Origin of the sequence: Bacillus pumilus (genome assembly GCF_009937765.1) — a bacterium.
In the GTDB taxonomy this organism is placed as follows: Bacteria; Bacillota; Bacilli; order Bacillales; family Bacillaceae; genus Bacillus; species Bacillus pumilus_O.
On the sequence record NZ_CP047089.1, the window covers coordinates 633,544 to 691,214 of the forward strand.

The 57,671-nt window shown below is 41.2% G+C and carries 56 protein-coding genes and 3 pseudogenes (2 of these 59 only partly in view); 15 read left to right on the forward strand and 44 right to left on the reverse strand.

The window, feature by feature from the left end; genetic code table 11:
- Nucleotides 1–413: the 3' end of an alanine dehydrogenase gene (gene ald, locus GPS65_RS03155; protein ID WP_119125310.1), read on the forward strand. 724 nt of this gene lie to the left of the window's left edge; 413 of the gene's 1,137 nt are visible here — the last part of the coding sequence; its start codon lies beyond the left edge, outside the window; its stop codon occupies nucleotides 411–413.
- Between the two features lie 115 nt (nucleotides 414–528).
- The gene (locus GPS65_RS03160) at nucleotides 529–1,125 is read left to right on the forward strand and encodes a biotin transporter BioY (RefSeq protein WP_119125311.1); all 597 of its coding nucleotides are present in this window, start codon (nucleotides 529–531) and stop codon (nucleotides 1,123–1,125) included.
- A gap of 57 nt (nucleotides 1,126–1,182) precedes the next feature.
- On the opposite strand, the gene GPS65_RS03165 is transcribed toward GPS65_RS03160, so the two are convergent.
- From GPS65_RS03165 to GPS65_RS03175, 3 genes are all read right to left on the reverse strand, one after another.
- Nucleotides 1,183–1,959, reverse strand: coding sequence for a sporulation protein (locus tag GPS65_RS03165; RefSeq protein WP_012011127.1), 777 nt, complete (start codon nucleotides 1,957–1,959; stop codon nucleotides 1,183–1,185).
- 177 nt (nucleotides 1,960–2,136) lie between these two features.
- Nucleotides 2,137–3,465 (reverse strand): Na+/H+ antiporter family protein, encoded by a 1,329-nt coding sequence (locus GPS65_RS03170; protein ID WP_012011128.1) that lies wholly within the window; start codon nucleotides 3,463–3,465, stop codon nucleotides 2,137–2,139.
- Nucleotides 3,466–3,606: 141 nt separating this feature from the next.
- A complete protein-coding gene (locus GPS65_RS03175; protein WP_161985339.1) occupies nucleotides 3,607–5,097 on the reverse strand; it encodes a leucyl aminopeptidase in 1,491 nt (496 codons plus the stop codon).
- A gap of 325 nt (nucleotides 5,098–5,422) precedes the next feature.
- Here GPS65_RS03175 and GPS65_RS03180 point away from each other — a divergent pair, with 325 nt between their 5' ends.
- Complete coding sequence (locus tag GPS65_RS03180; RefSeq protein ID WP_003212726.1) at nucleotides 5,423–5,899, forward strand: divergent PAP2 family protein; 477 nt, start codon at nucleotides 5,423–5,425, stop codon at nucleotides 5,897–5,899.
- A 43-nt stretch (nucleotides 5,900–5,942) separates the two neighbouring features.
- Here GPS65_RS03180 and GPS65_RS03185 read toward each other — a convergent pair whose 3' ends face one another.
- The 4 genes from GPS65_RS03185 to GPS65_RS03200 form a co-directional block, all read right to left on the reverse strand.
- The gene (locus GPS65_RS03185; RefSeq protein ID WP_088000835.1) at nucleotides 5,943–6,587 is read right to left on the reverse strand and encodes a 3D domain-containing protein; all 645 of its coding nucleotides are present in this window, start codon (nucleotides 6,585–6,587) and stop codon (nucleotides 5,943–5,945) included.
- 100 nt (nucleotides 6,588–6,687) lie between these two features.
- Entirely contained in the window at nucleotides 6,688–7,008 is a 321-nt protein-coding gene (locus GPS65_RS03190) for a YuiB family protein (protein WP_088000833.1), read from the reverse strand.
- 81 nt (nucleotides 7,009–7,089) lie between these two features.
- On the reverse strand, nucleotides 7,090–7,215 hold the full coding sequence (locus GPS65_RS03195; protein WP_157957789.1) for a YuiA family protein: 126 nt from the start codon (nucleotides 7,213–7,215) through the stop codon (nucleotides 7,090–7,092).
- A 128-nt stretch (nucleotides 7,216–7,343) separates the two neighbouring features.
- A complete protein-coding gene (locus tag GPS65_RS03200; RefSeq protein ID WP_161985489.1) occupies nucleotides 7,344–8,561 on the reverse strand; it encodes an NAD(P)/FAD-dependent oxidoreductase in 1,218 nt (405 codons plus the stop codon).
- A 390-nt stretch (nucleotides 8,562–8,951) separates the two neighbouring features.
- On the opposite strand from GPS65_RS03200, the gene yumC reads away from it, so the two are divergent.
- Nucleotides 8,952–9,950 carry a ferredoxin--NADP reductase 2 gene (gene yumC / locus GPS65_RS03205; protein WP_012011135.1) on the forward strand — a complete coding sequence of 333 codons (999 nt, stop codon included), beginning with the start codon at nucleotides 8,952–8,954 and terminating at the stop codon, nucleotides 9,948–9,950.
- A gap of 46 nt (nucleotides 9,951–9,996) precedes the next feature.
- Here yumC and GPS65_RS03210 read toward each other — a convergent pair whose 3' ends face one another.
- Entirely contained in the window at nucleotides 9,997–10,203 is a 207-nt protein-coding gene (locus GPS65_RS03210) for a hypothetical protein (RefSeq protein WP_012011136.1), read from the reverse strand.
- 195 nt (nucleotides 10,204–10,398) lie between these two features.
- On the opposite strand from GPS65_RS03210, the gene GPS65_RS03215 reads away from it, so the two are divergent.
- Complete coding sequence (locus tag GPS65_RS03215) at nucleotides 10,399–10,815, forward strand: hypothetical protein (RefSeq protein ID WP_012011137.1); 417 nt, start codon at nucleotides 10,399–10,401, stop codon at nucleotides 10,813–10,815.
- 120 nt (nucleotides 10,816–10,935) lie between these two features.
- On the opposite strand, the gene erpA is transcribed toward GPS65_RS03215, so the two are convergent.
- The 3 genes from erpA to GPS65_RS03230 all read right to left on the reverse strand — a co-directional run bounded on the left by erpA (nucleotide 10,936) and on the right by GPS65_RS03230 (nucleotide 12,733).
- Complete coding sequence (gene erpA, locus GPS65_RS03220; RefSeq protein WP_012011138.1) at nucleotides 10,936–11,298, reverse strand: iron-sulfur cluster insertion protein ErpA; 363 nt, start codon at nucleotides 11,296–11,298, stop codon at nucleotides 10,936–10,938.
- A 73-nt stretch (nucleotides 11,299–11,371) separates the two neighbouring features.
- Nucleotides 11,372–12,226, reverse strand: a complete 855-nt coding sequence (gene dapF / locus GPS65_RS03225; protein WP_144456390.1) for a diaminopimelate epimerase — start codon at nucleotides 12,224–12,226, stop codon at nucleotides 11,372–11,374.
- 270 nt (nucleotides 12,227–12,496) lie between these two features.
- On the reverse strand, nucleotides 12,497–12,733 hold the full coding sequence (locus GPS65_RS03230; RefSeq protein WP_003213414.1) for a YuzB family protein: 237 nt from the start codon (nucleotides 12,731–12,733) through the stop codon (nucleotides 12,497–12,499).
- 255 nt (nucleotides 12,734–12,988) lie between these two features.
- On the opposite strand from GPS65_RS03230, the gene GPS65_RS03235 reads away from it, so the two are divergent.
- The gene (locus tag GPS65_RS03235) at nucleotides 12,989–14,056 is read left to right on the forward strand and encodes an NAD(P)/FAD-dependent oxidoreductase (RefSeq protein WP_012011142.1); all 1,068 of its coding nucleotides are present in this window, start codon (nucleotides 12,989–12,991) and stop codon (nucleotides 14,054–14,056) included.
- A gap of 50 nt (nucleotides 14,057–14,106) precedes the next feature.
- Here GPS65_RS03235 and GPS65_RS03240 read toward each other — a convergent pair whose 3' ends face one another.
- Nucleotides 14,107–14,337, reverse strand: coding sequence for a hypothetical protein (locus tag GPS65_RS03240; protein WP_012011143.1), 231 nt, complete (start codon nucleotides 14,335–14,337; stop codon nucleotides 14,107–14,109).
- 100 nt (nucleotides 14,338–14,437) lie between these two features.
- Nucleotides 14,438–14,767 carry a YuzD family protein gene (locus tag GPS65_RS03245; protein WP_144473866.1) on the reverse strand — a complete coding sequence of 110 codons (330 nt, stop codon included), beginning with the start codon at nucleotides 14,765–14,767 and terminating at the stop codon, nucleotides 14,438–14,440.
- Nucleotides 14,768–14,888: 121 nt separating this feature from the next.
- On the opposite strand from GPS65_RS03245, the pseudogene GPS65_RS03250 reads away from it, so the two are divergent.
- Nucleotides 14,889–15,188, forward strand: a pseudogene (locus GPS65_RS03250) (NifU family protein).
- 43 nt (nucleotides 15,189–15,231) lie between these two features.
- Here GPS65_RS03250 and GPS65_RS03255 read toward each other — a convergent pair.
- The 6 genes from GPS65_RS03255 to yutH form a co-directional block, all read right to left on the reverse strand.
- Complete coding sequence (locus tag GPS65_RS03255; RefSeq protein ID WP_119125314.1) at nucleotides 15,232–17,202, reverse strand: alpha/beta hydrolase family protein; 1,971 nt, start codon at nucleotides 17,200–17,202, stop codon at nucleotides 15,232–15,234.
- 303 nt (nucleotides 17,203–17,505) lie between these two features.
- A complete protein-coding gene (gene thrB / locus GPS65_RS03260; protein ID WP_012011146.1) occupies nucleotides 17,506–18,438 on the reverse strand; it encodes a homoserine kinase in 933 nt (310 codons plus the stop codon).
- Nucleotides 18,435–19,496 carry a threonine synthase gene (gene thrC, locus GPS65_RS03265; protein ID WP_144473870.1) on the reverse strand — a complete coding sequence of 354 codons (1,062 nt, stop codon included), beginning with the start codon at nucleotides 19,494–19,496 and terminating at the stop codon, nucleotides 18,435–18,437. Before thrC ends, thrB begins: the two co-directional genes overlap by 4 nt.
- Nucleotides 19,496–20,797, reverse strand: a complete 1,302-nt coding sequence (locus tag GPS65_RS03270) for a homoserine dehydrogenase (protein ID WP_012011148.1) — start codon at nucleotides 20,795–20,797, stop codon at nucleotides 19,496–19,498. The genes thrC and GPS65_RS03270 overlap by 1 nt, the downstream gene beginning before the upstream one ends.
- 208 nt (nucleotides 20,798–21,005) lie before the next feature.
- A complete protein-coding gene (locus GPS65_RS03275; protein ID WP_144473872.1) occupies nucleotides 21,006–21,989 on the reverse strand; it encodes a 2-hydroxyacid dehydrogenase in 984 nt (327 codons plus the stop codon).
- A gap of 85 nt (nucleotides 21,990–22,074) precedes the next feature.
- On the reverse strand, nucleotides 22,075–23,103 hold the full coding sequence (gene yutH, locus GPS65_RS03280) for a spore coat putative kinase YutH (protein ID WP_119125316.1): 1,029 nt from the start codon (nucleotides 23,101–23,103) through the stop codon (nucleotides 22,075–22,077).
- A 114-nt stretch (nucleotides 23,104–23,217) separates the two neighbouring features.
- On the opposite strand from yutH, the gene GPS65_RS03285 reads away from it, so the two are divergent.
- The gene (locus tag GPS65_RS03285; RefSeq protein ID WP_088001737.1) at nucleotides 23,218–23,718 is read left to right on the forward strand and encodes a phosphatidylglycerophosphatase A family protein; all 501 of its coding nucleotides are present in this window, start codon (nucleotides 23,218–23,220) and stop codon (nucleotides 23,716–23,718) included.
- 41 nt (nucleotides 23,719–23,759) lie between these two features.
- Here the strand turns inward: GPS65_RS03285 and GPS65_RS03290 are convergent, their stop codons facing one another.
- Genes GPS65_RS03290 through GPS65_RS03300 form a run of 3 tightly spaced genes read right to left on the reverse strand, consistent with a single transcriptional unit; the run spans nucleotide 23,760 to nucleotide 25,281 of the window.
- On the reverse strand, nucleotides 23,760–24,533 hold the full coding sequence (locus GPS65_RS03290) for a TIGR01457 family HAD-type hydrolase (protein ID WP_144456432.1): 774 nt from the start codon (nucleotides 24,531–24,533) through the stop codon (nucleotides 23,760–23,762).
- Between the two features lie 18 nt (nucleotides 24,534–24,551).
- Nucleotides 24,552–24,986, reverse strand: a complete 435-nt coding sequence (locus GPS65_RS03295) for a DUF86 domain-containing protein (RefSeq protein ID WP_088001739.1) — start codon at nucleotides 24,984–24,986, stop codon at nucleotides 24,552–24,554.
- 19 nt (nucleotides 24,987–25,005) lie between these two features.
- Nucleotides 25,006–25,281, reverse strand: a complete 276-nt coding sequence (locus GPS65_RS03300; protein ID WP_003213192.1) for a YutD family protein — start codon at nucleotides 25,279–25,281, stop codon at nucleotides 25,006–25,008.
- 120 nt (nucleotides 25,282–25,401) lie between these two features.
- Here GPS65_RS03300 and GPS65_RS03305 point away from each other — a divergent pair, with 120 nt between their 5' ends.
- Nucleotides 25,402–26,037 carry a YhcN/YlaJ family sporulation lipoprotein gene (locus tag GPS65_RS03305; RefSeq protein ID WP_144473874.1) on the forward strand — a complete coding sequence of 212 codons (636 nt, stop codon included), beginning with the start codon at nucleotides 25,402–25,404 and terminating at the stop codon, nucleotides 26,035–26,037.
- Between the two features lie 39 nt (nucleotides 26,038–26,076).
- Here the strand turns inward: GPS65_RS03305 and lipA are convergent, their stop codons facing one another.
- Complete coding sequence (lipA, locus tag GPS65_RS03310; RefSeq protein WP_034317455.1) at nucleotides 26,077–26,973, reverse strand: lipoyl synthase; 897 nt, start codon at nucleotides 26,971–26,973, stop codon at nucleotides 26,077–26,079.
- A 326-nt stretch (nucleotides 26,974–27,299) separates the two neighbouring features.
- Here lipA and GPS65_RS03315 point away from each other — a divergent pair, with 326 nt between their 5' ends.
- Nucleotides 27,300–28,244 (forward strand): M23 family metallopeptidase, encoded by a 945-nt coding sequence (locus GPS65_RS03315; protein WP_238389146.1) that lies wholly within the window; start codon nucleotides 27,300–27,302, stop codon nucleotides 28,242–28,244.
- Between the two features lie 56 nt (nucleotides 28,245–28,300).
- Here GPS65_RS03315 and GPS65_RS03320 read toward each other — a convergent pair whose 3' ends face one another.
- The 5 genes from GPS65_RS03320 to GPS65_RS03340 form a co-directional block, all read right to left on the reverse strand.
- Complete coding sequence (locus GPS65_RS03320; RefSeq protein ID WP_012011157.1) at nucleotides 28,301–28,531, reverse strand: hypothetical protein; 231 nt, start codon at nucleotides 28,529–28,531, stop codon at nucleotides 28,301–28,303.
- A 126-nt stretch (nucleotides 28,532–28,657) separates the two neighbouring features.
- On the reverse strand, nucleotides 28,658–29,428 hold the full coding sequence (gene yunB / locus GPS65_RS03325) for a sporulation protein YunB (RefSeq protein WP_161985340.1): 771 nt from the start codon (nucleotides 29,426–29,428) through the stop codon (nucleotides 28,658–28,660).
- A gap of 69 nt (nucleotides 29,429–29,497) precedes the next feature.
- On the reverse strand, nucleotides 29,498–29,803 hold the full coding sequence (locus tag GPS65_RS03330) for a YunC family protein (RefSeq protein ID WP_144456404.1): 306 nt from the start codon (nucleotides 29,801–29,803) through the stop codon (nucleotides 29,498–29,500).
- 67 nt (nucleotides 29,804–29,870) lie between these two features.
- A complete protein-coding gene (locus GPS65_RS03335) occupies nucleotides 29,871–31,244 on the reverse strand; it encodes a bifunctional metallophosphatase/5'-nucleotidase (RefSeq protein WP_161985341.1) in 1,374 nt (457 codons plus the stop codon).
- 63 nt (nucleotides 31,245–31,307) lie between these two features.
- Entirely contained in the window at nucleotides 31,308–32,159 is an 852-nt protein-coding gene (locus GPS65_RS03340) for a DUF72 domain-containing protein (protein ID WP_012011161.1), read from the reverse strand.
- 318 nt (nucleotides 32,160–32,477) lie between these two features.
- Between GPS65_RS03340 and GPS65_RS03345 the strand changes: the two genes are divergently transcribed.
- Together GPS65_RS03345 and GPS65_RS03350 are read left to right on the forward strand one after the other, a co-directional pair.
- On the forward strand, nucleotides 32,478–33,638 hold the full coding sequence (locus GPS65_RS03345; RefSeq protein ID WP_144468379.1) for a PucR family transcriptional regulator: 1,161 nt from the start codon (nucleotides 32,478–32,480) through the stop codon (nucleotides 33,636–33,638).
- Nucleotides 33,639–33,702: 64 nt separating this feature from the next.
- Complete coding sequence (locus GPS65_RS03350) at nucleotides 33,703–34,863, forward strand: oxalate decarboxylase family bicupin (protein ID WP_144468380.1); 1,161 nt, start codon at nucleotides 33,703–33,705, stop codon at nucleotides 34,861–34,863.
- Between the two features lie 51 nt (nucleotides 34,864–34,914).
- Here GPS65_RS03350 and GPS65_RS03355 read toward each other — a convergent pair.
- A pseudogene (locus GPS65_RS03355) lies at nucleotides 34,915–36,108 on the reverse strand (MFS transporter); the annotation flags it as partial.
- 157 nt (nucleotides 36,109–36,265) lie between these two features.
- On the reverse strand, nucleotides 36,266–37,501 hold the full coding sequence (locus GPS65_RS03360; RefSeq protein WP_144473882.1) for a pyridoxal-phosphate-dependent aminotransferase family protein: 1,236 nt from the start codon (nucleotides 37,499–37,501) through the stop codon (nucleotides 36,266–36,268).
- A gap of 361 nt (nucleotides 37,502–37,862) precedes the next feature.
- On the opposite strand from GPS65_RS03360, the pseudogene GPS65_RS03365 reads away from it, so the two are divergent.
- A pseudogene (locus GPS65_RS03365) lies at nucleotides 37,863–38,549 on the forward strand (endonuclease I family protein); the annotation flags it as partial.
- A gap of 14 nt (nucleotides 38,550–38,563) precedes the next feature.
- Here the strand turns inward: GPS65_RS03365 and GPS65_RS03370 are convergent.
- The 9 genes from GPS65_RS03370 to GPS65_RS03410 all read right to left on the reverse strand — a co-directional run bounded on the left by GPS65_RS03370 (nucleotide 38,564) and on the right by GPS65_RS03410 (nucleotide 47,175).
- Complete coding sequence (locus GPS65_RS03370) at nucleotides 38,564–39,307, reverse strand: IucA/IucC family C-terminal-domain containing protein (RefSeq protein ID WP_119125323.1); 744 nt, start codon at nucleotides 39,305–39,307, stop codon at nucleotides 38,564–38,566.
- 21 nt (nucleotides 39,308–39,328) lie between these two features.
- Complete coding sequence (locus GPS65_RS03375; RefSeq protein ID WP_144473884.1) at nucleotides 39,329–40,366, reverse strand: FecCD family ABC transporter permease; 1,038 nt, start codon at nucleotides 40,364–40,366, stop codon at nucleotides 39,329–39,331.
- The gene (locus GPS65_RS03380) at nucleotides 40,359–41,375 is read right to left on the reverse strand and encodes a FecCD family ABC transporter permease (protein WP_012011169.1); all 1,017 of its coding nucleotides are present in this window, start codon (nucleotides 41,373–41,375) and stop codon (nucleotides 40,359–40,361) included. Before GPS65_RS03380 ends, GPS65_RS03375 begins: the two co-directional genes overlap by 8 nt.
- A gap of 70 nt (nucleotides 41,376–41,445) precedes the next feature.
- Entirely contained in the window at nucleotides 41,446–42,399 is a 954-nt protein-coding gene (locus tag GPS65_RS03385) for an ABC transporter substrate-binding protein (RefSeq protein WP_012011170.1), read from the reverse strand.
- A 139-nt stretch (nucleotides 42,400–42,538) separates the two neighbouring features.
- Nucleotides 42,539–43,447, reverse strand: a complete 909-nt coding sequence (locus GPS65_RS03390; RefSeq protein ID WP_012011171.1) for an alpha/beta fold hydrolase — start codon at nucleotides 43,445–43,447, stop codon at nucleotides 42,539–42,541.
- Between the two features lie 65 nt (nucleotides 43,448–43,512).
- Entirely contained in the window at nucleotides 43,513–44,412 is a 900-nt protein-coding gene (locus GPS65_RS03395) for an alpha/beta hydrolase (RefSeq protein ID WP_012011172.1), read from the reverse strand.
- 307 nt (nucleotides 44,413–44,719) lie between these two features.
- The gene (gene psiE, locus GPS65_RS03400) at nucleotides 44,720–45,148 is read right to left on the reverse strand and encodes a phosphate-starvation-inducible protein PsiE (protein ID WP_012011173.1); all 429 of its coding nucleotides are present in this window, start codon (nucleotides 45,146–45,148) and stop codon (nucleotides 44,720–44,722) included.
- 37 nt (nucleotides 45,149–45,185) lie between these two features.
- Nucleotides 45,186–46,493 (reverse strand): HAMP domain-containing sensor histidine kinase, encoded by a 1,308-nt coding sequence (locus GPS65_RS03405; protein WP_012011174.1) that lies wholly within the window; start codon nucleotides 46,491–46,493, stop codon nucleotides 45,186–45,188.
- Nucleotides 46,480–47,175: a response regulator transcription factor gene (locus GPS65_RS03410; protein WP_012011175.1), complete on the reverse strand. Its 696-nt coding sequence runs from the start codon at nucleotides 47,173–47,175 to the stop codon at nucleotides 46,480–46,482. Before GPS65_RS03410 ends, GPS65_RS03405 begins: the two co-directional genes overlap by 14 nt.
- A gap of 252 nt (nucleotides 47,176–47,427) precedes the next feature.
- On the opposite strand from GPS65_RS03410, the gene GPS65_RS03415 reads away from it, so the two are divergent.
- On the forward strand, nucleotides 47,428–48,627 hold the full coding sequence (locus tag GPS65_RS03415) for a DUF418 domain-containing protein (protein WP_119125325.1): 1,200 nt from the start codon (nucleotides 47,428–47,430) through the stop codon (nucleotides 48,625–48,627).
- A 79-nt stretch (nucleotides 48,628–48,706) separates the two neighbouring features.
- Here GPS65_RS03415 and GPS65_RS03420 read toward each other — a convergent pair whose 3' ends face one another.
- Nucleotides 48,707–49,639, reverse strand: coding sequence for a helix-turn-helix transcriptional regulator (locus tag GPS65_RS03420; protein WP_119125326.1), 933 nt, complete (start codon nucleotides 49,637–49,639; stop codon nucleotides 48,707–48,709).
- Nucleotides 49,640–49,723: 84 nt separating this feature from the next.
- Here GPS65_RS03420 and GPS65_RS03425 point away from each other — a divergent pair, with 84 nt between their 5' ends.
- Nucleotides 49,724–50,374 (forward strand): FMN-dependent NADH-azoreductase, encoded by a 651-nt coding sequence (locus tag GPS65_RS03425; protein ID WP_119125327.1) that lies wholly within the window; start codon nucleotides 49,724–49,726, stop codon nucleotides 50,372–50,374.
- A gap of 356 nt (nucleotides 50,375–50,730) precedes the next feature.
- Here GPS65_RS03425 and GPS65_RS03430 read toward each other — a convergent pair whose 3' ends face one another.
- The 4 genes from GPS65_RS03430 to sufU all read right to left on the reverse strand — a co-directional run.
- A complete protein-coding gene (locus tag GPS65_RS03430; protein WP_119125328.1) occupies nucleotides 50,731–52,419 on the reverse strand; it encodes an N-6 DNA methylase in 1,689 nt (562 codons plus the stop codon).
- Nucleotides 52,420–55,455 carry an Eco57I restriction-modification methylase domain-containing protein gene (locus GPS65_RS03435; RefSeq protein ID WP_119125329.1) on the reverse strand — a complete coding sequence of 1,012 codons (3,036 nt, stop codon included), beginning with the start codon at nucleotides 55,453–55,455 and terminating at the stop codon, nucleotides 52,420–52,422.
- 488 nt (nucleotides 55,456–55,943) lie between these two features.
- On the reverse strand, nucleotides 55,944–57,341 hold the full coding sequence (gene sufB / locus GPS65_RS03440; protein WP_007500362.1) for a Fe-S cluster assembly protein SufB: 1,398 nt from the start codon (nucleotides 57,339–57,341) through the stop codon (nucleotides 55,944–55,946).
- A gap of 17 nt (nucleotides 57,342–57,358) precedes the next feature.
- Nucleotides 57,359–57,671: the 3' portion of a Fe-S cluster assembly sulfur transfer protein SufU gene (gene sufU, locus GPS65_RS03445; protein WP_012011181.1), read on the reverse strand. 134 nt of this gene lie beyond the right edge of the window; only the last 313 of its 447 coding nucleotides appear in the window; its start codon lies off the right edge, out of view — the gene reads right to left on this strand; the stop codon is at nucleotides 57,359–57,361.

The window sequence follows — 57,671 nt, forward strand, 5'->3', positions numbered from 1 at the left end:
GTGCCAAAGCACCGACGCTTGTGACGGAAGAAATGGTCAAACAAATGAAGCCTGGTTCCGTCATCGTAGACGTAGCCATAGACCAAGGCGGCATTGTCGAAACAATCGATCATATCACAACACATGATCAGCCTACTTATGAAAAACACGGTATTTTACATTATGCTGTCGCCAATATGCCTGGAGCCGTTCCACGGACATCGACTGTTGCTTTAACAAATGTCACCGTTCCATATGCGCTGCAAATTGCTCATAAAGGCGCTGCAAAAGCTATTCAAGAAAACAAAACCATTGCAGAAGGTGTGAATGTCATGAACGGACATATCACATATGAAGCAGTCGCACGTGATCTTGGCTATGATTATGTGCCTGTTCATCAAGCGATTGATGCGTCTTCTATGACAGAAGCTTAATACAGACCCGCCCTTTTGATGGGCGGGTTTTATTGTTAACTAATATAAAAAACAGGTTGACAAATAACCCTCATCCCCTTAATCTATTTGTACAGATAAGACAGGGGGAAACATCATGCAACAGAAAACAAGAACCGCTGATTTTGTATTAGTCGGAATGTTTGCTGCACTCATGGCGATTGGAGCGAATATCACATCCATTGTACCGTTTTTACAGGTCGGCGGAATTCCACTTACGATGCAGCCGTTTTTTTGCGTACTTGCTGGTCTTTTGCTTGGCAGACGGCTTGGCGCATTAGCGATGATTGTATATGCCTTGGTTGGAATTGCTGGCGCACCTGTATTCGCACAGTTCTCAGCAGGCTTTGGGGTGATTTTAGGCAAAAGCGGTGGTTTTGTCTTATCGTATATTCCTGCTGCTTGGCTAGCTGGATTCATCTTAGAAAAAAGAAAAAATCCTGGATTTGGCCTCTTTTTACTTGCAGCTATTGCTGGTACGACCGTCATGTATCTGATCGGAACGACTTATACGTACTTCGCATTAAATGTGTGGCTGAATGCTCCGATTTCTTATCAAACCACGTGGTTCTTTATGATCTGGTTTATGGTGAAAGATTACGCATTGACGATATTACTTGCGATGCTGGCACCTAAAATTTATCGCTCTGTTTCAAAAGCCACGTCCTTTCGAAAACAACAAGCTGCATCATAAGGGCAGACATTGATCATAGAAAAAAAGAGCCTGATGCATTAGGCTCTTTTTTCATCATTACTCTGCGTATTGATCGATGATTCCTTCTAGCATCCCTTCAAGCACTTCTATATCTTCAAGATCTGCTGGACTGAAACGATAGCGTACCAGCTGTTCTCCATCGTTATACATCTCCTCAAGCCACCCTCTGAGGCCTCTTGCTCTGCGGTCGACTTCAAACACAATGTCTAAGCCGCCTTCATCTATTAGAAAAATCAACTCTAATTCATCAAGCATATAACGATAGACATCTGATGTCGGAATGAACTCGAATTCTTGGACGAATGGCAGGCGGCGCTGGAAGTAAGGGGCTTGCTCACAGTCTGCTTCGTTCAGGTGGAAGCCAAGATTTCTAGTGGCCTCCAGTACATTTCTCACCCAAGGATGTGCTTCAACGAAAATGCGGTCATAGTCCGATTTATCAATTCCGCCTTGGATATCAAGGTCTGTCATTACTGCAATTTCTACTTTTCCGATCGTCATCGGGGTATCGATAGGAAGAATAAATGAAAACGGAAATTCATGTTTTTCTTCAGGCTGGATGGTAAAAGAATCCGTCACCCGTAAAGTAAAGATATTCACATATTTTCTATGCTCTTCATCATCTTTTACAATCACATACTGTGTTTGAATCTTGACATTGATATAGCGAATGTCCTGAGAGATTTTCCCGCCCTTTACATGGACGGTTCCCCTTACATCTTGTCCTGGATAATAGGCGTTTTTCTCCAAAATGGTATCTACTTTCGCTGCACCAATCCCAGCACTTGCCGCTAGCTTTTTAAAAAATGACATCTCGCATCTTCCCCTTTTCATTTTTATCAGCATATATACGTAAGAAAGAGAAAGAAAGATTCATTTCATTCATACTTTAGTCCTAATTATTTTCAATCTTCACAAAGTAAATAAATGAAAAAACATCACACAAAAAAGCTTATAGAAAAAACAACGTTTTCTCTACAAGCTTTCATGTTAAAGAATAATTGCCGCAAGCCAGCCGAATAGGACAAGCGGAACATTATAAAATACGAAGGTTGGAACACAAGTACCCCAAATGTGGTGATGCTGTCCATCCATATTCAATCCAGATGTCGGTCCAAGCGTACTGTCACTTGCAGGTGAACCTGCATCCCCAACAGCCGCAGCTGAACCAATAATAGCAATGGTAGCTAGTGGGCTAAATCCTAGGTGCATACATAACGGAACAAAAATGGTTGTAATGATTGGAATCGTCGCAAAGGATGAACCGATCCCCATTGTCACAAGTAAACCAACTAATAGCATTAAAATGGCCGCTACGCTTTGATTGTTTCCAATGAACTGAGAAGATGCTTTCACTAGTTGTTCAATATCTCCTGTTTTCGTTAATACGTTGGCAAACCCAGCCGCTACAAGCATGACAAAGCCGATAAATGCCATCATATTCATACCGGAAGTAATTAGCGCATCCGCTTCATCTCGTTTCATCATGCCTGTGGCAAACAGAACAAGAAGGCCTGCCAGTGCACCGAAGATCATACCTTCCACACCAAGGCTTTGAGATAAATAAAGCTGGACAATAAGTGAAACAAGGATAGCCAGCACTGCAAGCAATAAACTCTTTTTCGTATAAGCTGATTTTTCTACGTCCGTGATATCTCGATCCTCATATACCCTTGGTTTCCGATACACGAAAAGTGAAATAAGAAGTCCGAGCATCATGCCCCCTACAGGAATAAGCATGGCTAGTGGAACATCTGATAATTGTACAGTTAATCCTGCCTCTTTCATGTTATCACGAAGCATTCCGTGGAAAATCTGTCCAAAACCGACTGGAAGTAAAATATATGGTGCAGTGAGTCCGAAGGTCATGACACACGCTAGCAGTCTGCGGTCAATTTGAAGCTCGTTAAACACTTTTAATAATGGCGGAATTAAGACTGGAATAAAGGCAATGTGAACTGGAACGACGTTTTGTGAAAAACAAGATACGATCAAAATCACAAGAATGATCAGTACTTTTGATAATGTTTTTCTTCTTGAGTCGCCTTCTTTTCCTAGAAGCTTCACTGCCCCTTCAACCATGGCGTCTGGAAGACCTGTTTTCGTCAGCGCCGCAGCAAATGCCCCTAATAGCGCATAACTAATCGCCACTGTCGCATTTCCTCCGAGACCATCCGTAAAGGCTTCAACTGTTCCTCCAAGGCCTAATCCACCTGCAAGTCCGCCAGCTAAAGCACCAAGTGCTAGGGCAATAACCACATTGACCCGCAGCAAGCTTAATATCAACATTAAAAGAACCGCTATCACAACTGCATTCATGATGAAACCCCCGAAATCCTTTAGTTTACTAATGTAGTAGATAATTAAAGTACCAACGTATGTTACCATAGAAAATTTTCTTCGTCAAATGGCGTATGGCCTACATAAAAAAGGCCCCGCCAGTTGGCAGAGCCTCATCCTTTATTTCTTACCTTCAAATCTTTCCACAAAGGTGGCCAATGACCGTACCATCACACCTGTCGCACCTGTTGGCCCAAAGCATGAAGGCTTTTCTGTTGTGGCTGTTCCTGCAATATCCAAGTGAACCCAAGGCGTATTCTCAGCGAATTCACCAATGAATGCTCCTGCCATGATCGCATGTCCATCACGGCCTGGTGAGTTATTGAGATCCGCCATTTTGCTGTTTCGTACGCGCTTTTTATCTTTTTCGGTGATTGGCAGCTGCCAAATCATTTCTCCGCATTCTTCTGATGCCTCTTTAAACTGGGCATACAGTTCATCGTTATTCGTCATGACGCCTGTTGTCTCATTTCCAAGTGCCACAATGACTCCGCCGGTTAATGTCGCCACGTCTATAAGAACAGAGGCACCGTGCTGTTTCGCATATGTCACCCCATCTGCTAAAACAAAACGACCCTCTGCATCCGTATTCAGTACCTCGATTGTTTTACCACTAAGCGACACAATGACGTCATCCGGTTTCATGGCATCAGCTGAGATCATATTATCGGTTGAAGCAATGACAGCAATGACATTTTGCTCTGGGCGCAGTTCACCGATGATTTCCATGGCACCTAAAACAGACGCTGAGCCGCCCATATCAGTTTTCATCCCAATCATACTGGCTCTTGGCTTTAATGAATAGCCACCGGTATCATATGTGATGCCTTTACCGACAAGCCCAATCACGTCCGTCCATTCTTCCTTGCCTTGATATTTCAGAACGATGAGCTTTGGTGGTTCTGTTGAGCCTCTATTGACAGCTAGAATCCCGCCCATTCCGAGCTCTTCCATTTGTTCTTTATCTAAAATTTCAATTTCAAATTCGTATTTATATGCAAGCTCTGCCGCGTACGAAGCCAGATCAGAGGATGTGAGCATATTCGGCGGCATGTTCACGAGGGTACGAGCCGAATTGACGGACTGTCCGTAGACCTCGCCCACTTTCAGACTTGCCTGAATTTCAGTCGTATCATGATCCGTCATTGCATAAACAAACTCAATAAAGCGATCCGGTTCATTTGTTTTATGTTTAAAATCTTGTAATTCATATGTAGCTAAAAGGCAGCTTTCAGAAAGGGTATGGGCTGCATCTTGGGCAGGCAAATCCTTTCCAATAAACGTATCCAGTAAAACCGAAACCGCTTGCTTTTTATCTTGATGAAGCTTTCTAAATAAATGCGCAAAACCTTCTTTTGCCTCTTCAAACGTGTAATCTGATTCCTTCCCAAGGCCGACAAAATAAATGCGTTTGATGCCTGTTTCAGGGGATGGGAAAAACTTCGAAAGCTGATTTCGTTTAGATGAAATATCGCCTTCTTTTAATAATTCAGTGATTCGTCCTTCAAGTAATTCATCCATTTCTTTTGCTTTTCCTGATAATTGGCTCTTTTGAAAAAGTCCGATCGCCAGTGTATCTTTATGTTGCAATTCATTTGTCGAGAAAAACATATTTATCACACGCTCCTTCAATGAACTCCATTTTTCACATTGGAACTTCTATTATATCAAAATTTGCGGGTCTATACGATCATTGCCAGTCTGTCTTTACTTGATGAACATTTATATTTTCACACGCGGAAGGGCATCATGAAAAAGCGATGAAAACTTGGACAGCCCGTCCGCGTCTCCTCGTTCCACATCTACTTTCTTTAATGTTATAATTGAACATGGACTTGGCAGCTTTTGAATCTGCTATCATTTTTTCATCATACTAGGATACACAGTCCATCATTTTGCACGATATTTTTTCTTACAGAGAGGATGTTTCTTGTTCATGAGCGTACTGACGAATTTTCCGCTGCTTGCCAGTCTTGCAGCCATCTTTTTTGCTCAATTTGTAAAAGTACCGATTCAATTTATCATTTCTAGACGACTAGATTGGTCGCTCATTACAAGCACAGGCGGAATGCCAAGTTCACACTCCGCAGCCGTAACAGCACTCTCAACAGCAGTGGCTTTAGAGCACGGGCTCAATACATCGATCTTTGCGATTTCCGCCATCTTTGCGATTATTACCATGTTCGATGCAACAGGTGTACGCAGACAGGCAGGAGAACAGGCGACTGTACTGAACAAGCTCGTAACAGATTTTAACCGATTTGTTTCTGAAGCAAAGAATTTCCCGAGTGCGGAAGAAAAAGAAAAGCAAAAGAAATTGAAAGAGCTTCTTGGTCATAAGCCGATTGAAGTCTTCTTTGGCGGCTTAACAGGGATCTTACTGACACTCATCTTAGACTATTACTTCATGTAGAAGCGAAAAAAGCTTTGGACCTAAAACTTGTCCAAAGCTTTTTTTATTCTTTATTGGCTTGAAACTGCTGACGGAATACTTGCATTGATTTTGCTTCATTCAGCTCGTTCAAGTCTTTTTCCGTTAACGTTCCTTCGCCCTTCTTGATGACATACACATCGAGCACTTTTTTGCCCCATTCTCTATACACATCATCTACGGTTTCATAGTATAAATCAAGCTTATGACCTTTAATGGCTTTTCCCGTATCTGCGACCACTCCGTAGCCATAGTTTGGGATAAAGAGCACCGTTCCAATTGGAAAGACGGATGGGTCCGCCGCCACAGTTGAATATAAATCACGTTTTACTTTGACGCCTGAATATGTAATGCCATATGCATGGTGTTCTTTAGTTTTACCTGTTGATTCCACACCTGCTGTATAACCTGTGGCAACAACCTTTTGCTTCGGGTAATCATTCCAATTAAACGCTTCTTCGAGAGAATTAGCCCGCAACTCATCACTTTTGAGTGCCATCGTTTCTCTTTTTTGCTGTTGGAAAAAAGAAGATACTTGCTTGCCAGGATCCGCCTCTTTCACCCAGGCAGCTACATCACTTGCTTCAACTCCAGATATGCCCGTAAAGCTTGTCAAAAGAGCAAGCATAAAAAGGGCTGTCATGAACAATCGTTTCATCCATGTTTTCATCTTTATTTGTCACTCCTCTACCCATCTATTTGTTTCCAAACAAAATGGAAACTATACAAAGGAGAAACAAAAAAAACCCACTTGCCTATCTACAAGTGAGTTAAAACATTTGATATCCTCTTTTTCGAAGTGCATTAATGACAACACCTGATACAATTGCACCAATCAGACCGCTTAACAAGATAATAATATCAGCCGCAGCGAGAGAGACTATGCGGTCTCCTATACCTGAAAAAGCGATGCCCGGTTCTCTCACATAAGCGATCATCTTTTGATTGTTGATAATGAAAAGGCATACAATTGGATATAAAATAGCCATTATCCATGACATTCTCAGCAGCATATTGAGCAAAAAGCCAATGCCGAAGAATAACACGAAAAATAAAATAACGGAAATAATAACGACTGGTAAACTGATCACTTCATCTCCACCCCCAAATATCCCATCATTAGTTTAACTTGGAAATAGAGATGAAGTCAATCAATGGAAAAAGCAGTTAGATTAAAGCTTCTTCCCTGTCCCTTTACATTCCTCACATGTTTCAGATCCGCCGAGCAATAGCTGAAAATATCCTTTCCCCGAACAATATTGACAGGTGGACTTTTTTTCTTTTGTATGTGCGTTCATATTGCTCACTCCCTTATCTAAATTTTCTGACAATTCATCATACCATACTTTATTCCCGATCACCAAGTAAGAAAATCTGTCAAAAAAAAACGTGCATCACGAGGATACACGTTTTTGTCTATATCGGTTTAGAAGAACTTGAATTTTCCTTTTTTCAGAACAAGTCCTGGTCCGCCAACCATGAATAAAGAACGGTTGTCGATAATTTTCTTCATTGCTGAAGCTTTTGTTCCTTGAAGTTTTTTTCCAAACGCAACACCTACAGCGTCATGTTCACCAAGAGAAGCAACTGTTCCTTTGATGTCTGGCTTAAAGCTTTCAAGAGAACCACCTTTCACTAGTGCTCCAAGGTTTTTCGCTACTGTTTCACCTTGCTGCATTGCGATTTGTGCAGTTGGTGGGTATGGACGGTTGATTTCTTCATTGATGATCAATGAACAGTCACCGATAATGAATACATCATCATTTTCTGGTACACGAAGATCTGGAGAAACTTTTACGCGGCCGCGCATGTTTTCAAATCCAGCTTCTTCAACGATTGGGTTACCGCGTACACCAGCAGCCCAAACAACAGTTTCAGCTTTGATTTCTTCAGTATCATCGTCTTTTCCAACAATGATGCCTTCAGGCGTACATTCTTTGATCGCTGTACCAATTTTGAACTCAACACCTTTACCTTGAAGGTAGTTCATTGCATAGTCGATCAATTCAGGATCGAATCCTGGAAGAGCTGTTGGTGCAGCTTCTACACAGATGATACGTACGTCTTTTTGATCAATATCATACTCTTTGCAAAGCTCAGGCACACGATTTCCAAGCTCACCAAGGAACTCAATACCTGTGAAGCCCGCACCGCCGACAACGATTGTCAAGCGCTCTGGACGTTTTTCAGCTTCCGTATTATACGTCGCAAATTGAAGTTCAATGTGCTCACGAAGCTGACGAGCAGAGTTGATGTTAGAGATTGAGAATGCATACTCTTTCAGTCCTGCAATACCAAATGTTTCAGGAACAGCACCAAGCGCAACAACAAGGTAGTCGTAAGAAAGTTCGCCATCTGATGTCACAACTTTCTTCTCTTCCTTATTAATGCTTTCAACTGTTGCTTGTACAAAGTTGACACGGGAACTGTTAATCACATCTTTGATTTGGTAACGACAGCGGTCATGATGAAGCGTACCTGCACTTGCTTCATGTAACCATGTTGTTTCGTAATGATAATTATGCTTGTTCACAAGAGTAATGTCCGCATCATTTGTGCCAAGCTGTTTTGTTAATCTTGTTACAGTCATTAATCCGCCATAACCTGCACCTAATACAACGATTTTCGGTTTATTCACTGGAATCACATCCACCTTTTTTAAATTTGCTGTAAAACGGATAAAGAATTACATATCGTTATTCTCAACCGCTTTCCGGCATTTTATGAAATTTAAACAAAAAATAAGTATGTGAAAATCTGAACTTTCACCTACATAAAACGAAAGCATTTGACCGTTTCCGACAAAAATTCATAAAAAATTAATATTTAGTTCCCTTAACAATAATAGCGAGTTCTGATCCAATTTTCAAGGCTTTAAACTGAAAATCCTTATGTTAAACGGTCTTTCTCACTTTTTCCTCTTTTTCAAAGCTACGGCATCAAAAAACGACAAGTTTTTCAAAACAAGTCAAACGACGATATGTGGTATGATATGATATAGTGATAACAATTTTCATTTGGGAGGATTAAAGGAATGCAAGAAGATTCTAAGGTATATGACATTACCGTTATCGGGGGCGGCCCAGTAGGATTGTTTACTGCGTTTTACGGTGGCATGAGACAGGCAAGTGTGAAAATCATTGAAAGCCTTCCTCAGCTCGGCGGTCAATTATCCGCTCTTTACCCTGAAAAATACATTTATGATGTGGCTGGTTTTCCAAAAATCCGCGCACAAGAATTAGTTGATAACTTAAAGGAACAAATGGATAAATTTGATCAAACCATTTGCTTAGAGCAAGCAGTTGAAACGGTTGAAAAGCAGGCAGATGGGATCTTTAAACTTGTAACAAATCAAGAGATTCATTATTCTAAAACGATCATCATCACAGCTGGTAACGGTGCATTCCAACCGAGAAAGCTTGAGCTAGATGCAGCAGAATCATTTGAAGGAAGCAACCTGCATTACTTCATTAATGATTTGAACCAATTTGCCGGGAGACGTGTGGCCGTTCTTGGCGGCGGAGACTCTGCAGTGGACTGGGCGCTGATGCTTGAACCTATCGCAAAAGAGGTTTCCATTATTCACCGCCGAGATAAATTCCGCGCACATGAGCACAGTGTAGAAAACCTTCACAACTCGAAAGTCAATGTCGTGACGCCATTTGTCCCAACGGAGCTTATTGGTGAAGACCGCATTGAACAGATTGTGCTAGAAGAAGTCAAAGGCGACAAAAAACAAGTGCTTGATGTAGATGACGTGATCGTCAACTTCGGCTTTGTTTCCTCCCTTGGACCAATTAAACAATGGGGCCTTGAAATCGAAAAGAACTCGATCGTCGTGAAATCCACAATGGAAACAAATATTGAAGGCTTCTATGCGGCAGGAGACATCTGTACGTATGAAGGAAAAGTCAAATTGATTGCCAGCGGATTTGGTGAAGCACCAACGGCTGTCAACAATGCGAAAGCCTACATGGACCCGAAAGCCCGTGTACAGCCTCTTCATTCCACAAGCTTATTTGAAAACAAATAAGCGAAAGCAAAAAAAGGAGTTCCCACAAACGGAACTCCTTTTTCGTCTATTTAAAAACCCCAATATAGGCATTCGCCATTCCAAGTACCATTGCAGCAAGTAGCACCACAACAATCCCTGCCACAACCAAAATCACCCGATCCTTCACACGTTCCTTTTTCGGAAGCGGCTTCTCAATCCCGCAAGCTGGACACGTTTTGGACCGATACGGAATCAGTTCATGACAGTTCCTGCAATTGATTTGTTCACTCAAACCTCAGCAACCTCTTTTCTACCTACAGTTTATGTTTGGTTCTCATGATACTCTTTTCGGGTGGAAATAGCCAGTTGTGAGAGCAAGCTGTAACAAATTTGAGCGATTTATAAATAGTTGAAGTGAGAATGAAGGTTTCATCTGATCAACCGATATAGGAAAGGAAGAAGATCTTAATGAAGGATAGGTGGAAAGATGCTAAAACGTTTCATAATCAGTTTGATCTTGTTACTGATGATTGGTGGCTCAGTTGAACTGTTTGCAAAAGACTATAACAAACATTATGCGCAGTTCGCAGCAGGATTGAATATGGATATTGATCAACTAGAACCTTTTTTAAAGCGTGTGTCCACTTCAATTTTAGATTCTGGTTTGAGTGTTCAAGAAATCAAACAGATACTCTCCAAAGTTCAAAAAATGAATCAAAACAATGAAACGAAAAAAATGGGCACTTTTGAAGTGGTGTACCATGAAAAACCAGCAAAGATTAAAATGGTGATTGAAGTTCATGTGGAAGATGGCAATAAAGAAGTGGTGATCTATATGTTTAGCACTCAGGAGCTTGTGGATGTCTTGGATAAAGAGCTGTTGAAAATAGAAGAAGCAATATGAGAAAGAGACACTGCATGAGTGTCTTTTTTTATGGCTTTCTTCATCAAAAAAGCCTCCTCAATCGTGTTGTTTACAAAAAACAAACGAACAAGAAGGCTTATCTTCATTCACGATCAGTTGTTAACACTCTTCCGGCGTACCGGTATTCGTCGCTGTTCTGAAAGAAGAACCGCATCCGCATGAAGCAATTGCGTTCGGGTTGTCAATGGTGAAACCGCCGCCCATTAGTGATTGTTTGAAATCAATGATGGTTCCATTCATGATATCAAGGCTTTCGGAGTCGACAAGGACCTGAATGCCTTGCTGTTCGAACTGCGTGTCTTTCTCTGAAACTTCATGGTCAAAGCCCATGCCGTATGAAAGACCGCTGCATCCGCCGCCTTTTACGCCTACTCGCAGAAACGCATTTTCTTCTTCATGTTCTTTCATCATATCTTTAATCTGCAGTGCAGCAGCTTCTGTAATGGTTACTGGTGTACTCATGATCATCCCTCCTTTTGACTGGATGTTTCTTTTCAATTATAAACGTGATGGTGCCTTTTCTCAAATAAATGGTTTACAGATAAAATGTGCCGTCACAAATCGTTTCAGCAGGTCCTGTCATCAGCACATGCTCATTGTCTTTCCAGCGAATGATGAGATCTCCGCCTGCTAAGTGAACCGTCATGTCTGTTTCCTTTTTCGCCTGTCCATTCATAATCGTGGATACGGCAGCCGCACAAGCACCCGTTCCGCAGGCTTGAGTAATGCCAGATCCTCTTTCCCACACGCGAAAATGCAGCTCTGTTTCACTCACCACTTCTACAAATTCCACATTGACGCCTTCTGGGAACATATCGTGTTTTTCGATGATTGGCCCAATTGTATCCAGCGGTGCCTTTTCAATGTCCTCTAAATAAAACACGATGTGAGGATTACCCATTGAAATAGCCGTTCCATTTAAGGTCGTCGTGCCAAAATCAAGCGATTCATTAATCGTTGTGCTTGCTGGTTCACCAAGCATCGGCATCGCTTCTTTTTCAAAACGAGGCTTCCCCATATCTACTGTTACTAAATGAACGTGGTCATCCTGCACATGAACGGTCGCTTCAACGAGTCCTGACAATGTCTCAATCTGGAACGTTGTGTCTGTAACGATTTGATGCTCATACACATATTTTGCGACACAGCGCAGACCGTTGCCGCAGTTTTTCCCCTCTGATCCATCATTGTTGAAAATGCGCATTTTCACAGGTGCAACATCTGATGAGCAAATAAGGATCATTCCGTCTGAACCGATTCCTGTGTAAACAGAAGAAACCTGGATTGCTATCTCTGATAGCTGCTCTTCTGGAAGCTGTTCCTTCATCTGATTGACGTATATATAATTATTTCCTAATCCGTGCATTTTCGTGAATTGAAATGATGTCATGAGCTTCCTCCAAAAATGTTGTTTCTTTATAGTATAAAAGGAGTCGATTCAGGAGACAATCTTATCATCCCCCGTTTTTCATACATAAAAGCTCTTTGCTGCCATGGCAAGGGGCTTTTATTATGCATATGCCTCATTTTCTCTCGTGTGATGCTTCATTTTGGTGATATTTTATTAGCATAACATATTGGATGCGCTTTCTATTCATTCTCCTTAAAAATGGAAACCAAAAATATGAAAAAAATGCACCTCATGACCCATGTGGTGCATTTAAAACATCTCATTTTCCTCTATAAAAGCATAAATACGCTCGACTAGCTGCTCTGCATTTTCTCCGGAAACAAATTCTCCATTCACGAGTGCAAATGGGGAGTCCATACATTTGCCGCAGTAGCTTAAACAGCCGTATTCCATAACGTCTAGGTTTGGGTCTTTATCAAGCTTCTCTTTTGCTTCTTGAGACCCTTGCGCAAGATTACTTACACAAAATTCTATCAGTGGGAACACTTTGCTTCACCTCACATTGCTTTACCATCCTACCGAAATTCCTTCTATTAGTCAAAACATGAGCTTCACCTGTATCGTTACGCCTATTCCTCGTAAAATGTTTTACTATTTAGGACTAACTAATGAATATGTAGGTTATTTTGAAACAATTATTGTGGTTTCACAGTAAATTCGATATAATTTTATTTGGTATTTTAACTTAAAGTTTTTTAGTATAAGTGTTTTTCAATGTCTACGGGGAAAAGGAGAATCGTCATGAAAAATTTAGTCTTGATCGGCGGAGGTTACGGGAATATGCGGGTTCTCCACCGCTTATTGCCAAATCAATTACCTGATGATGTTACTATCACATTAATTGATCGAAATCCTTACCACTGTTTAAAAACAGAATATTATGCACTCGCTGCTGGAACGATCTCTGATCACCACATTCGAGTATCATTTCCAGAGCATCCGAAGCTGGATATTCAATATGGGGAAGTAGAAAAAATTGATATTGAAAACAAACAAATCTTATTTAGCGACCGTGAACCCATTCCTTATGACGACACGGTGATTGGACTCGGCTGTGAGGACAAGTATCATAATGTCCCTGGTGCGAAAGAGCATACATACAGCATTCAAACCATTGATCAGTCAAGACATACGTACAACAAATTAAACAATTTGAGTGCAGGTGCAACGGTTGGTATCGTCGGTGCTGGACTTAGCGGGGTAGAGCTAGCCAGTGAATTAAGAGAGAGCCGTGCTGATTTAAACATTATTCTTTTCGACCGTGGAGAGCTGATTCTATCAAGCTTCCCAAAAAGATTAAGTTTATATGTGCAAAAGTGGTTTGAAGAAAATGACGTAAAGATCATTAACTGTGCGAATATTACGAAGGTTGAAGAAGGTGTTGTTTATAACCATGATGATGCCATTGAAGCAGAGGTCATCGTATGGACAGCAGGTATTCAGCCAAGTAAAGTGATACGAGAGATGGATGTTGAAAAGGACGCACAAGGCCGCGTCGTATTAACACCTCATCACAATCTCCCTGGAGATGAGCACGTCTATGTTGTGGGTGATTGCGCAAGTCTTCCGCATGCTCCAAGTGCCCAGCTTGCCGAGGCGCAGGCAGAACAAATTGTCCAATCTCTGCAAAAACGCTGGAAAAACGAGCCGCTTCCTGAGGCTTATCCTCAGTTTAAGCTAAAAGGTGTCTTAGGATCTTTAGGGAAAAAAGCTGGCTTTGGCTTAGTAGCAGATCGTCCACTTGTTGGTCGTGTACCTAGACTACTAAAATCCGGACTTCTTTGGATGTATAAGCATCACAATGGCTAACATCATGTGAATTTGATCTCAAAGCTCCTTCTCGTCGAGGGAGCTTTTTTTTATGAAACGGCATGTGCCGATGAACGGGTCAATTTGATCGGAGCAAGGGCAAGGATGCAGTCTTTACGAAACGTTCTCATCGTCTTTTTCGATAAACAATACGCTTGGATGAGCTGGTCCGTTTGACGTTGGACAATGATTTTTCGCTTCGTGCACTCTCCGTTTTTCTTCATATAAATCATCTCAATTGGTATTTGCTGTTGAAGAGATTGTTTCAGTAAATAATTCATGATGCTCACGCTCCTTTCATTTCATTATAATCGAACAAACGTTCTTTTTCAACCCAAAAAGGAACGTTTGTTCTGTTTATTTTCTCAAAAAAAGAACAGTTTAATCACTGCTCTCCGTGTAACCGTATTTCTCCATTTCTTGATAAATGTCTTTTAATTTTGGATTACCTTCTCCAACAATTTGATCTTCCACTAAGACAAGCGGATAAAAGGATTCATCATCAAGAATTCGTTCAGACAATTCCTTTTGGTGTTCGTTTTCTGGTGGGTGCTCAATATCAATATATGTGATGCGAAACGGCTGATTCGGATATTTTCGTTTTAACGCTGCATCTAACCACTCAAATGTGTCTTTTGAAGAAGGCAGATTCACGCAGCTAGCGCAAAGTACATCTCTTCCATATACATAAAGATCGACGGTTTGATTCATTTGGCAAGCCCCCTATTCTTTCTTTATTTTAGCTGAATTTTCTGTATAAAAAAAGTCAAAATCACTTTTTGTTTCAAGATGAGATTGTGCTATAATGAGAAGGAAACTTTGAAACCAATCAATAGATTTTTATCGTCCAGATGAATATAATGGTGATATGTTGTGAAAGGAGCGATTATATCCAATGACTGAAGTCGAAATGAAAGACCAAGTACAGGAAGTACTGGACAAACTTCGTCCATTTCTATTACGTGATGGCGGAGACTGTGAGCTTGTAGACATTGAAGATGGCATTGTGAAATTACGTCTTCTTGGTGCATGCGGCAGCTGCCCAAGTTCAACCATTACATTGAAAGCCGGTATTGAGCGTGCATTATTAGAAGAAGTGCCTGGCGTTGTAGAAGTTGAACAGGTTTTCTAATTCATATATGAGATAAAAACGACCCGAATTTGGGTCGTTTTTTTTATTTTAACTTCTCTCTAAACCAATCCTTGATAAAGGTCAGTCTTTGAATACGCTGCCCTGGGTGGCCACTTCTCGATAAATCATGAGATGCCTTCGGGAATTTGACGAGCCTTGTGTCTTTCCCAAGCTCCTTCAGTGCTACAAATAGCTGTTCTGCTTGATCGACTGGGCAGCGATAGTCTTCGTCACTGTGCAGGATAAGAAGCGGCGTATTTACTTGTTTCACATACTTTAGCGGTGAACGATCCCATAGCTTATCGGCTGAATCATAGATATCGCCTTCGATCTGCCACCTTGTAAAGTAATAACCGATATCACTGATGCCATAAAAGCTAATCCAGTTTGAAATGGACCGCTGTGTGACGGCTGCGCGAAAACGGTCAGTCTGTCCGACAATCCAGTTGGTCATAAAACCGCCATAGCTGCCGCCTGTCACCCCAAGTCTTGTTTCATCAAGGAAATCATAGGCTTTCAGCACATGATCAACAGCCTGCATGACATCCTCATAATCAACGCCACCATAGCTCCCTCTCACACGGTTGGTAAACATTTGTCCATATCCATGACTGCCATGAGGATTGATATACACGATGGCATAGCCTTCAGCAGCGAGCATTTGAAATTCATGAAAATACGTATAACCATACATGGCATGCGGTCCGCCATGAATTTCTAAAATAAGTGGATAAGTCTTCCCCTCTTCCATCTCGGAAGGCTTCATAAACCAGCCATGCACCTCGACACCTTCTTTAGACTGAAACGAAAATGGCTCTGGTACCGATAGGACATGCTCCTTGAGGAATTCATCATGCTCGAACGTGATTTGCATTAGATCCGCCTCTCCTAATGTCATCTCATACAGCTCACTTGGAGAAACGGGTGACAGCCGGCTCAGCAGCAATTTGGATTCATCCGGATGAAGGCTGAAGTTTGTGATATGTTCTGCCTCTAATCGAACAGGATAGGCTAAGCCTTCAACGGAGAAATAATAAATCCCTGTACTGCCTTGATCGGAAACAAGCGCATAAAACCCCTGGCTATCCTTTGTCCACTGCGGAAGCTGATTGGCTTCTCCCATAAAGCTATCCCCTGCCATACAGTTGCCCACATACATATCGAGCATTTCTGACAACTGAACGACATTTCCCTCCTTCAGATCATACAGCCATAATGCTGGGAAAGTAGCATTTTGAAATTCGCGCTCATGTCCGATATACACGAGGCTCTCTCCATTAGGAGCAAAAGATACGGTAGAATAAGCGCCTGATGATTGTGTGATTTTCTTTGTCGTACCGTCCTCTAATGATCGGAGGCACACGTCACTTATGTAAGGTTTTTGAGGATTTGATTGAATATAGGCAAGCCATTTCCCGCATGGAGAGAGCGTGTGATTCACATGATGATGCTGTCCGCTCGTAACTGCCTCGATCTCTCCTGAATGAACATTTACTAGAATAATCTGCGTAAAACGCCCATCTAAAAAGCCTCTGCCATCTGCTTTATAGGTCAAATCATCATATACCGCAGGAGCGAACTCATCCCGCTCTTCCTTCTTTTCATCATGAACAGATTCTGATGGTTTCAGTGACACAGCCGCATAAATGAAAGCTCCATCTAGTGAAAAGACAGGATGAGATACCCCGTAAGGAATCGCCGTTAAGGTGCGTACACCGCCTCCCTCGCACTGAATCAGTGCAAGCTGAGGAGCTTCCTTTGGCTTTTGCAAAATAAACGCGAGCTGTCTGCTGTCTTTTGACCACACCGGCTGATAATGCTTTCCTTCCTCAAATGTCCATTGTGACAGCTCCTCTGTCTCTTCATCTCGAACCCATAAATGGATGTTGTAATCGTCCTTTTTGTCATTCACCGTGACCTTTGTAAAAACCGCCTTTTTTCCATCTGGTGAATAAACCGGATGAGAAACAGAAACAATTTTCGTTAAATCTTCTGCTGTCATCAATTTCTTCATGAATGTATCTCCTCCTTTTATGCATAAAAAATAGTTCGATCCTCTAAATAATAATCCCTGCTTCATTTTATAAAAACAAAAATAAAAAAAGAACGTGCATTTTTACAGCACGTTCTCAGATTGTTGACAAAGGGCTAAAATGATCTTGATTTTAGCCCTTTGTCTTCTTTTCAGCGTGATAGAAAACCTTTGCAGTCTAGGAAGGACGAGCATCGGAGCGGAGCGAATTGAACATTCGTGAGCACCGAAGCACAGATCTGACACCGAATGCGAAGGTTTGTCTACACGCTGAGAACGTGCATTTTATAGCACGTTCTTTACTTGATTGACAGGATCATGCTCCACGACAACACCTTCTACTGGTACCGTCAACAGATCTACTTCGCAATGTGGGAAGTTTTGGGCAAGCTGCTTTTTCAGCCCTTCTCCCTTCCCTTTTTCAATTAAGGTTAAGATTGTCGGACCAGCACCGCTTAATGCCGTTCCATACGCTCCTTTTAGCGAAGCGACATGCTCTACCTTCGACAGCTCTGGAACGAGCATTGTACGATAAGGCTGATGAAATAAATCCTTATTCATCATTTCTCCAACAAGCGGCCAGTTTTGCGTCATTAAGGCGGCAACAAGCACATTGCTCACAGCACTCGCACTAACAGCATGTTTATAGGAAAAATCCTCCGGCAGGACATCACGGGCATCCTTTGTCAGCACTTCATAAAAAGGAATCACGACAACAACATCTATATCCACATGTTTCACTTTGACGGCATGTGTCTTGTCTTCTTCATGAAGACCAATCAGTAAACCGCCAAATAAAGAAGCACCCGCATTATCTGGATGACCTTCTACCTCACTTGCAAAAAAGAGCTTTTGATCATCCGTCATATTTAATTCGAGAAGCTGGTTGGCTAGCTCAATGGCTGCCACAATGGCAGCCGCACTGCTGCCCAGCCCCCGTGCCAATGGAATATCACTCCACACTTTGACATAAACAGGCGGGAGTGTTTTTCCAAAGTGATCTGCGACCTTTTTGGCTGTTTGATAAATGAGGTTGTCGGTGCCGGGTGGAATCCCAGACACGACATCTGATTCTGCTTCAAACAGCCAACTATCATGGTCAAAGACCGATAGCTTTAAATAACGGCTGAGCGCCATTCCAACTGAATCAAAGCCTGGTCCTAAATTGGCAGTGCTTCCCGGTACTGTGATTGAAAAAAGCATGGAGGCTTTACTCATACGCGCGCAGCCTTTTCCAAGTGTTCAAGAATTTGATCTTCATCTGCATCGAGTGTAACCGGTTTGATTTGTGAAATATCAATGGCTGTATTTGGATCTTTCAATCCATTGCCTGTTAATACCGCCACAACTTTACTGCCTCGCTTGATCTCTCCGGATTTCACTTGATTTAGAACACCTGCGATAGACGCACATGAGCCTGGCTCTGCAAACACGCCTTCTTCACGAGCAATCAATTGATATGCATGAAGAATTTCTTCGTCTGTCACTTCATCAATCTTTCCGTTTGATTCATCTGCCGCTGCCACAGCTTGTTTCCAGCTTGCAGGATTTCCGATACGGATGGCAGTTGCCACTGTTTCTGGCTGTTCAATCACTTCGTTTCGTACGATCGCTGCTGCGCCTTCTGCTTCAAAGCCGCGCATAACAGGCAGTCCCGTTCCTTTTTTCTCATGATATTCCTTGAAGCCTTTCCAGTAGGCAGTGATATTCCCTGCATTTCCAACAGGAATCGCCAGTACGTCAGGAGCCGAGCCTAGCTGCTCACAGATTTCAAATGCCGCCGTCTTTTGTCCTTCAATTCGGTATGGATTGACAGAGTTCACAAGGGCAATCGGCGATTTTTCACAGATGCTGCGAACGATTTTCAGTGCATCATCAAAGTTTCCGTCAATCGCAATGATCTCTGCTCCATACATCACCGCCTGCGCGAGCTTACCGAAGGCAATTTTTCCGTCTGGAATGATGACGATACATTTCATATCAGCACGGGCTGCATAAGCGGCTGCCGCTGCAGAAGTATTCCCTGTCGAAGCACACATGACCGTATCATTGCCCTCTTCTTTTGCCTTTGCAACAGCCATGACCATCCCGCGATCCTTAAAAGAGCCTGTTGGATTGACGCCTTCTGTTTTCACATGAAGCTCAATCCCTAGCTTTTCCGAAAGCTTGGAGAGGTGGATCAGCGGTGTATTCCCTTCATTTAATGTTAGTTTTGGTGTTGATTCGTTTACTGGTAAGAATTCTTGAAATTCTTCAATAAGTCCATTCCACTTCATCAGCTTAAACCGTTCCCTTCTACTCGGTACGTGCTCTTCACTTGAACCACCACGTCGAGATCGTTTAATTTTTGCAGGATATTTGAGAAATCTTCTTCTGAGGTCCGGTGCGTAATAATCACAATTTCAGCCAGCTCATCATGCCCTTTCACAGGAAGCTGAAGGATCTTTTCAAAGCTGATACCTCTTTCAGAAAAAATAGATGTAATGCGGGAAAATGCTCCAACTTGATCTCTCACATGAATTCTTAAAAATTGCTGAGCAAATACTTCCGATGGTGATTTGATCTTTTTCTCAAACTGCGGTGCAATAAATCCACTTCCGTTCACGCCAAGGCGCATGTTTTTCATGACTGCGACTAAGTCTGATACAACAGCGGTTGCCGTTGGCAGACTTCCAGCTCCAGGTCCATAAAACATCGTTTCTCCCACAGCACTTCCATAGACATACACCGCATTGAATTCATTGTTGACCGATGAAAGCGGATGGTGATCAGGAAGTAAAGTGGGCTGGACACTGACTTCTACTTTTTCTCCGTCTCGCTGGGCAATTCCGATTAGCTTCATTGTGTAGCCGAATCGTTTACTGAAATTAATATCTTCATCAGAAACGTCAGAGATGCCTCTCACCTTTACATCCTCTAATTCCACATTCATGGAAAATCCGAGTCTTGCAAGAATCGCCATTTTCCTTGCTGCATCTAGTCCTTCTACATCAGCTGTTGGATCTGATTCTGCAAAGCCAAGATCCTGTGCTTCTTTTAAGACATCTTCATATGCGCTTTTATCGACGTTCATTTTTGTTAAAATAAAATTCGTTGTGCCGTTCACAATTCCCATCATCTTCGTAATTCGGTCAGAGGCTAATCCTTCCTCCAAAGTACGCAGAATCGGAATTCCTCCGGCAACACTTGCTTCATAATAAAGATCACAGCCATTTTCTTTCGCCACATGTAAAAGCTCTGTTCCATAAAGTGCCATTAAATCTTTATTGGCGGTAATGACATGCTTTTTCTCATTTAATGCATCTATTAAATATTGTTTTGTCTCTTCAATGCCGCCCATCACTTCAATAATGACGTCGACTTCTGGATCTCTAATCACATCGTATACTTCAGTTGTGAAGACCTCTCTTGCCACATCCACATCTCTCTTTTTATCGGGATTGCTCACAAGCACTTTTTGTATTAATACCGGACAGCCGATTTGGTGCATTAATTTATCCTGATGATCTTGGATAATCTTGACGACACCACTTCCCACTGTTCCTAATCCTAATAGTCCAACTCGAATTGCCTTCACCTGAAATTCCACCTTTCTCCGTAAATGTCCTCTCTAAAAGGACATTTGTTAACCTAACGCAGACATTCAATGTACACACATTATAAAGGGGTATCCTCGTTTTGACAAGGTAATAAAATAAGAGATTGTTAGAATGAAACCGCTTAACAGCTATTTATATCAAGATTCTATATTTTCAAAATATTTTTGTCAGAAAAGCTCCCGAAACTCAGGGAGCCTGATATAATGAGCGAACCGGAGTTTTGGCTTGCTGACCTTGTAGGACAAGCGCAATATTATCTGCACATAAACGCATCATCGTTTTTCTCGTTTCGACACTCGCACTTCCAATATGAGGGAGAACCGTAACGTTAGGTAATGTTGTTAACAGATGAGATGGGCTGACAGGCTCCTCCCTAAATACATCCAGACCAGCGCCGGCAATTTTTCCTGTCGTAACTGCCTCATATAAAGCATCCTCATCCACAGTTTGTCCTCTTGATACGTTTATAAAATAAGCAGAGTTCTTCATCAGATCAAATGCCTTTTCATTAAACATGTCTTTCGTTTCCGGGGTTAACGGCGTCAGGCAGACGATGAAATCAGACTGCGTGAGCAAGTCCTCAAAAGCCGCATAGGTCACGCCGAGCTGCGCTTCTGCCTCCGGCTTTCTTGACCGGTTATGATACAGCACCTTCATGTCAAAGCCTGCTGCCCGCTTGGCAAGCGCTGTTCCGATGCTGCCCATGCCGACAATTCCGAGGGTTTTGTGGTGAACATCAGCTCCTGCAAGAAGAAGCGGTCCCCAGCCTGTCCAATTTCCGTCCTTCACCCAATCACTCGCCTCGACAATCCGTCTCGCTGAAGCCATCAGAAGGGCAAAGGCTAAATCAGCCGTGGATTCTGTTAGTACATCAGGCGTATGACAAATGGTGATATTTTGCTTTTTAGCCGCTTCAACATCAATATTGTCATAACCCACAGCAAGGTTTGCGATCACCTTAACATGTGGAGCCTTTGATAAAAGGGCTTCATCTACTTGATCTGACAGCATGGTGAGAAGCGCATCCGCTTTCGCTGCTTGTTTCTCTAATTCTTCCCGTGGACATGGCTCATCCTCGCTCGGCCACATCTCGATATGAGCGACTTCTTTTAGTGGTGTAAGTGATGCTTCATCCAGCTTTCTTGTGATATAGACATAAGGTTTCGTCAAGAAGAACACTCCTTTGATTAATTTCTTTAAGCATAACGAAAAACGCCTCAAGAGAAAAGAGACGTTTCATCTGTTCACGAAAACTTCAAATCAGTGGACCTGTGATCCAGCCAACAGGTGGAATAAGGCTCCCGCCGCTTCGCATGGCGCTCATTTCTTGAAAGACCTTTAGAAAGTATTCATAGCGATTCGCATCATTTAAGACGTAATCTAGCCGTTCTTCATAATATGATTTTTCAGTTTCTCCCGACATATAGTAACCTTCCACAATTTCAAAATAATGAAGCGGAAACAACAAGCGACTGTATAACAAACGCTTAGAAAAAGAAGATAGTGGTGTCACCTGCTCATATTGCTGAAGAAAGGAAAAGCCCTCTTCAATTAAATCTTCCTTATGCTGGACAAAGGTTTCTCTTAAGTATTCGGCGATATCCCGAGTTGGATGATCAAAGACCCAATCTACAGGTAAACGCAGCGGCTGCTCAAGCGGCCATGTTCTCCGCGAAAAACGCTGGTGGCAGACAGTGCCTGAGTCACATTCTTTCGGTTCATCATCCAGCTCAGTATCCACTAAATATTGAATGGCGTTTTCTGTTAATCCAAGATAGTACGGAAAGGATTCGATGAATTTTTTTTCAAACCGTTCTAGTGGTTTTTGGTGCATTTGCTGCATCCAAAAACCTTCAAGCTGATCTAACCGTTTTGCCCATAATTCCTTCCAAGCTCCCACACGTTTTGTTTCAGACACCTCATATGGAAATCCTCTTCCCCTGACATGAAAGGTCGCCAGCTCTGACGCCTGTTGAAACGAGCGGCTTGATATCGGCGGGGCTGCCTTTAATAAAGCATACAGCTCCTTTCCATGAGTAAAGGTGGGTTTCTCTTCATTTGTTAATTCAAACACAGCGACGTATGGGTCTCCGGCATTCAGTAAATACTGACTGATATGAAACAGCTCTGTGAGTTCTTCTTCTCGCAAATGAGACACAGGAACAATGATAAAGAGAGCCTCCGACGTTTGAAAGCTCTGATAACTGCCGTATGGCATAAGTTGACGCACATCAATACCAAATGTGTGATAAATGGTTTCTTTCATGTTTTCACCTGCGTTCATAAGATCAATCTCTTATCATATCGTAGTCGCAGGTTGAGGGATTTATGAATACTATTTACTATCCGAAGCTTTCTACACGTTGTGGACAAATTACGAGGATTGGGTGAGGAATATATGCCGCATCATCACGAGATGAACGAAGTAGAAAAAACAGCAAGACGCCGTTTACAAGAACGAGGCGTATCCATTCAAGATATAGCAGACCTTGTCTACTTTTTACAGGAAAAATATCATCCTGGCTTAGACATGACAGAATGCATCCACAATGTGGAGCGTGTCATCGCAAAACGAGAAGTCCAAAATGCGATATTAACAGGCATTGAACTAGACGTACTAGCCGAGCAAAAAAAACTGACCGAGCCGCTTCAGTCTATTCTAGAAACAGACGAAAGCCTGTACGGTGTTGATGAAATTTTATCGTTTGCTATCGTTAATATTTATGGTTCGATCGGCTTTACGAATTACGGATATATCGATAAAGAAAAACCAGGAATTCTCGGGAGACTCAACGATAAATCCACAGGAGAATGCCACACCTTTTTAGATGACATTGTCGGCGCCATTGCGGCAGCAGCATCAAGCAGGTTGGCACATAGTGTGAGAAATGTGGAATAAAGCAAAAAAGAGGACGCGCGCGTAACGCTTGTCCTCTTTTTTTATGATAATCGTTCAATCCACTCAGATAATGAATCAATGACATAGGTTGGCTGTTTATCATAGTTCTGAAGCAGCTCTTTTGTTGTCACGCCTGTATGAACAAGCAATGTGTCCATTCCTGCATTCATTCCTGCCATAATATCCGTATCATAGTTATCACCTACCATGAGCGTCTCAGACACATCGGTCCCGAGCACCCGCATGGCTTGTTCCATGATGATGGATTCTGGCTTTCCGATAAATGTTGGCTGGACTGTCGTGGTGACGGTCAATACAGATGTTAATGAGCCGTTACCTGGCAGAAGCCCTCTTTCTGTTGGAATGGCAATGTCTCCATTTGTTGAGACAAATTGTGCGCCTTGACGGATAGCAATCGCACCTACTGCGAATTTTTCATATGTCATGCATCGATCAATTCCAACCACAACGAAATCAGCATCCTCCTGACCAAATGTCAGCCCTTTTTCTTCAATGGCCTGCTTGATTCCTTCTTCACCGATGACGTAAACAGACGCGTCTTTCTTTTGTTCAGCAATATAATTGGCTGTTGCCATACTTGTTGTAAAGACTTGTTCTTCAGTTGCTGGGATATCGAATGAAACCAGTTTTTCCGCTACCTGCTTTGGCGTGCGTGACGAGTTATTCGTGACAAACAAGTAGGGAATATTTAGTTCGTTTAACTTTTGAACAAATTGACCTGCTTCCTCGATCTTTTCTGTTCCTTTATACATTGTTCCGTCTAAATCAATTAAGTAGCCTTTGTATTTCATGATGCTCACAACTCCAATGGATTATTTAAACGCTGATACTGGGCCAAGCTCCTGCTCTAAGTAGGTACGGATGCGGTTTGGGAAAACCTGTAGCGCATGCTCAACCTCGCTAATCACCTGCAGCAAGTCGTGATGATCCACTTCTTGGTATTGCTGTACAAGTGTTTTGCGGCACGAGACAAGCTTTTTCAGCTGACTGCCTTCCTCTTCGGGTACAACCTTTTCATCAACAAGAATATCCATGATGTCATCATAGCTTCCTGGATCACGCATAATAAAGCCATCAATCATGTCATTTCCCGTATCAAGAATACATTCGACGAGCAAATGAACAATTCGTTCCAGCGCTTTTTTCTCTAGTGGACTTGTCCATGTTTGATGGCTCTGCATCAACTCATATTGCTCCTCGAAAAAACGTAATGTCTCTTCAATTTTTTTTCTGTCTACGAAATACATCATGACGCTCCCCTTTGCGTTATTTTCTGATTCGTTTTAAGACAAAATAGGCACAGCCAAAATTACAGTATTCATAAATGTATTCATCGAGTGTGCTGATTTTTGTATCAAATGTGGCCTTTTGGTTTTGGTCATCAAAGAACCCCTTCAATCTCAGCTGATTGTAGCCCCAGTCCCCCACAATATAATCATACTTATTTAAGATATCTGAGTACCTTGCTTTAAACGCTTCTTCATCAAAACCGTCTTTAATGTCTCTTACAAGATCAAAAGTAGCATTCTGAATGACGATCATCTTCTCACCTCTTTTTAAACGATCCATCTTTAATGATAATTCATTGGAAGAACTCCATCAATTGCTAAAGCATGTTTTTTCCGATTTAGCCGAAGCTAATGAAAAAAGGAGGTCACATTTATGAAGAAACAACTGACAGCCGCAATTCTCCTCAGCATGCTTTTAGGCGGGTGCGGCTTTCAATCAGGTATGAACCGGCAAGTGGATGAAGATTCTTCAAGTAAAACCATCCGACTGTCGGATCGTCATGAAGGAAATAATTCCAACATGCCAGATGCAGACACAAACAGAGCAGGGTATGTTCGTTATCAGCGCCAGCAAGTAACGGATCAGAAAGAAAGAACACCTGCTTTAAATCGCGAGCATCTTGCCCATGTCATTACAAGTTTAACTGTGCAACTGCCAAACATCAAAGATGCAGCCACACTTGTGACAGATGAGGATGCACTGATTGTGTATCGAACAGGAAACAAAAACCGGGATGAATCTGCCGATCAAGTAAAGAAAACGGCGGTTTCTGTTCTCCCTCGTTATTATCATGTATACGTCTCTGATAATCCAGAGCACTTTCAATCCATTGCCAATTTTTCACGTCTTCAAACCAATTCACGTGATTTTGATCAAATCTTAACGAAAACCATACAACAAATGAAATATTCCCCTCAAGGTGGAGATATTTCTACGAAAGAAGATGCAAACGGGATGACAAATTCCGATCGTACCATGAGAAGAAACGCCCCTTACGGCCAAAATTAATACGAGAAAAAACGCCAGAGATCTCTGGCGTTTTCTTTGTTATGCTTGCGCCTGACGCTTTTTAGACGCTTCGTTTACTTGTTCATCTGCATGGTAGGAAGAGCGCACAAGCGGTCCAGCTTCACAATGGCTAAAGCCTTTTGACATCGCAATTTCTTTCAGCTCTGCAAACTCATCCGGATGATAGTATTTTTGCACTTTTAGATGTTTTTTCGAAGGCTGTAAATACTGACCAATCGCCATAATATCGACGTTGTTAGCAAGAAGATCATCCATCACTTCAATGATTTCTTCCTTCGTTTCGCCGAGTCCAATCATAATGCTTGATTTCGTTGGAATGTCAGGCTGCATTTCTTTTGCACGGCGCAAGAATTCTAATGAACGATCATATGTAGCACGCGCACGAACCCTTGGCGTTAATCTACGAACGGTTTCAATATTGTGATTTAAAATGTCAGGACGTGTGTCCATTAACGTCTTCAAGTTATCGTAATTACCGCCCATATCTGAAGGGAGAACTTCAATTGTCGTAAATGGGCTTTTTCTTCTAATGGCACGAACGGTTTCAGCAAACACACCTGCTCCGCCATCCTTTTGGTCATCCCTTGCAACCGCTGTTATCACAGCATGTTTTAAGTTCATTAACGCAACTGAATCTGCCACACGTTCTGGCTCTTGCAGGTCAAGCTCAGTTGGAAGTCCAGTTTTCACCGCACAGAAACGGCATGCGCGCGTACAAACAGATCCAAGAATCATAAATGTCGCGGTTCTTCTCACTGCCCAGCATTCATGAATATTCGGACATTTTGCTTCCTCACAAACGGTATTCAGGTTGTTTTCCCGCATCATTTTTTTCAAACCGGTATAGTTTTCATTCGTATTCAGCTTAATTTTAAGCCAGTCCGGTTTTCTTACGTGCTCTTCCTTCTTTGCCAATTCCATCATCTCCATATGAATTCGTTAAAGGTGCATCTACAAAAATCTTCCTGCTATATACGATGGATGCAGCTAAGAAGCTGCAAAAAATTGAATCTTCGGCCTAAAGCCTTTTCTTTAGACACTTTAACATAGTACAGATTGAACAACAAGGGAATGAGCTGCAAAAATACCCAAAAGCCTCCTAAAAAATCAGAAGAAAATTACTAACATTTTCTTCTTATGAAATAGGGTGATCTAACCACACTAAACGGTAGAAGACGATGCTTAATGAAAGGAGATGGACGTTTGTGAAAGTGGTTTTAGCCATCATAATCGCTCTTTCAATGCTTCCTTTACCTGTTCATGCACAAGGGGCAGCCAAGCAGCCAGATGTACTAAAGCAGCGAATGGCACTATACGAAAAAGTCGCCATCACGACACAAGTTCCATGGTATGTACTTGCTGCGGTTGATCAGTATGAGCACAATATTCGAAAAAGCAGAAGAGATTTACCGAAACAAAAAGGCGTCATTGGCATCTACATTCCCCGGGAAATGTGGATCGGTCCTGAAAACCCGAATAAGCAGGATACCTCTCCTTTAAGCATTAAAGTGTTTGATGGAATTGGACTTGATGGAAACGGGGATGGAAAAGCAAGCAGCGATGACGATGAGGATGTATTATTCACGTTTGCTCAATACTTGCTTCATTACGGCAACAGCATTGATCAATTAAAAATTGCTTTATGGGACTATTATGGACGAGATCAAACCGTTGGAATCATTTCATCTTTTATGAAGCTATATCAGCACTATGGCCATCTTGACCTCGGAAAGCACGCTTTCCCTCTTCCGGTTGGAGCTGACTACAGCTACCGGAGTACATGGGGAGATGCAAGAGGATTTGGAGGCAGGAGAATTCATGAGGGTACAGATTTATTTGCCCATTATGGACTTCCCGTTCGTGCGACATCGTATGGTGTGATTGAAATGAAAGGCTGGAACCGCTTTGGCGGCTGGCGGATTGGTATTCGAGATATTCATAACCATTATCATTACTTCGCTCATTTAAATGGCTTTGCAAAAGGACTCAAAACAGGTCAAATTGTTGAACCTGGACAGGTCATTGGATCTGTCGGTAGCTCCGGTTATGGCCCCCCAGGCACAGCAGGAAAATTTCCGCCGCATCTTCACTATGGGATGTATAAAGACAACGGCAGAACTGAATGGTCTTTTGATCCGTACCCTCATTTAAGGGCATGGGAGAGAGCTGAGCGGAAACGGCATTAAAGAAAAAGGAGAAGTTTAGCGTTGTCGCTCTCTTCTCCTTTTTCATGTCTAACAAATTACTGCTCATTTTTCTCCTTCAAACCTAAAATTAAAAATAGAATTCCCATGATGAGGAAACTGAAATACACAACGGTTACTTCCAATGGAATCATGTCAAATATACCTCTAAAAATATCGATACTTAAGCTTTCATTTCTGATCAGTAAAATGGCTGCTGTGATGTATTTAGCACTAAATACTATAGCAAAAACCAAAAAACAAATACCACTTACATAAAGTTTCTTCATAAAGCTCCCCCTAATAACAATTAAAATTGATCATGACACATCCATCCATTTGGAATCAAGTAGATAATGAGGTTTTTATTTACAATAAAGTCATATAAAAAAACAGCCCAATCATTCCTTGGGCTGTTATTCTTTCTTCCCCTTTTTCTCTGGGAGAACAATCGGTGGAGCGCCTGAGTTCGTTCCGCTCCCATTGTAATAATCTGGTACGTCTCCTTGAACGGCTTGAATAGAGACGGGAACTGAATTTTTGACCACGATTGTTTCAGATGCAAACGGGATGATGACCCTCACCTTGACCTCGATTAGAACACTAATATCAATCAAGGCATTATTGATACCATAAGGCTTAATGTTTTTTTCAACGTCCGTATGCGGGTCACCAATGACACTGAAGCGGACAGGCACTTTTGGTCCTAGATTAGCGATAAGTGCATTTCCGGATGCTTGCCCAAGCGGAATGTTATATATAATGCCGTCATGTCCATCTGTTTGATCCTTTAATGCTTCTTTTGCCTCTTTTTGAAAGTTCCCCTTTTCAATGTCCTCTAAATTTTTTTGAAGATGACGTGACAGGTCAGCCATTGCTTTCGATGTTGCTTGCGCATTAAAATCGATAGTCGTTACTTTTCCGTTCTCACTTGTATTCATGACCACCATATCCTTCATATTCTCCTGATCTTCTGCAAAGTCTTGGACGGAATATTGAATCAGATGATTGGCGATACGCTCTGTTTCTAGTTCAGCAATATGAATAAGGGTTGGTTTAATGGAACGGTTAATAAAAAATAGACTGATGACGGTTGAGAGCACAAAGAATAAGATCGCAAGCAGCATGACGTATCGAAATGGCAAAGGGCCCTTTTTATAGGGGCGATAGCGGCGGTTCATTCTCAATAAAAAATCCCCCCTTCTCCATTACAAGTGTATGCAGACAGGCGGGGGGATAGGAATCATCTCTCCATTTTATTTCACCATTTTTAACAAGGCGTCTCTTCCAATGGTTCCAGCTGTAATGCCTAATGCTTCTGCAGCGTATGTCACAGATTCTAAAGGGGCATCAAGCAATTGCTCTATCGTTCTCACACCAACTGCTCTCCCTGCGATAATGCCTCTATCTGCAAGCTTTTCATTTAAGAGCCCGACATCCAGTGCACCGCACATAATATACCCATGTTCATTTGTCACTGCCATAAAATTCGTCTTCGGCAGTTTGACGGTGACGGCTGTAAAGGAATGTCCATCAATATTAATAGGTGTTAAATTCACCAAATCCCTTCACTCCTCTCATCACAATCTATGTGACAAGAGGGCGAGTGTTGTTAGGCTAAAGCGGATTTCATGTGGCTTCCTTCAGACGCCAAGTAAGGACATCACGTAAAAATTCCGGCATGAAATATTCAATGTGTTCATGGTCACGAATATGAGGAAATAGAGAGCCTAATGTATACATATCGACTGTGCCAATTGTATAGGAAGCATCTTTATTGATCAATTGATCATGCACAAAAACATCCTTCACCCGTTTGGTTTCGCCTTCTTCTACTGTATAAGTGAGGCCGCTATACAGCATTTTCCCCATCAGTTCCCCTCTAAAGCCAAAGCCCTTGATGCGCAGCTGTTCCATTTTTTCTTCACATGCACGCCGAACGGTTTCGATGAGCTGTTGACCGGTAAGCGTCACACGAATAGGGTTAATGGGATGCGGGCAGATTCGGTGGACTTCTTCTCTTGTCACAATTCCCGCCTCTAATGAATCCAGCACCATTCCTGCATTCATCATGCCGATATCTACTCCGCACCAATCTTTAATGGCATCTGTTAAGATCTGCGGAAGCGGAGATTCATCAAACCACTTCGTTTCTAATCTTGACTCAATCTCTGTTACTTTTTCCTGCATGAGGGCTTTCGCTCTTCTCTCTGCTTGTTGTAAGGTAGTGATCGCTTCATCTGATTCACTGATCAGCTGGTCCACTGACTGCACCGTCGCTTTTTTCTCGATTAACTCTTTGCTCGCTGTATCAATAGTCACCTCGACACAGCCAATATAATGCCCATACTTTTCAGCGCATGCAAGCAGCACTCCATTGTCCATTTCACCCTGTTCTAACAAGTGATGCGTATGTGAACCTAGAATCATATCGATGTCAGGAAAATCACGGGCAACCTCCCGATCATGGAGAATACCTAGATGTGATAAGAGCACAATGACATCCGCTTGTCCCTTCACTTCCTTCAACATGTCCCGTATGCTGTCAAACGGATCTGTAATCTCCCAGCCCAGCTTTTCATAGACAGGTGTATACGCAATGGTCACGCCTAAGAGACATATTTTCAGTCCATTTTCCATTTGGATCATATGATAAGGCTTTGCCCACGATGGCCTTTTGCCTTTCTCAAATAAATTAGACAGGATCACTGGAAATTGTGCATGCTCGTACAATTGATCGAGCTGATCATGAGGCAGCGTAATACCTTCATTATTCCCAATCGTGACCCCATCATAGCCAAGTTGATTGAGAAGCTTGACGTTTACCTTTCCATAATCAGCTTCTGACACAAGGTTCACCCTGTCCATATGGTCGCCAATATCAAACAAGAGCATCTGATCGTGAATTTGACGCTTTTCCTCAATATAAGCTGCGATTTTTGGCCAGTTCTCAAAGTGGCTGTGCAAGTCGTTTGTATGATATATCCATAGCTTCTGCAGCATGTTGATCTCTCCCTCAAGTTGTCACTGAACCGTTTCATTCAGGTTGAAAGCCGCAGCTCTCATTTAACTAAATAAATCTAACTGCTTCGGAGAAAGGCTTGAATACGTAATATCCAGCAAATCAATCATCTGCTGACCATTCGCCGCTGCATCTCCGCCGGAGTTATTATTAAACACGACATAGACATCTTTTGATTGCTGATGCAGAATGTCGAGTTTCTTTTTCCACTCTTTTAATTCAGCTTCATTATATAAATATAAGTATCGCACTTCTCGCCAATTTTCATGATCTGCTGGGTGAAGCCAGCCCTGTTTATTTCTCCCGTGAAAACGAACCAATGTTTTATCACGGTGCGTAGCTTGTATGACGGGCGGAATGGAGCCTTCTCCCACTTGCGGCTCATCACAAACAGAATGAATCCATCCTTCTTTTTCCATAAAGGACAAGGTCTGCTCATAAAATTCATCTGAGAACCATGTGCGGTTACGGAATTCGAGGGCACATGGAATGTCACCCATCTTCTCTTTGCACCATCTTAAATAAAGGACGTGCTCTTTTTTGCAATCAAACCATGGTGGAAATTGAAACAGAACCATGGCTAGTTTCCCTTCACGAATCAGCGGAGTCAATGAAAGAATAAATGCGTCAAACATCTCTTCCTTTGAAGCAAACGGAATTTCGCCTCTCTGATGACCGGTCATCCCTTGATATGCCTTTACAACAAATTGAAAGGTATCTGGCGTATCCTTGATCCACTTTTCATGATTACGTTCAGGCTGAACGGCATAAAAGCTGGCATCCAGTTCCACAATGGGAAACGTAGACGAATAGTGAAACAGCTTTTGCGCGCTGCCGATTTTCGGCGGATAAAGACTGTCATGGTCACCCCAGCCAGTTAATCCGATATAAATCATGTTTCTCACCTCTTGCCACTTTCATATATAGACGGCTTCCTCACATGAAAGCCTTTTTCTCTTGTCATACCCATCTTTCTAAAAGAAATTCTTCTGTCTACAACATATCATATTTGCCGGTAATTCTGAATGAAGATGACTGATGGTGCGTGATTTTATCATGAGTTATGTTTGTTTGTCATGTTAGTTGACAATATTCTATCTAAAATGATGTGAACTGATAACATACTATATATCAGAGAAATAAACAGTGATTGTCCATTTATTGATTCATCTTCACCAAGAGCTTTAGTTTTCAATAAAGGAGACTTAGTGGATATGAACTTAGACGATAACCAATTTGAAACATTGCAAAAAATCGCTGAAAGGATTCGCCACCCTGTCTATTTGTGTAACCAGCATGGGCGTCTTCTCTGCAACTCGCACATCACCAGCACGAGCCCAGATTGGATTCGCATTCTCCCCTTTTTCCAAAGCAGGACACCCCATTATTTTTCGATAATAGATACGAAGCAAACCTATTCTGTTTTTTCGATCGATCTAAACGCACAAACATATGAGTATGTGGTCATCCCATCGTTCTTTCTTCCGCTTGATGAAACACTGCAAGTCATCATTGAACAAGCAGTACACGGTATTTCGATTGCGCGAATGAGGCAATATACTGCCCAGCAAACGGCCAAGCGTGCCAGAAACGAAGGGTTTCGCAGATGGATAGAGGGTGCATCGTCTTCTCAGCGAGACGATGCACACATTGCGAAATCATTTGGATTAAATGTAGATAGCAGCTATCTATGTATGATCTGTCAGCTTGATCCGTATCATGAGAACACTCATTTTTTAGAGCAGCAACTGATGATAGAACAAGTCGTTGATCTGCTCGACAGCGCACTTCCACACTCTCCTTTCCCTTCCTTTTTATTCGTCAAAGGGGATATGGTCATTGTATTAATGGAAGAGACGGGCAATTGGTCAGAGATGAGTGAAAAACTTCTTTCTTTTTTGAAACAAATGCAGATACTCGTTAGCATACAAGTGAATCACACCATTTCCTTTGGCGCGAGCTTGACTAGTTGTCGCATTACCCATCTGTCTGAGGGCTACAGTGAAGCATTAGAAGCGCTTCAAGCCGGGCATCTCTCGGCACAGTCCGAATATATTCAGTTCTACCAAGCAAAGGATGTGCCAGATTTATTAAAGCTTATTCCAAGAAAGGATTTAGTCACGTTTCACCAGATGCACCTTCACCCGTTATATGAAGCTGGTCAAAACCTCCTCCACACCATATCTGTCTATTTAGAAACGCATTGCCACATTTCAGAAACAGCGAAACGTTTGTCTATTCATCGCAACACGGTCATTTATCGATTGGAAAAGTGTGAAGAGCTGCTTCGAATCAGCTTAAAAGACCCTGAAGCCACATTAAGGCTGCGTTTAGCATTACGTATTCAAATGCTTCTTTCCCCCCATCCTGATTGAATGTTTTCTTCCGAAGCTTCATATAGTTTGGAGGAGAAAAGTGATACAAGAGGAGGGATAATCAATGGATGATGAGCTGCGTCACATCCCGCAGCCAATTCGAGAGGATGGTGCAGGTGCAACCGATATAGGCCCGCGGGACGTCCTTCGAGATATCGAGAACCCGGATATGCTTGTTCCACCTAAAACAGATGCCGGAACCATTCCCAACTTAAAATTTTCATATTCCGATACACATATGCATTTGAATCATGGCGGCTGGTCAAGAGAAATTACGAAGCGAGAGCTACCTGTTTCCACAACGATTGCAGGTGTCAACATGCGGCTGACTCGGGGCGGAGTACGAGAGCTTCATTGGCACAAGCAGGCTGAATGGGCGTATATGATTTTAGGGAAAGCCCGCATCACCTCTGTAGATGCAGAAGGGCGAAATATGATCGCTGATGTAGCAGAAGGAGATTTATGGTATTTCCCCCCAGGTATTCCGCACTCCATTCAAGGACTTGAGAACGGGTGTGAATTTCTTTTAGTCTTTGATGATGGTGCTTTTTCTGAATTTGATACGTTCACCATCACAGACTGGTTTGCCCATACACCGAAACACATTCTCTCCGAAAATTTTGGCGTTCCTGAGAAGCTGTTTGACCATATTCCGAATAAACAGCGCTACATGTTTCAAGGCTCTTCGCCAGCATCATTAGAAAGCCAAGCGGTATCTGATCCATACGGAAGCATCGAGCCGCCATTTACGTACCAGCTGCTTCGCCAAAAACCGCTGACGACCTCTGGGGGAACTGTCCGTATTGTCGATTCACGAAACTTCCCTGTTTCAAAAACCATTGCAGCTGCGCTTGTTGAAGTAAAGCCTGGCGGCATGAGAGAAATGCACTGGCACCCTAATAATGATGAGTGGCAATACTATTTAACCGGTACAGCCAAAATGACGGTCTTTGGAGCCGGGGGCACTGCCCGCACCTTTAATTATAGAGCAGGTGATGTTGGATATGTTCCCTTTGGTATGGGACATTACATCCAAAATACCGGTCAAACGAGCCTTTGGTTTTTAGAAATGTTTAAAAGTGATCGCTTTGCAGATATTTCGTTGAATCAGTGGATGGCCTTAACTCCTCATCAATTAGTGAAAGAGCATTTGCATGTAGATGATGCCATGATTCGTGCGCTTCATAAAGAAAAATCACCTGTCGTGACATATAAAAGGTCATGAACATAAAAAAACCGATCCATCTGTGCTGATCGGTTTTTTGATAATTAAATTTTAGGAAATCACAGAACGCTGCTGCACTTTTTTCCCCCACACGATGGATGCAATGAAGCTTATGCACAGCACTAGTGTTCCAAGCATAAAAGGAAACTCAATATTCACATCAAATAAAATCCCCGCAAGGCTCGGTCCAACAATATTGGCAAGGCTCATAAAGGACGTATTGAGACCGCCTGCTACTCCTTGCTGATTACCTGCCATTTTCGACAGCAATGTATTGAGGGCTGGACGAACAAATGATGTGGCCGACAAAAATAAAATAGAGCCTGCAAAGATTAGCCAAAAGGACGGCGCAATCCGGCAAACGATGAGCATTAAAGCCGCACCTAGCAGTGCATAACGTACGACGCGCATTTCACCAAATCGTTTCACAAAAGCATTCACCAACGCACCTTGGACAAGCACGCCAGCAAGGCCCGCAACCGTAATCACAAACGCAATATCTTTCGGTGTAAATCCATGTTTTTGGTCTACATATAAGCCGAAAATCGATTCAAAGTGAATGATGCCAAAATTGAGGACAAACGCCAATATAAACAAAAAACCGTAGGATGTCTTTAAAGCTTGCATCATTTGTACAAACGGGTTGAAATGAATGTCTTTGTTTAGCCGCGCCTCCTCCTGCTTTTCCTTTGTTAATGTTTCAGGTAAGAACAGGATGGACAATAGGGTAGAAAGAGCGGCAAAGGAACCTGCGATGAGAAAAGGAAAAGCAATCCCATACTCCACCAAATAGCCGCCTACGCCAGGTCCAATGACAAAGCCTAACGTCATCGCTGCACTAAATAGCCCCATTCCTTTCCCTCGATCTTTCTCACTTGTGATATCAGCGATGTATGCAAACATGGCTGGCATGAGTAAAGCTCCGGCAGCACCGCCTAAAAATCGAGACACAAACAGCATCCAAAGCTGATCAGCAAATGCAAAAATAAACTGGGCAATTGTAAAGCCTGCGATCCCAGCAATGATCAATTTTCTACGTCCAAATCGATCGGTCAGTGCGCCTGCGACCGGTGATAAAGCAAATTGCGTAAGACCTGTTGCAGCGACAAGAAAACCGAGTGTTTTTCCTGTTGCGCCAAAAGCTTCAATGTAACTTGGCATGACAGGGACAATAAGGCCAAAGCCAAGCATGGCAATAAAAATATTGAGCATTAAAATATATAATCTGCCCATTTTCTTCATATCAAAAAACCTCTTTCTGCTAAATAAATGAAAATGATGACAAAAATGATCAGAACTTCTTCAGTATAGCGATATCACTATCTATAAGTCTAGTTTTTCAAAATTTAGTTTTCTTTTCCAAATAAAAAAATACCCGCAAATAGCGAGTATTCTTATGACATTATTCACCTTGTTCATAGATAGAAAGAGCCGCCTGAAGCCCTGCGCCGCAATGGATGGATGCACCGTGTTTGATTAGAATTGCTTCTAGCCCTGCTAACACAAAAAGCACATTTTCTTTTCTGCAACTATAGCCCATTGTGCCAATTCTCCATATACGTCCAGCTAGCGGTCCAAAGGAGCTGGCAATTTCAATGCCAAAATGCTTAAGCAGATCGGAACGTACCGCCTCTCCATCTATACCACTTGGAATCTCAATACATGTCACAACTGGCATTTTACAATGTGGATCACCGAACAATTCAAGTCCCATCGCTTCAAGGCCTTTCATCAAGGCTTTCTCGTGATATGCATGCCTTTTGAAACGCTCAGACAGACCTTCTTCCAACACAACACGAACCCCTTCACGAAGTGCATAGAGCATTGTTGTCGCTTCTGTATGGTGATTTAATCGCCTAGGGCTCCAATAATCCTGAAGCTGGCTAAGGTCAAAGTAATTGCTTTTGATTGGAGAAATATCCATTTGCTCCTGCAATTCATCCTGTGTTGCAATTCCCTTTTCCACTTTCTTTCTCGATTCAACGACAGCTGCCACCCGGTCATTATACGTGATAGGAGACATACCTGATGGAACCGACAAGCACTTCTGCGTACCGCCAATCGCTGCATCAATCTTCCATTCGTCCACTTTTACCTCGGCCCCGCCAATGGTTGCTACAGCGTCTACTATGAACAACGCATCCAGTTCTCGGCACGCTTCACCAATTTGCTCAAGCGGCTGCAATCGTCCTGTGGATGTTTCACCATGGACCATCGCAACGATTTTAGGTCTCACCTGTTTCATTTCCTGAATGATATCACTAGGGTCAAAAACCGTTCCCCATTCACATTCCATTGTATGTACATCAGCCCCATAACGCTGTCCTATTTCAATGAGAAGATGACCGAACCGGCCAAAGACAGGCACAAGCATCGAATCACCCGGCTCAATGACACTGGCAAGTACAGCTTCTAGCCCTGAACGAGATGTGCCGTCAATCGGAAAAGCCCATTCATTTTCTGTTTGGAAAAGGGATCGCAATAAGGTCATCGTCTCATTCATGATCTGTGTAAATGCTGGATCAAATTGACCGAGAATAGGCGTACTCATTACACGGAGCACCCTTGGATCTACTTCAACAGGTCCTGGTGTCATAATTGTTCTTGAAGGTATTTGCAGTTCTTTCACGTTATCCATCCTTTCCCTTGCTGTCATCCTATATGCCCACTTATACCGTAATGCTGATAAAATAGCAATCTCTTTTCCTACGAATTTATTACATAAAATTTACGATAAATCCATTTATTTCTTTCTGACAATATGATAGAAATAAAGAGAATACATTCCCTATCAAGGAGGAAATCGAATGAAGAGAACCATATTTGGAACTGTCGCTGCCGGTATCATGATATTCGGTACGTTAGCCGCCCCGCTACCGCAAGCTGCGAATGCTCAAAACTTTACTCTGAATGAACCGAGCCAAACGATCACATTTTCCCCGTTACAGCTTCAAAACGAAACATCTGCACAACAAGCGAAAACTACCGCTTCAAGTCAAATCGATTCCTATTATCAATCTGCTAATGGCAAATCAGGACCCGCTCTCAAGAAAGCTTTACACGATATTATTGATGATCATAAGCAGCTATCCTACAGCCAGGTTTGGGATGCCTTAAAGAAAACGGATGAAGATCCAAAAAATCCAAACAACGTGCTCTTACTCTATAGCGGTGTCTCTCGCTCAAAGCAATCAAATGGCGGTAATGTCGGCCAGTGGAACCGGGAGCATGTGTGGGCTAAGTCACACGGAAATTTTGGGACAAGCCAAGGCCCAGGTACAGACCTCCATCATCTGCGGGCAACAGACGTACAAACGAATAGCACTCGTGGAAATTTAGATTTTGATATGGGCGGAAATGAATACAAGGGAGCACCAGGCAATTTCTACGATAGCGACTCATTCGAACCTCATAGCCGGGTGAAAGGGGATGTGGCAAGAATGCTCTTTTATATGGCGGTGCGATACGAAGGTGATGACCGCTTTCCTGATTTAGAATTAAACGACAAAGTGAATAACGGCAGCGCCCCTCTTCACGGTAAAATGTCCATACTTCTCAAGTGGCACAAACAAGACCCTGTCGATCAAATCGAACGGAACCGCAACGAGATCATTTATCAAAACTACCAGAACAACCGCAATCCCTTTATCGATCACCCAGAATGGGCAAGTGAGATTTGGGAATAAAAAGAAAGGCACTGCTACGAACAGGCAGTGCCTTTCTTTTTATCAAGCGGACAGACAAGACAATAATCGAGACTCTCCGATTTTTTCTCGAGCTTATAATACATACAGCAAGTCTTTCGATTGGATGTTTCTAGTAAACTGTCATCTAAGTTTAAGCTGTGATGAAATGGATTTTGTTTTGCTCCGAATACATCACCCGCTGCTTGCTTCAGATACAGATAGTCCTCTCGCACGCGCTGCTTCACCGCAAGGTCTTCAGCCTCCCGCATCATGCTACGATAAAGAGAATTGATACGAACTGCTACATTCTCCCACAAAATAGTGTATGGAAGTCTTGACGTGCGCTTCAGTACATCTAAAAGAGGTGTAACACACTCCGTAAACAGCGCATGTACAACCTGCTCTCTCCATTCATTCCGATCTCCTTCTAATGGAACAAACGAACATAATGACTCATCAATTTCGATTTTCCGATCCTCTCTAAAGACACATGCTTCTGGTGGAAATTGATAGACAACGTCATACAGCGTCATCATGTACAAAGAGGAACTGACCGCTAAGTAGGCATAACGCTTTGAAAACATCGACGCTGCTACAGCTACATTCGGTGCATGCATCGCTTCTTTTTCAGCTTCTAATAAACGCAGGACAGATGCTTCTGAAAAAAGCGCAGCAAGTGTGCGATCAGATGTCATTGGTCCATTTGTGATGTGTACGCCGAAATCAAGTAATTCTCTCTCCACCCACTCTGGCCTCATATCAAAACCTCCATCTTCTGTTTATCGATTTCTCTGCTGGTATAACAAATAAATAAAGAACGGTGCCCCAATTGCAGCTGTGAATACACCTGCTGGTACATCTAATGGTAGAAAAGCCGTTCTAGCGACTAAATCTGCGAGCATCACGAGAATACTCCCAACAAGCGCAGATGCCGGGACCAGCGCAATGAAAAAACGGCCGATGATCATCCGTGCAACATGCGGCGCCATCAGTCCAACAAATTCAATACCGCCAGCAAAGGCAACGGCAATCCCCGCCAATGTCACACTCATCAGTAGAAAGAATAGCCTTTTTGCCTGCACTTTCACCCCAAGCCCTGTGGCAAGATCATCCCCAAGCTCCTTCACATTCATCGTTCTTGCTAACACCATGACAATCGGTAAAATGATCATGATCCAAGGAAGCATCGACATGACGTCCTTCATCGTAGAACCATATAAACTGCCTGTCAGCCAAATATATGATTTTGTCGTCGTCATCGTATCACTAAGAACTAGAGTAAACGTCACACACGCCTTCATGATGGCAGAAATCCCGATGCCCATGAGGACAAGTGTGATCGGCTTCACCCCTTTTTTCCATGAAAGCAAATAAATCAGACACGAGACAGCAAAAGCCCCTGCAATCGCCCATAAGGATTGATACGCAATAGGTACAGTGCCCATCCAAAAAACAATAAACATAATCGCACCGAACGAAGCACCACTCGTAATCCCAATGATGTCAGGCGATGCAAGCGGATTGCGGATTAATCCTTGCAAAATAAGCCCTGATACCGCAAGCGCAGCCCCCACTAAGACAGCCAGCAATGTTCTTGGAATTCTCAGTGTATTGAGCACAAAGGTATTTCCCTCTCCTTGACCGATTAAATGAAGAAGCACATCCATAGGCGAAATAAACCGGCTACCCATACAGAGACTGAGAATAAATAATCCAAAAGCAATGGCCGTCAATAAAAGTAAAATCAAAAACGTCCGCTTTGAAAATTGAAATGAAATGCGCCCGCCCTTTGAACGCACTGTATATGTTTTAGCCACCTGTCTTCAACCCCTTGCGCACGAGATAAACAAATAGAGGCGCTCCTGCTACCGCCGTCATGACACCAATCGGTACTTCCTGCGGCATGATCAAAAAACGAGCCGCAAGGTCTGCGACAAGTAAAAGAGATGCCCCCACTACGGCACAATACGGCAGTACCCAGCGGTGGTCAGGTCCGACAAGCTTTTTCACAATATGCGGCACTAGAAAACCAACAAATCCAATCGATCCTGCGACAGCGACGGAGCCACCCGCTAAAAAGACGACGAGAACTCCCATCGTGATTTTCAGCATCAGCGTACGTTGACCAAGTCCCTTCGCAATATCATCTCCTGACAAAAGGACATTGATGGAGCGTCCAAGAAGCAGCGCCACAACTGTCGCACCTAAAATATAAGGCAAAACAGGGAGCAGCATATCAATGCTTCTACCAGACACTGAACCCGCCATCCAGAACAGAATGCTTTGAATTGATTGTTCATTTACAATCAAAAGACCTTGTGTAAAAGACGCAAACAGTGCAGATATCGCCGCACCTGCAAGGACAATTTTGACCGGTGTCAATCCATCTCTTCCAATGGAGCCCAAAAGAAAAACAAGCATCCCTGCAATTGCCGCACCTAAAAAGGCTGTCCACATATAGCCTGTTAATGACTCTGTTGAAAAGAAGACAATTGAAATGACGATAAAAAATAGTCCACCTGCATTAATTCCTAACAAATCTGGCGCCGCAAGCGGATTTCTCGTTAATGCCTGCATCAATGCACCTGAGATGGCTAGACTTGATCCAACAACCGTTGCAATTAAAGCTCTTGATAATCTGGATGTCATGACAATGACACTGTTTGGATCCGATTCATCAAAATGAAGAAACGCATGGATGGTGGCTTTGAGGGAAATCGAGGTTTGCCCAAGAGAAATGCTGAGCATAAAAAAGACCAACATCAATACGACGAATCCAGCAAAAAGCAGCGCCTTGCTCGAATCTTTTTTTAATAAACTTCTCATCTGATTCCCGCTTTCAATCTGTTATGGAAAAAGGAGAAAATGGTTTTTCACATTTTCTCCTCTGTTATCCTTATTTATCAATTCCGAGACGATCATAAATATCATCAAGCATCATGTTTGCAGCGATAATACCGCCACCCATGTTCCAAGTGATTTCATCCACTTTATGCACTTGTTTCGCTTTCACTGCGTCAAGCTGCTTCCATAAAGGATGACTCGTCCACTCTTTATAAGCCTTTTCAACCGCTTTATCCTGATCATCCATGAAGTAATAGATCACATCTGCATCCATTTGCGGAATGCTTTCTTTGTCTGTCAGTGTTATGATGTCTTGCTTCTTATCTTTGACATTCTTAGGTCCTTCAAAGCCTAGCTCTGTTAAAATGGACCCTGCGAATCCAGTTTGATAGATTCTAGCATGATCTGCACGGAAGTTCACCACAGACACACTCATTGGCCAGTTTTTGATATCTTTTTTCGCTTTTTCTTTGAAGTCAGCGACACGGTCATCCCACTTCGTTAGCAATTCTTTTGATTTGTCTTGCTCATTTAAAGCATCACCCATTAATTTCACTGTATCTTTAAATGTGAATACGGTTTCTGTTGCAACCGTTGGAGCGATTTCTTTCAGCTGATCAAAAATTTGCTCGTGGCGGATTTTTGATGCAATGATCAAATCTGGGTTCAGTTTTTCAATTTCCTCTAAGTTTGGCTGTGTTTCTTGCCCAACAATTTTGACATCCTTTAAGTCATCTCTTAAATATTTATACGTAGGTGCTTCTAGCCATGATTCAACAACACCCACTGGTTTAATGCCCATCGCGACTGCTGCATCGGTTGCTCCTTGGTACAGCGTCACCACACGTTTAGGCGATCCTTTAATTTCAGTTGAACCGATAGCGCTTTCAACGGTTCTTGTTTTTTCTTTACTATTTGACTTGCCTTCATTGCTATTGCTGCCGCAAGCTGCAAGTAAAACGATGGAGAGCACAACTAATAGCGACCAAAAAGATTTTTTGAACATGTACCTCACCTATCCATTCTATATGTAGTCATATCATTTGATAACGATTCTCATTATCACACTATGATTTTATCATAGAAAAGGATGGTGTCAATGTAAATTTTTAAGAAAAAGGGAGAGAGTTGACTGGTTGTTCATACTAAATAGAACGACTCCACATTTGGACCGTCTTGCCGATTTGTTTTCCCGCTTCGAGTAACACCGACAAATGGGTATGTCCATCCAGCACTTCATAGACTGATTGTTGCTTGATCTCTTCATGTGGCAGTTCATGATAGGCAGACATTTTTTCTATATCATACAGCTCATCCTCGCTGCCTACTAACATCGCATAGGGCTGATCAATCCCAGCAAATTTCTTTTTAGGTGCGGACGGGGTTAAGGCAAGGGATAGATTGACGGTGATGGCCGTCAATAAAAGCTGGTCTTGCTCAACTACCCATGCTGGATAATGAAAACGCACGGCTTCAGAATGACCCATCAGCCTTCCTTTTGTCATGGCAGACAAAAAGAATTTCCATACTTGAACGCTCGCAAAAGGAATTTGATCAGGCCTTGCAGTGTCTGATTGATAACCAAATTCAGGTGCAATAAAAAAGTAACCATCTACTTCTCTTTTTTTCGGCCAAGATAGGTAGTTTAGCAGTAATCCCGCTCCAGATGAATGCCCGCAAAGATAAACAGCTCCTTGATGCTGCTGTTTGACCGTATCCACAAACTGCGAAATATCTTGCCACACATCTGTGACAGTAGGTGTATCACCTTTTTTTCCATCCGAATGGCCGTGACCTCTTAAATCGATTAAAAACGTATTCACTTGAAAATCATGCTGAAGCGTATAGGCGATATGCTCGTAACCAGCTAAACTATGAGCACCACCGCCATGAATCAAGATGACATTGGCCTGCGTCTTCTCTTCTGATAAAAATGGATAATACGCAAGGCTTGTACCATCATGTGATGAAATGAATTGTCTTTCTGGAATATGTACAGGGGCTGCCTGCTGCATACTTGCAAATGAGAATGGTTCGGTCTTGGTGTCTGTCAATTTTTTCGCTCCTTCAAACAGAAACGAGAATGGCCAGCTGCGCTAGTCATCCTCATTCCTATATCTTATTCATTGCATTCTTTCAAAGGGAAGGTATTACTTTCAATAATCGTGACAATTTGGTTTAACGCTTTTTTTGCTTCTGGTATAGGGAAAACAGGAAACACATGATTCATTTTAGGATATTCTATATAGTTTATTGGAAACCCCTGCTTATCTGCTATCTCTTTGAATTTACGGGCATCTGGAAGGAAGAATTCGTGAGTGCCTATAAAAACAGAAATTCGTCCCAGTGCTTTGATCTCCCCGTAGATTGGACTGACTAAGTGGTGTGTTTCATCCATGTCACCAGCATATCTTTTTCCTGCTTCAATTAATAAGGCTAGATTGAGCATTGGTTCAGCAGCGATATCTGGGTTGCTTAATGTAACATCTAGCCATGGTGATAAAAGAATGATATTCCCTGGCTGCGGCAAGCCCTTTTTTGCCAAGTATTGAGCAAAAGCTAACGATAAACCTCCACCAGCAGAATCACCCATGATGACGATATTTTCAGGTGTTCCTTTCTCTAAAAGAGCTTGGTACACAGGAAGGACACTCTCGATCGCATCCATATACTGATAGTTCGGTGCTTTTGGATAAACCGGCACATACACCGTACTATTTAATTGCTTCGTTAATCGATCTAAAAAACGCCAATGCCAAGTCAAAGGCTGTTCAATATAGCCCCCACCGTGTATAAACAACACCTGATGGTCATCCGGCTGGACATTTGATTTCAACATATACGTATCGACTGGAAACGAGTGATTTTTAGTGATTTTGTACTTATTCTTAATTTTTTCAGGCAATTCATAAGGTAATTCATTTGCCCTTCTTCTTTCTTCTAGATAATCATTTACATTGAGTTTCTTTTTCGTCAAAACAAGCAGCTTTTCTACTAAAAAACTTTGAATGCTTCGCATATGATCGACCCCTATTCATTGAATCATGATGACCAATGTCGATGGAAAGATAAGGCTTCTAAAGCATACCATATGAAGATGTACATCAGGAAAAAACCTTTTTATCCAACTGATCATTCACCATAACAAACAGTTATTCATTAATGAACAACTGTTTGTTTACTGTTACTCATATTCTACTTTTTAGATGCATGTCAATCAATTGTCAATCTGACCTTAACCGTTTATTAATAGACAGATAACGACTGAGTGTTCATCAATGTCCAGACACGAAAAAAGACGAACGGTCATCGTTCGTCTTCTTCCCTCACTTCACTTCTTCATGCTCCTGAACCGCATGTCGTTTACTAGCGATAAAGAGGGCAACGGTCATGGCTAAAATGGTCAGCGCCCACCAGAAGGTCGATACAGCCTCTTTATGATCGATGATAATCAAACGGATGACGGCTGTGATGCCAATATAAATAAAATAGCGAAGTGGAAAATGAAAGTTTGATTTAAAGTACTTAATAATTAAGGCAATAAACTCAAAGTACATAAAGAAGATCAGCAGCTCACCAAGCATTTCATAATAGCTTTCTCCTTTGTTGACCACATTCTTGTAGACGAATTGGACAATATACCAAGTCTCACTAATTAAGAGGACACTTAAAGCAATGGCCAGAAAGAATAGACAAATATTCAGAAGACCTTGCAAGAGATCGGGTACCTTTTGGAAGTTGTTGAATCGTTTCATTAGATTGTCTCTCCATTCCATGTTATTCATTTGTCACCTATATTTTAATGTGCCAGAAACGCAGCACAATGTAGTAAACGCCGTTCTTTTCCATCCTTTCAAACTGCCCGTGCATACGGGACATCATTCGTATTATGCTTCGTTCACCAAGTCTAGTGCTTTCCTGCGTGTCATTTGTCTCGTTTATCGCATTGCTGATATGGATCTCAAAGATTTCTTGATCGGATAAAAATGTGAGATTGATGTCCTTTTTCGGGTCAGCGTATTTCAGTATGTTCGACATCAGATTATCAAACACTCGGCCAAGCTCCTCGACATTCACGTTGATATAGCTGTCTGGCAGCTCTCCTAAAAGATGAACCTTAAATGTCTCTTGCTGCAAAATCGCCACCTGATCTGATAAGAGATCGTAAATAACCTCTTTGACTGCAACTGTCTCAAGCTCAGGTTCATGTTCTTTATCAAGTAGAAAATAGGCGAACAGGTTATCAGATAGATTTTTCAATTGCAGTGCTTTTTCATAAGCACTTGCTATATATTGATCTTTACGGGTATCCGCTCCAGCCTCCTCTTTTTTCGCAAACTCCAAATTCATCATTAGCGACGTCAGCGGTGTTCTCATATCGTGTGACATTTCAGTAACCAAGCTGCGGCTCTCTTCTTGCAGCTCATCGATCGCTTGAAGCTTGTCCAAAAAAGCTTTACGAAGGTCCTCAATACTTTTGGCAATCATCGCTAATTCGTCATGCCCTTTCACTGTCATCTCATAGTCCAGCTCGCCGCCTTCAAGAATATGAATGTCTTGATGAATCGTTTGCAAGTAGCGTAAACTTTTGCGAATACCGAGAAGAACAATGAGGAGAAAAATAAGCGTTGCTCCGAGCAGCTCGAGTGTAAACGCAAGATCGTGGTAACGAGACGAATAGAAACCATCCACCATGACCCGACCTTCACCGTCGCTAAACTGAACCGGAAACGAATGATGCTCGGCGTACTGGGTCACCTTTTCTTTTCCATACGCCGATTCATCCGCAGCCGAATAGATGGAGTCATATTGTAGCACCTCATCCTTGAAGATGGTCAAATTAATGTAATTCTCTTTTTTCACCCACTCACCAAACGCTTGTCGATCTGTTGAAGACAGCTTATTCTCAGACACATAACGACTGAATTTTTGAATATATTTAGCTGACTCCTCCTCGTAATACTCGTCCGAACTCAAGTATCCGTCAATGAGCTCATTGGTGATCTTTTGCAGCGTCATAAAAACAAGACCGCTCACAATGGCAGCCGCCAAAATCAGCCATGCCAGCTTCTTAGCTAGCGTATATTTACGATGTGCCAAATCGGTATCCTCTTCCCCATTCGGTTTTGATATAGAAAGGACGTGCAGGATCATCCTCAATTTTGGCACGCAACTTTCGAATATGCACCATCACCGTATTGTTGGAACAATAGAAATAAGGCTGTCCCCACACGCTCTCATAAATATTTTGGGCTGAAAAGATTTTGTTTCGCCTGCTCATCAGCAGTTTCAACATACGATATTCTAAATCAGACAGCTTGATTTGTTGATTTTCTTTCCACACTTCATTAAATTCTTCGCTCACCCTTAGCTTACCCCCAACAAGAAAAGTTTCTTCCTGTTCCTTTTTTTCCTGATAGACGGTGTACCTGCGTAATTGTGCAATGACTCTAGCATGAAGCTCTTCTTGTGAAAAAGGTTTTGTCATATAATCATCCCCGCCGGCAAGTAAGCCTTCGGTTTTATCGAATGTACTTGATTTGGCTGTTAGAAATAGAATTGGGACATTTGAAGAGGCTCTCATCTGCTGGCACGTTTCGATGCCTGAGAGCCCCGGCATCATCACATCCAAAATCACCAAATCGAGCGAATCGTCCACAAACTTCAATGCTTGCTCGCCATTCATCGCTCTCAGCACCTCATATCCAGCACGTGTAAGGGATTCTTGCAAAAGGTCTCCAATATCCTGATCATCTTCTACGACTAATATTCGATGCGTCATGTCTCTCTCACCTCATGATACGTGATGTACTTTCTTTTATGTCTTTACTATATATCATCTAGCTATGTGAAAAGATACAGCTTAAATCTTAACAGTTTATGAAATTGACCGTTCTCCATCAATTTGTCACATTTATTTTCAAAGAAATGGATCTTCATAATTTGTTAAGAATTGGGATGTATATTGAATCATTGTAAGGATCGATGGATTGATCCGAATGACTTTTATCATAACAAGAAAAGGAGCATGGATATGAATGAAAACAAAGTAGCACACGCGATGAGTTTGAAAGATCGGGTTCATTTCTTAGACATCGTACGGGGATTTGCTTTAATGGGTATTATTTTGGTGAATTACTTTTTGATTGTGGATTCGGCGAAAGGGTTTGATCTGGGAGCAAATGATGTCTTTCACAACTTGGTGAATTGGTTCGCCTCAGGGAAATTCATTACGCTGTTCTCCTTCCTATTCGGTGTTGGTTTTATGATTTTTATGGACCGAGCCGCTCAGAAGGTGGACAGTCCGAACAAGCTGTTTGCCCGCAGATTAACCATTCTCTTAGGATTTGGTCTTCTGCATTTAACTTTTGTTTGGATTGGTGATATTTTAGCGTATTATGCAGTCGCTGGCTTTTTATTGCTTTTCTTTTACAAACGCACAGCCAAAACCATCGGATACTGGTTGATCGCACTCTTTGTGATTCAATTGCTCACGCCCTTTTTCACGATGCTGCTCAATACCGTCAGTTCAGGATCATCAGGCAAGCCGGACTTTGCTGATTTTGAATTAATCAGCCACAACAGTCTGACTTATTTAGCATCGATTGGTGATCGGTGGACAGATATGATAACGATGGCTTCAAGTTCTTTTTCTACTGTCTATTCTATGTTTTTCATGTTTTTACTTGGTGTGTATTTTGTGAAAATGGCGTTTTTCAAAAACATGGAGGCGAAAAAAACGATTTGGAATCGGATTTGGCTCATCTGTACAATCGCTTTTCTCATCACTCAAAGCAGTACGATCATTGTAGCAATCAATCCTTTTGAAAATACACTCTGGGTGAGCATTGCCACTGCTCTGGAACAAAACGGGGGACTAACTGGCAGTATGTTTTATATGAGTACACTTGCGATGCTGTTTCTGCACGTTCCTCAGCTGCGAGGTGCTTTGATGGTCTTTACAAAAGTAGGACGGATGTCCCTGACCTGTTATTTGCTTCACTCGATCATTGGAACTCTGCTATTTCTAAAGTATGGAGCGGGGCTTGTCGATCATCTTCAGCCGGCTGGTACGTTCTTCATGGCTATTGGCGTGTATGTCTTTCTTGTGCTTTTCAGTACGTTTTGGTTAAAACGGTTTAAGTATGGACCGATGGAATTTATTTGGCGTCAGCTGACGTATGGGAAGGTCACTGACCAATCGAAAACAAATACATTTCATGCGGCGAAGTAAAAGCAAAAAGGCGAATGGCTACAATTCGCCTTTTTTAATATGATGAGTTTTTTGTGATTCAGAGACAATCCGTTCTCTTTCAATACTGATCAATCATTTCTTGCAATTGAGTCAAATAACTCTCTTTTAATTCATCTGGGTATTCTATTTTCACATGTTTCCCAAATGTGATCAAATAATGAGTCATATACGATAATTCTTCTTGGTTGTACCCACCCATAATATAAGGAGTATCATCAACGATCTCCAATCTCATATTTGGATAATGATTTTTCAAAAATTTTTCTTTCCCTTGTTCCGTTAATCGACATTTAAATGAGATATCATGATAAGTTTTTTCGTACTCCACCTGCATTGCTTTTAATTCTTCCTTCGTATAGGTGTCACTGCCTTCTTCTTCAATGATCAAGTCCTTCATAAAATCACATCTATAGATGCCCCACTTTTTATTTTGAACATCATATGCTTCGGTGAACCAAATCCCATTTCGATAAAACAACTCAAGAAATTGCAGCCTCATCCTTTTATTTTCATATTGAGTGTACGTCATCTTCACGATTTGATCTTCCATCATCGCCTGTAAAATCAATTCCAAATGATTTTGCTCACTCACTGGTGCGACATTATAGTAATGAATCACTTCCAAAGTCTCTGTAATCATTTGTTTTCTCTCATCAGACATTGTGGCAAACAGTTTTTGCCGAATTTGCGAGTAGGACTTTTTAAATGGAGTGGCTGACAGCAAGTCTAGCGCTTTAAGTGCGAAAAAAATAGCTTGAACTTCATCGGTATTGAAATAAATAGGCACTAATGGAGATTGATTCACCAGTCGATATCCTCCATGTCTGCCAGGTTCAACATAAAAAGCTAAACCCATGGACTCTAGCTCTTCTATATCTCTTAAAGCCGTCCTTTTAGAAATGCCAAATTCGGATTGTAAGTCCTTTAACTGAAAAGAGTGTTTATCGCTTAAAAAAATAAGTTCTTGGTTTAATCGTTCTGATTTTTTCATTTTGATTTTCCTTCTAAAATAGGTGACATTTTTTGTCACCTTTATATTTTATAATTAGTTTATCAAAAGAAAAGGAGCATGTATATGCAAACATTAATCATTAACGCGCACCCTGATTTCACTCATCGAGAAAGTTATTCAAATAAACTGCAAACACTATTTTTAGAACAGTTTAAAGAGAAATTCCCTCATGAAGAACCAACCATTTTACATTTACATGAAACTGAAATTCCTCGTATCGAAAAAGACCAGCTGCTACGTATTTGGGATAAGCAAGCATCTGAACAAACATTAACAGCTACCGAAGAAAAAATCGCTGCTGCTTCCTCTGCTTTATTGGCTCAATTCAAAGCACATCATCGAATTGTGATTATTTCACCTGTTCATAATTTTAATGTGACGTCACATATGAAAGATTATATAGATAATATCTTAATTGCTAGAGAAACATTCAAATATACAGAAAATGGTTCAGTTGGTCTGATGACTGACGATTATCGTGTACTTTTGCTTCAAGCAAGCGGCTCAATTTTCACAAATAACGATCGCTACACACCTCTGGAATTCTCACATTACTACCTAAAAGAAATATTCCAAAACTTGATGGGCTTTCAACAATTTCATATTGTCCGAGCACAAGGAACAGCGATTTTAGAAGAAGAAACGATCTTGACAACTGCAGCTGACGATTTGTCTAAAGCTTTTGATGAGTTTTACTCGCATGGCGAGATATGAATTGGATTTTTTCAAAAATAAAAAGACCAAAAACGTTTGATATCACGTTTTTGGTCTTTTATTATTAGCCGATTGAACCTTCCATTTCGAACTTGATTAACTTTGCTCGAAATGACACGAATTGATTTGCAACAAAACCACTCAAACCTTTGATAGAAAGCCATTTCTTCAAAAGGTTTAAAATGAATTATAATATCGAGTTGGCACGGATTTAGCACGATTTTGGCTCGAAGGTTGTTGGCATAAGAGTTTTCAACTTATAAAAAAATCTAAGTAGATGTTATAGCTTTAGAACCCACCATCAAAACGTGGGTTCTATACTATACTGTGTTGTACCATACTTAAAGAAAGGGCTCTTATAATTTTGCTTTGCCTTTTCGTTTTTGTTTGCGGCTCAATCTTCTGTTCATTAATTTTTTCCATATTATCCGAAACGATAAAATAGTTTCTTCTTCTATCCCTAAATGGTCACGTAAAACTAATTGATCTATCTCATCCAAGATAGGCTCTATATCTTTCTTAGCTCTAATCGTTCGGTCAATTTTTTCAATTAAATCTTCAACAATCCCCGAATTTAAGGATTGAAGGTTTGGAAGCATTACCTTTTCAACTTCCCCTGGCAATATTTCTAATACTCCTCCACCATAACTTCTGCCCTCAATTTCAGTGAATGCAAACGTAATGCTATTATAATAAGATAACAATACTTTTTCTCTATTAATTTCCTCATTAAACTTTACTCTATGCATTGTATCAGTGCTAACAGCATTGATATCGTTTAGAACAAACTTAGGAAAAGTGTTATTTCTACGAAGAAAGAATGCGTCAGGTACCCATATAGATGGAACACGATACCATCTCTCTCTGATACTACATTTATACCCTATATGTGCTTCTTCTTCTTCCCCACGTCGGATATATGCTTTATGTCCTTCTGGATATTCTTCATAAGGAATATTCGGAAAATCTATAAGATGAGCTGCTGTTCCTTTATTGACATTACCCAACCAATCTTGTTCTGTAAAATATAAGCCACTAGCATGGGAACTCCTCCCAATAAGGGGGCGTACAACATTTTGTAGCTCATATTCCTCAACAACATTTTTATTAACTGAGAAATATTCATTATTTCCTGTTGTAATTCCGATATCAACATCTGCAATTTCAGAAAATGCAACAAAACGCTCATCTTCTTGAATCTGATAAATCAGATTAGCTTCTTCTGGCTCTAAGAAATATTTTGTCCATTTATCCTTGTCTTGCATTGCTCTCTGGTAATTTATAGGTGTACGAAAAACCTCTTCTTCATTAAGGAAATCTGTATTTTGCCATTCAATAACCCTTATAGTACTTTTAGAAGTTGAGAGCTTGTCCTTATCTTTCTCTCCAAGAAGAATAACAACTTCCTGCTGTACATCAGGAAAGACAAGTTCTTTAAAAGTTATAACAGTAGTTCGGGATAAATTATTGACTAAAAATAATCTAAGATCCTCAGCATAGGCTACTTGTAATAATTCTGCTGGGATAACTAATCCGATTTTACCGTTATCATTTAACAACTCCACACACGCCACTACAAATGAAACCCAGGAATTAATAAGTTTATTCGATTTCATCCCATTTGAAACTAATATATCTGATTGAGTTTCTCTCTGTGCTGCGGTTAAATACTGATACCTAATATAAGGTGGATTTCCCACAATGGCGTCAAAGCGCTGTTGTGTTCCAAAAAGGGAATCTTTTTTTTCTTCATAGACATTGTAAAAGTCTGCATTAATAACATCTATATTAGGGCAATTTTTAACTCTCACTTTCGCCTTTTTAGACTCTTCTTCATCAAATTCAACAGCTAGACATTTTAATTGAGAAATCCGAGGATGTACAGAGAGTGACTCGAGAAATGCTCCATCCCCACAACTTGGCTCAAAGACAGTAGTTGTTTGATCATTATGGAGTGCCCATTTTACTATGAAGTCAGTTAATTCTTTTGGCGTGTAGTAGCCCCCACGTAATTTTTGCGCTGAATTTTGAGCCTTTAATTTCATTTACATCACCTTTGTTTCCTTCATTAAAACTCGCATTAATTCTTCTATACCGTATAATTTAGTTACATTATCAGTTATTTCTCTAATCAAACCTCTTCTTTCACGAAGTAATGCAGTTCTTTCCTTATTACTTAATTTTTTAGCAAGCTTATCATTAATTTGATAAATCTTCCTTGTTGCTTCAACAATATCATTATAAAAGCAAACTTGCACCTTGTTTTCAAAATCTATAGTTCGAACAGGCATATCATAAAGAACAGCAGTACCTGTTGCGTTAAATCCACCTTCAAAGTCACTACCTATTATAGATGATAAGATTTGATACGCAGGGTGGCTTAGTACTGCCTGAATGTACTCAAGTTCATATGGACTACCATCTTTTTGAGCAATTGCAACATAACCAGCAGTTCCTCCCGAAGCAATAAGCATATCATTTTTGTCCATTCTATACAATGGAACTTCGTTTTTCATGACCTTTACAATTAACTTATCTTTATTATTAAAGCTAGTAAGGTGTTGACTTCGACCATAATGATACCAAGTGTCTGATGTAGCATGTTTTACGTCCCTTCCTTTTTTAGAGGGACTTAACTGCTTTGGTAACAACCGATCATAATTATCTTTTAAGTACTCCCACGTTCCGGGGAATTCAGATTCCAATGTTTCTTTATCGATAATTTCCCCATCCATGTCATAAGGGAATATTAAATACATTCTTGGGAGCTCATAATCATATGTCCCCTTACCTTTTTCTTTTCCTACGGGTTTAAAGTAATCACGAACAATTCCTTTTTCTATTTGATATGTCTTTCCGTTTTTTTGGATTTCATAATTAGTTTTTGTTTCGCCAATAATTTCTTTTAAACCAAAAGGGTACACATCTTCTGCGCTAGTTTGAATACCATTTAAAACTTCTGTAATATCCTTTAATTTAACAGAATTTTCATATAACTTTTCCAGAAGAAGTTTTTCATTTGGATTAGTAACTAAAATCCAAGGTGCATCACTAATCACATGACTAGCGTATTTTACCCGTTTAAGTTTACTAAGATCTTGTTGGTTTACCCACCATTCTTGTAAATCAGTAACCTCTTCAAAGACGAACTCTTCTTGTTGTTCTTTCTTAGCTGTTAGAATACAGCTATAGGTTAATATTTTTTTGTGTGCAAACAATTGTGTTGACCCAAAATCAATAAATTCCGAAACATAGCTATTCTCAGTTAAAATTTTACGCAAATAAACACCGGAAGAAATTTTTGAAAACTTAGATGGAACGATATAACAAAGAACTCCACCTTCTTTGAGCATTTCCAAAGCTCGTTCAATAAATATAAAATATTTATCAAATTGCTTATAAGATGACTCATATTTATTTTTGTATATTGCAACTTCTTGTTTAGGCAATATGTTTATCATATCGTCTGTTGTTACATATGGAGGATTTCCAATAATAACATCAAAATCTCGAACTCCATTTGCAAATTCAAAATCAAATGGGAAAATGTTGTTTCTATCTTCATCAGTTATTTTCTTCTTTCCTAAATAATCAGTTTGAATAAGTGAATTTCCAGCTTGTATGTTTTCATCCAACATTGGGAGAATTTCATTGTATCCCTCTAGGGTTGGAGTAGTTTCATTATCTAATAAACTTATCAAAAGACTAAACTTTGCTGCTTCCACTGCATTGGCGTCTATATCAATACCATAAATACAAGAAGTTAGTATCTCTTTTTTATCTTCAAAAGGTATATGTCCTATTCCATCTTCACCAGGAATTAAATGTTCCGGTTCATGATCTTGGTACCAATTGGTACAATATTGAATTAAATAATCAAGTACCTCTAAAAGAAATACACCTGAACCACATGCAATATCAGCAATTTTTATTTTTAGTATTTCTTGTGGAGCTTTCCCTTCAATTGTTGGTGCTAAAGTTTTATTCACCATATATCTGACAATTTCTGTTGGTGTTGATACAACATCTCGATTTACATTCTCCGCCTTTTTTGTCAGACCAATTGTCCCATCTTCTTTTATATATAATTTTTCGGTTAAAAAGTATTCGTATATTTCGCCTAACAAATTCGCTTCTATCACTGCAAATTCATATGGACTCTGAGGTCTATACAATTTGTTTACAATATCCATTATTATCTGATTATTTAGATCAATGATAATATGATCTCCATTAAACAAACCTGAATTGTACTTTTTATCAGCTTCTTCAAACATTTTTAGCATCTTTTCTTGGACTTCATTTGGATCTTCAATGGTTTTTTGTAGGTTATGATATATTGGTAAATTCCTGTCTTCACACAAGCGTAAAAATATCATTTGATTAATAAATTTTTGTATTAAGTCACTTATTATAGCAAGCGAATATTCGGGGTGACTTTTATACAGTTCATTTGCTAATAGTAATCTCCATTGCCTAATTTGTTGTAGGAATAGCTCGTCAATTGGCATATGTACTCCTTGGTTCACCAAATCTTCGAGATTATTCTCAAAACTCCCACTATAGACAGTTTCTTTCGAAAGCAGTTTTTCAATTTCGTCAAAATTTTCTTCATACTTACTATAATGTATAGGTTGCATTAATAAAGCAGTATAAGGATTATCTGTTTCCTTCGGCTCTACGGTTGCGTCGTATATAAGAAGGTACTCAAAGTTTGTAAGTACCGTAATTAAGTGTTTCGCATTGTATCCGTAACGTCTAGCTTGTAAGATTGATTCCATATCGGAAAGAATTCTAACTGCCGGTTTTTTTGCTTCGGTAAAAAATTTCTTTACTCCCGACAGTGTAAATGCATAGTCTGGTCTGGATGTTGAAGTCAAATAGTTTTCACGCATTACTTCTCTTAAATTAGGTCTTACATTATTTCTGTTATGAATATCCCAACCCAAAATTTCAAAAAAAGGATCAATAAATTCATTTCTAGTATCAGTTTCGTTATATCTGCTTTTAGCTTCGGTATAATACTTTTCATTACTTTTAAATTTTTCAACGAGTTTTTTTAATTCTTCTTTTTTATCCATCGTTTTCCCCCGTTTTCAATAGATCTCCATAGAATGATTTTAACATACAATTTTTTTGATACATTCTCTACTTTTAGTACGAAAAACTTAGTAAATAAATTTTTGGGTAGGAGGTAGAAGATGAATACTTTAACAGAAGATAACTTGGCAACATCTACGGATATTGTAAATATCGATAAGGAAATTGAACGTATAAGAAGTCTGTTAGAAAAGGAAACAGATTAAAAATTGGAGGTTGTCCGCTTGTATCTACTTATGCATCATGAGGTCTCTACTTCAATTGCTAGTGTAGATGAATTAGCCAATTTCCTTCGAACAAGAGAAGTAAATACTGATTTATTAAGCTGATGATACTCATGTTGATGTAACCGAAAAATAGAAGAAGACGAACTTAAAAAGTTCGCCTCCTACACTAAAAGATAATTTCAACTTGGCACGACACCAAATTGGCGCGGGATGAAACCCCTCAAACCTTTGATATATAAAGGTTAACCAATAGAACCTTCCATCTCAAACTTAATCAAACGGTTCATTTCAACGGCGTATTCCATTGGTAGTTCTTTTGTGAATGGCTCGATGAAGCCCATGACGATCATTTCTGTTGCTTCTTCTTCAGAAATTCCGCGGCTCATCAAGTAGAATAGCTGCTCTTCTGATACTTTTGATACCTTCGCTTCGTGCTCTAATGAAATGTTGTCGTTTAAGATTTCATTGTAAGGGATCGTATCAGATGTTGATTTGTTATCCATGATGAGTGTGTCACACTCGATGTTTGAGCGTGCACCCTCTGCTTTACGTCCGAAGTGAACGATTCCGCGGTATGTGACTTTACCACCTTGTTTGGAAATCGATTTCGATACGATCGTTGAAGATGTGTTTGGTGCAAGGTGAATCATTTTTGCACCTGCATCTTGGTGCTGACCTTTACCTGCTAGGGCAATACTTAATGTCATACCACGTGCGCCTTCACCTTTTAGGATGACGGCTGGGTATTTCATTGTCAGCTTAGAACCGATGTTTCCATCAATCCATTCCATCGTTGCATTTTCTTCACATACTGTACGTTTCGTCACAAGGTTGAAGACGTTGTTTGCCCAGTTTTGAATCGTTGTATAACGGCAGTAGCCGCCTTTTTTCACGATGATTTCAACAACCGCACTGTGAAGTGAGTTTGTTGTGTAAACTGGAGCTGTACAGCCTTCTACGTAATGCACATGTGCGCCTTCATCAACAATGATCAGTGTACGCTCGAACTGACCCATGTTCTCAGAGTTGATACGGAAGTATGCTTGAAGTGGAGTATCTACTTTTACCCCTTTTGGTACGTAGATAAATGAACCACCAGACCATACAGCCGAGTTAAGCGCAGCAAATTTGTTGTCAGTCGGAGGAATGACTTTTGCCCAGTGCTCACGGAAGATGTCTTCGTTTTCTTTTAATGCGCTGTCTGTATCTTTAAACACAATGCCTAGATCTTCAAGGTCTTGCTTCATGTTATGATACACAACTTCAGATTCATACTGAGCAGATACACCTGCTAAGTACTTTTGCTCTGCTTCTGGGATCCCAAGCTTATCAAAGGTTTGTTTGATTTCTTCTGGTACTTCATCCCAAGAACGCTCAGAGCGCTCTGATGGCTTTACGTAGTACGTAATTTCATCAAAGTTTAATGCATTTAAATCTCCGCCCCATTGTGGCATCGGCATGTTGTAAAAGTGCTCAAGAGATTTCAAACGGAAATCGAGCATCCACTGAGGCTCTTCTTTCATACGAGAAATTTCTTCAACGATCTCTTTTGTTAGTCCGCGCTCTGAACGGAAAATGGAAACGTCTTTATCAGAAAAGCCGTATTTATATTCACCAACATCTGGCATTTTTTTAGCCATCCATTTTCACTCCAATCTTATGATTTGCCGTTATCTTCGGCAGATGCGCCTTTTTCAAGCGCCTTCCATGATAATGTTGCACATTTAATGCGGGCAGGGAATTTTGCCACTCCTTGCAGCGCCTCAATATCACCAAGATCAATGGAATCGTCGTATTCTTTTCCTAGCATCATATCGGAGAAAATCTGAGACATTTTCAAAGCTGTTTCAATATCTTTCCCTTTAATCGCCTGCGTCATCATAGAGGCAGATGCCATCGAAATCGAGCATCCTTCTCCTTCAAATTTCGCATCGGTGACTTTTTCGTCTTCGATTTTCATCGTGAGACGA

What these genes read in the sequence shown, in the direction of transcription:
- erpA (WP_012011138.1), bottom strand. Translation starts at nt 11,298, where the DNA reads ATGAGTACACCAGTAACCATTACAGAAGCTGCTGCACTGCAGATTAAA.
- GPS65_RS03430 (WP_119125328.1), bottom strand. Translation starts at nt 52,419, where the DNA reads ATGAAATTAAAGGCTCAAAATTCAGCGCAAAAATTACGTGGGGGCTAC.
- GPS65_RS03350 (WP_144468380.1), top strand. Translation starts at nt 33,703, where the DNA reads ATGGATGATGAGCTGCGTCACATCCCGCAGCCAATTCGAGAGGATGGT.
- thrB (WP_012011146.1), bottom strand. Translation starts at nt 18,438, where the DNA reads ATGAGTAAAGCCTCCATGCTTTTTTCAATCACAGTACCGGGAAGCACT.
- GPS65_RS03160 (WP_119125311.1), top strand. Translation starts at nt 529, where the DNA reads ATGCAACAGAAAACAAGAACCGCTGATTTTGTATTAGTCGGAATGTTT.
- sufB (WP_007500362.1), bottom strand. Translation starts at nt 57,341, where the DNA reads ATGGCTAAAAAAATGCCAGATGTTGGTGAATATAAATACGGCTTTTCT.
- psiE (WP_012011173.1), bottom strand. Translation starts at nt 45,148, where the DNA reads ATGAAACGATTCAACAACTTCCAAAAGGTACCCGATCTCTTGCAAGGT.
- GPS65_RS03425 (WP_119125327.1), top strand. Translation starts at nt 49,724, where the DNA reads ATGCAAACATTAATCATTAACGCGCACCCTGATTTCACTCATCGAGAA.
- GPS65_RS03335 (WP_161985341.1), bottom strand. Translation starts at nt 31,244, where the DNA reads ATGCTGCAGAAGCTATGGATATATCATACAAACGACTTGCACAGCCAC.
- GPS65_RS03340 (WP_012011161.1), bottom strand. Translation starts at nt 32,159, where the DNA reads ATGATTTATATCGGATTAACTGGCTGGGGTGACCATGACAGTCTTTAT.
- GPS65_RS03420 (WP_119125326.1), bottom strand. Translation starts at nt 49,639, where the DNA reads ATGAAAAAATCAGAACGATTAAACCAAGAACTTATTTTTTTAAGCGAT.
- GPS65_RS03195 (WP_157957789.1), bottom strand. Translation starts at nt 7,215, where the DNA reads ATGAACGCACATACAAAAGAAAAAAAGTCCACCTGTCAATATTGTTCG.
- GPS65_RS03235 (WP_012011142.1), top strand. Translation starts at nt 12,989, where the DNA reads ATGAAAAATTTAGTCTTGATCGGCGGAGGTTACGGGAATATGCGGGTT.
- GPS65_RS03300 (WP_003213192.1), bottom strand. Translation starts at nt 25,281, where the DNA reads ATGATCGTCATTCAGAATGCTACTTTTGATCTTGTAAGAGACATTAAA.
- yutH (WP_119125316.1), bottom strand. Translation starts at nt 23,103, where the DNA reads ATGAACGCAGGTGAAAACATGAAAGAAACCATTTATCACACATTTGGT.
- GPS65_RS03175 (WP_161985339.1), bottom strand. Translation starts at nt 5,097, where the DNA reads ATGTTTTTCTCGACAAATGAATTGCAACATAAAGATACACTGGCGATC.
- thrC (WP_144473870.1), bottom strand. Translation starts at nt 19,496, where the DNA reads ATGAAGTGGAATGGACTTATTGAAGAATTTCAAGAATTCTTACCAGTA.
- GPS65_RS03380 (WP_012011169.1), bottom strand. Translation starts at nt 41,375, where the DNA reads ATGAGAAGTTTATTAAAAAAAGATTCGAGCAAGGCGCTGCTTTTTGCT.
- GPS65_RS03320 (WP_012011157.1), bottom strand. Translation starts at nt 28,531, where the DNA reads ATGAAGAAACTTTATGTAAGTGGTATTTGTTTTTTGGTTTTTGCTATA.
- GPS65_RS03415 (WP_119125325.1), top strand. Translation starts at nt 47,428, where the DNA reads ATGAATGAAAACAAAGTAGCACACGCGATGAGTTTGAAAGATCGGGTT.
- GPS65_RS03185 (WP_088000835.1), bottom strand. Translation starts at nt 6,587, where the DNA reads ATGAAAACATGGATGAAACGATTGTTCATGACAGCCCTTTTTATGCTT.
- GPS65_RS03315 (WP_238389146.1), top strand. Translation starts at nt 27,300, where the DNA reads ATGCTTCCTTTACCTGTTCATGCACAAGGGGCAGCCAAGCAGCCAGAT.
- yumC (WP_012011135.1), top strand. Translation starts at nt 8,952, where the DNA reads ATGCAAGAAGATTCTAAGGTATATGACATTACCGTTATCGGGGGCGGC.
- GPS65_RS03395 (WP_012011172.1), bottom strand. Translation starts at nt 44,412, where the DNA reads ATGCGAAGCATTCAAAGTTTTTTAGTAGAAAAGCTGCTTGTTTTGACG.
- GPS65_RS03255 (WP_119125314.1), bottom strand. Translation starts at nt 17,202, where the DNA reads ATGAAGAAATTGATGACAGCAGAAGATTTAACGAAAATTGTTTCTGTT.
- GPS65_RS03410 (WP_012011175.1), bottom strand. Translation starts at nt 47,175, where the DNA reads ATGACGCATCGAATATTAGTCGTAGAAGATGATCAGGATATTGGAGAC.
- GPS65_RS03240 (WP_012011143.1), bottom strand. Translation starts at nt 14,337, where the DNA reads ATGAATTATTTACTGAAACAATCTCTTCAACAGCAAATACCAATTGAG.
- GPS65_RS03360 (WP_144473882.1), bottom strand. Translation starts at nt 37,501, where the DNA reads ATGGATAACGTGAAAGAACTGCAAATACCTTCAAGAACAATTATGACA.
- GPS65_RS03385 (WP_012011170.1), bottom strand. Translation starts at nt 42,399, where the DNA reads ATGTTCAAAAAATCTTTTTGGTCGCTATTAGTTGTGCTCTCCATCGTT.
- GPS65_RS03285 (WP_088001737.1), top strand. Translation starts at nt 23,218, where the DNA reads ATGCCGCATCATCACGAGATGAACGAAGTAGAAAAAACAGCAAGACGC.
- GPS65_RS03180 (WP_003212726.1), top strand. Translation starts at nt 5,423, where the DNA reads ATGAGCGTACTGACGAATTTTCCGCTGCTTGCCAGTCTTGCAGCCATC.
- GPS65_RS03170 (WP_012011128.1), bottom strand. Translation starts at nt 3,465, where the DNA reads ATGAATGCAGTTGTGATAGCGGTTCTTTTAATGTTGATATTAAGCTTG.
- dapF (WP_144456390.1), bottom strand. Translation starts at nt 12,226, where the DNA reads ATGACATCATTTCAATTCACGAAAATGCACGGATTAGGAAATAATTAT.
- GPS65_RS03245 (WP_144473866.1), bottom strand. Translation starts at nt 14,767, where the DNA reads ATGAATCAAACCGTCGATCTTTATGTATATGGAAGAGATGTACTTTGC.
- GPS65_RS03435 (WP_119125329.1), bottom strand. Translation starts at nt 55,455, where the DNA reads ATGGATAAAAAAGAAGAATTAAAAAAACTCGTTGAAAAATTTAAAAGT.
- GPS65_RS03305 (WP_144473874.1), top strand. Translation starts at nt 25,402, where the DNA reads ATGAAGAAACAACTGACAGCCGCAATTCTCCTCAGCATGCTTTTAGGC.
- GPS65_RS03370 (WP_119125323.1), bottom strand. Translation starts at nt 39,307, where the DNA reads ATGAGGCCAGAGTGGGTGGAGAGAGAATTACTTGATTTCGGCGTACAC.
- GPS65_RS03215 (WP_012011137.1), top strand. Translation starts at nt 10,399, where the DNA reads ATGCTAAAACGTTTCATAATCAGTTTGATCTTGTTACTGATGATTGGT.
- GPS65_RS03345 (WP_144468379.1), top strand. Translation starts at nt 32,478, where the DNA reads ATGAACTTAGACGATAACCAATTTGAAACATTGCAAAAAATCGCTGAA.
- GPS65_RS03295 (WP_088001739.1), bottom strand. Translation starts at nt 24,986, where the DNA reads ATGTATTTCGTAGACAGAAAAAAAATTGAAGAGACATTACGTTTTTTC.
- GPS65_RS03165 (WP_012011127.1), bottom strand. Translation starts at nt 1,959, where the DNA reads ATGTCATTTTTTAAAAAGCTAGCGGCAAGTGCTGGGATTGGTGCAGCG.